Genomic DNA, 56,976 nt, shown 5'->3' on the forward strand with positions numbered 1-56,976 from the left:
GGGCCAATCAAGTTTGGTCGATGGATTTCATGTCAGATCAACTGGAGGATGGCAGGCGGTTCAGAACGCTTAACATACTTGATGATTTCAATCGGGAGGGGCTGGCTATCGAGGTTGACTTTTCGCTGCCCGCGCTTCGGGTTGTGCGGGCATTGAGCCAAGTGATTGAATGGCGAGGCAAACCCAAGACAATACGTGTTGACAATGGCCCAGAAAATATAAGTGAAACGCTGCTCTCATGGGCACGAAAGCAAGGCATTAAGATCTTGCATATCCAGCCGGGCAAGCCCGCTCAAAATGCTTATGTGGAGCGCTACAACAGAACAGTTCGGCAAGAATGGCTGGATCAGAATTGCTTTGAAACAATCGAGCAAGTCCAGGCGCAAGCAACAAGGTGGCTCTGGACATACAACAACAACCGGCCAAACATGGCCATCGGCGGCATCACACCTGCCGACAAACTGAAACTGGCAGCGTAACTCTACGCCAAAACTCCTCCAAAAATGGGGGGAATACCACTTCACCGATGTGCTGAAACGGGAAGACATCAAGATTTCCATGGGTGGTAAAGGGGCTTGGCGGGACAACGTGTTTGTCCAACGCCTCTGGCGGGCCATCAAGTACGACGAAGTCTACCTCAAGGCCTACGCCAGTGTAGGTGAGGCAAGAAAGTCTATCGGGACATACATCGCCTTTTATAACCAAACCCGACCGCATTCATCGCCTGACGGGCAGACCCCGGATCAGGCTCACTACAACCACCAGCCGCGCTTAACTCAAGCTGCGGCGTAGCTGAAGCCGCTCCATCTATAAACCGCGAGCACCTGTCCAAACAAGCGGAACCACCTCACACCCTTCGTTCCAAACAAAAGACGAGCAGTGTGGCCAATTTTTTTAAGGGGCATGCCCCTTAAAAAAATCAAAGCTACGAAAGCGGGGAATCTTCAAACAGCAACTTTGAGGAAAATACATCCAGCACTAACAGATGTGTTCGTAGTATCATCCAAGCGCGCCGCGTAAGCTGATTTTCTCTAGCGGCTGTATGTTTGCGGCAGGCGCGAGTTCTTGAAAGGATAGCACGGCAAGGTCCGCATAGTCGCGTTCAATGACCTTGCGGAAAAAGCGGCGGATATCCATGGGCACCAAAATCACAGGTGCGATACCGTTCTGCGCCGGGTTTTCTCCAATTGCCGCGCGTAGGACAGAGACCATTTTACGGTGAGTTTCGGGCGAAAGAGCAAGGTATGATGCGCCGCTGGTTTGACGGATTGCGCCGCGAACCTCATCCTCAATATCCTTATCGATCAAGTATGCAGGGATGATCTGCTGACCTGCGGAGTATTTGTGCGTGATGTAGCGGCTGAGTGCCATTCGAATATGCTCCGTCAACATCAACGGATCTTTTTCTTTTTGTCCCCACTCAACAATCGATTGGAGAATAGTACGCATATCACGAATTGAGATGTCTTCGCGTACCAAGCGTTTCAACACATCTGCAAGTGAGATTAGTGGTACTGTTCGATTAACCTCTCTCACCAACTCGTCAAAATTTTCCTCCATATGCTTGAGCAAGAACATGCATTCTTGAATGCCAAGAAATTCCGCAGCATGCTGTTTAAGAACATGAGCAAGGTGCAAAGACAGCATTCCGGTTAGCGTTAGTGTTTGGATACCAGCGCGAGTTGCTTGTTCAAAATGCTTGTTCTGCACCCAATAACTTGGTGTGTTGGGTAGGAAACTATCCCCTTCTTCAAAGGGAATATTAAACATGGCAAGATTTGGAGGGGTTTCACGCGCAATAAAATAGCCTTTACGGCTTGCTCCGCGCGCAACAGGTACCTCGTTTACCAAAATCCGATACTCGCCCTCTGGGAGGCTGTCATTTAATCTGAGCTTAATCCCGGGGAAGGGGACACCAAGATCGAAGTAAAGTGCCCGGCGCACCTTTGCTACTTCTCTATCCAGTTTTTGTGGGTTTAGCGAGGCGCGAACACTGGACGCAATGTCAACAATCAGAGGCACAGTGGGCGTTATTGTTAGGCTTTGCTCAGCTTCTCCATCCGATGCATCCCCTTCATCTGGCAATGTTGGCACATCCGCATCAGGCGATATTGCTGGAGTGAATGCAGTGAGTTGCTTTGCGCTTTTGCTTGCTGTTTCGGCCTTTGTGCGCCGAATTGCGATAAAAGCGATCGAGCCAAAGATGAGTGCCAAAACAAGAAAAATGAATGTCGGAAAGCCTGGAATGAATGCGAAACCAACCATGATAGCGGAGGCTATCATCAGCGCCTTTGGTTCACTATTCAGCTGTTTGGCAATGTCAGAACCAAGGTCTGCGTTATCCTCTGTGGTGACGCGTGTGACAATGAATCCAGAAGTGATTGAGATGAAGAGGGCAGGGATCTGTGATACGAGGCCATCGCCAATGGTAAGGATTGTATAGCGGTCCAAAGCAGCCATTGCGCTCATACCATGTTGCGAGGTGCCGATAATGACCCCCCCGATGATATTGACCGCGATGATGATAAGACCGGCAATAGCATCGCCTTTAACGAACTTCATCGCGCCGTCCATCGCGCCGTAGAGTTGGCTTTCCTTTTCAAGCTTTCCGCGTCGCCGCTTGGCTTCATCCAGTTCAATCTGCCCTGCGCGCATGTCTGAATCGATTGACATCTGCTTGCCGGGCATAGCATCAAGGGAAAAGCGTGCGGAGACTTCCGCAACACGCTCTGAGCCCTTGGTGATTACAAGGAAGTTTACGATGGTCAAGATCAGGAAGATTGTAATCCCCACGACCAAATTGCCTTGGACAACGAAATTCCCGAAGGTATCGATAATATTACCAGCATCTGCCTTTAGCAGAATGAGCCGCGTCGTTGTTATTGATAGTGCGAGACGAAACAGTGTTGTCAGCAGCAATATCGAAGGGAACGCAGAGAGATTGACGACGTCTTTCAGATAGACAGCGGCCATCAGAAGGATCGCCGCAAGCGACAAGTTGATAGCGATCAGCGTGTCTACGAGGATCGTTGGAAGCGGCAGGATCATCATAAAGACGATAGCAATCAGCAGAAACGCGAGAACCACGTCGTTCCGCTGCGACATTTGCTTAAGTATCTTCTGCAATTGCAGTCCCCAATACGGCAGGATCAATAAATCTGCGGAGACTTAGCAACTAGGAGAACGTAGAAGTGTGCCAAAGCACACACCATTTGAAAATGAGAGGCAGAGCGCACAGGAATCCAGCTAAAAAAACAGTAGGCAAGACAGTTATCGCGATAAACGTCAAATCTGTGTCATTTAGAACAGCGCAATATTGCCCTTAGCGTTAACAGAACACATCGCGGGCAATTGTCTATCTATTGTTCACGGTTAAGGTGGGGAAGCCTGCCTTTTGGGTTGGGGTAGTTCTAGGAGTGGCACCATGAAGCAGCTTGTAAACTCGTTGTTTGCAGAAATCGGTGCGCGAATTGGAATTGACCAGCTAACGCTAGACGAGAATGGGCGCTTGTTCCTAGCATTAGAAAACAACCTGATTGTGGCTGTTAAATGGCGAGAGACATCTCAAACACTGCTCTTCAGCTCTCCTGTATATGCTGGGGGAAGCTTACCTGCGGAACGTTTCGCAGAATTGCTCGAGGCCAATTGTCACTTTGCCGATGGTCACGGTATGGCATTTAATATCGAGAGCGAAAAACAGCGTATAAATTTGTCCATGATCGTTGGGGTTGCTGACCGCTGCTCCATTAAACTTATGGAAAAAATTGAGGTGTTTGTAGAAGCAGCTGCGCATTGGAACAGTGCCTTGGGCAAGGCACTCCATGAACGCAGTGAATATGGTTCCGAACCATTTGCCGGAGCGGATACGCCATACCTTATGGGGTTAGGGGACAAATTATGACAAGGATTGGACTTCAGAGCTACGAACAAGCGGCTCGTATTGGTGATAACACTGATACGCTCGCGCTTGATGGCGCTGAAGTGAAGGCCCAAACCAGCAAAGTCACGGTTGGCGGCCAGTTTATTAAATACGTGCACGCCGGCGAAGGCAGTGCTGAACAAAAAAGTTTTGAAGCCGCATTAAAGGCCGAATTTGGCGAAGATGTAGGCTCGATTGCGTTTGGAATGGGTGGGCAAAAAGCAAATGCCGCGAGCTCCCCTTTAACAAAGATGCAAGTGATTAAAAGCATCGAATTCGCGCGTATCCTTTCACGGGAGGGTGTGCCTGAAAGTCAAAACAAAATGCAACTTGATAGTGTAAAACAGCAAAACCGAGAAATTTTTAAGATCATCAGCAGCGAATATGATCCAGATATTGCGACTGCAGTATTCGCTTATCACGCTGAAGGTAAGCTCTCCCATGTTTTTGACCGTGATCCAGATAAGGCGCGATCCATAGCTATCGGATATGCGAAAGAAGAAAGTGAAAAGCGCGTCAACTTTGTTGAAGAAGATCTACAAGGTGAGCTTGCCCGGTTAAGCGAGTCCTCGGAATTGAAAGAAAGTGCCTTACGCGCACGCGTTGAAATCGACTGGGATCAATTCAAGCCAGCGGATAAACAGCGTTTTCTGGAGCGCGTTGAAAACAACTTCCGGCGACAGACGCTGGTAAACGCTCATAACCCGGATCATCGCGACTACCTTGCCGATGTTGATATTGAAAAAGCGGTAATTGGCCAGTTAAAGCTGGTTGCAGCTATTCAGGCGCTTTTCTCGGATGATGCCTTTATCAAGAGTGCTTTTGCAGATGCCGGGCTGACAATTTATTCCCTAGGTGAAACCGATATGGAAGACCTAAAGCACTTTGTAGAAAATGAGCTACATAAAAGCCTTGGCGCGGACGGAACGAAAGGGTTGTTGATCAACTTTGAAAGTAAGAGTAAGAGTCTGCTTCGACAGGCTCTGGCAACCTTGGAAGATTAAACAATAAAAGGCCCGCATTTAGCGGGCTTTTTATTTCACAGATGTATCAGAAAATCTTGTCCGTCATTTATTGGTGAGGGATTTTTACTTTGCTCAGAAATATTAATTCGTAACGCTATTATTTCATCTAAAAATTTACTTAGTTCGCTATAGAGGTTGTTACTCGAGAATCCAGTGGCATTTATCGACTGGATTAGGACAAAAGCACCGTCTTTTTCTACGCAACCAACGCGAAACCCACGCTTGCGCTGTTGAGCTGATGAGTATCGCAGCATATTGAGCTGTAATTTCTTTAAGCTCTCTGCTTGAGCCTCTTCAATTACAGAGGAAAGATGGATGACATTGTTTTCTTCGTCAAACTCCAAAATGACAAGGAAGTCTTGCAGGAGAATTGACCAAGTCTTTGCCTCTTTATATTCAACAATTTCATGGGCATCGAGTAGGGGCCCTGCTTCCATCAAGAGAGAATGGATTTGTGAAAAACGGTTCATCGAATGTCCAGTGATTTCCAAAAAGGGGAGCTAGTCAAGTAACGCGACAGGAGCTCGAACTACCCAGTTTGTGGTTTCGTTGTATAGGACAACAGCAAAGCCTTCGTATTGGCGGATTAGGATACCGAGCTCACCAATAGACAAAAGGCGCGCGCTGTCGCTGATGGATTGGCCTACAAGAAACCTCGTATTTTCCGATGTTTGGATGTATCTTTCGGCCGTGAGATTAGCACCTGCAACGGATAGTTTGGATCTACCCAAATGCCGGGTTAGAAAGCGCAGGAACTGCGGGTTTGTTCTCGCAGCCTTTAAAAAGCGTGATCGCGCTGCGATGCTCTGGCTAACATCGGCCTGCGCGCTCGCCAAGCATTGAGACGCACCTTCTGGGTTTAACGCGGTTTGTAGAACCATTGATTGCACAGGGATTGTCAGATCTTTGAGACTTAACTCTTCACTGCTAGACAGAATATCCAACCAGACAACAGATTGCTCAACTTGCCTGATTGTTAGGGATGGAATAGCGATGCATAGCTTACCCGCCTCAGGTTGTTCTAGTAAAAGCGGTAGAAACTGTTCTTTAACTGTGGTTGGCAGGCTCTCGATTTCATTTGCATCTTGCCACGCGCCCAACAAAACTTTCGCCGAACCTGCGAGCTCTTCACGGCGTGCTTCGGCTTTTGGGGTCGGCGCATTCGGCTGTTGCGTGTCTTTTTTTAAATCTGAAACCGTAGTCTCTTGTTTGGCTTGCCCAGAAGATACTCCATTTGCTGCATAAAGAACTGGTAACTTCAGGTTTGTAAGCTTACTTGCTGCCAACTGCAGAGTGTTCTTGCTGCTGTTTAAAGGCGCGTTCCTATCCGCAGGAGACTGGGTTGGTTGATCAATCAAGGTCTTTTCAGCTGCTTCCACGGCGAGCAGCGTTTTCAGTTGATCGTCGCCACCATCATTTTCCGCAATAAATTCTCGCGCCTCGGTTTCATTCTCGATATTGGTTTGTAAGTCGACAACTTGACCGTTATCTTGCACAAGCTTTACCAAAGAGCGCATCGGAATCGCTGCTGCGAACTGGTTGGAATAGGAGCGTAAAAAGCCAGACCAACGGTCAATATCTTGCGAAGTGATCACACCGCTAACTTCCAGCGTATTTCCATCTAGCCGAAACAGAATGGTATCGTCGACCAAGGCGCGTTTGGCCAGTCTTTGCACCTGCGTAAGATAGTCATCCGCGGTTTTTATCTGAGAGTCGAGAAGTCTTACGCCAGCGATATTGGAGAGTTCATTATTTACTTGTGCGGCGGTTTCTCGATCCAGAACAGTTCCCCAAAGCTTCAATGTTCCATCTTTGTCGAGATCGAAGCTGACATCAACCGCTCGAGATTTGATAGTGGCAGCAATGTCTTGGCGTATGCTTTCAAGAACGCGCACCCGTGTGTGTACAGGTAGGGACACCTGTTCCACGATATCCATGATTGCTCTTCGTTCAACAGGCGTTTCAACAAATCCTGCCAAGTAAGTTTGGCCATCAACTTCCTTTTTTAAGGTAAGATCCTGAGCAAACGGCAGCTGAGATAACCCGGTTTTTAGGTCCTCATAGGTTCCTGCTGGCAGTGCATGTACATCGTTTGATGGTAACACAACCAAACGAAAGCCGAGTAAGCCGAGGAGAAGACATGCTGCGATTGCGCCGCCGGAGACGAATTTTTTTTGCCTAAACTCCCTGCTAGCGAAAGAAAGAGCTTTTGCCCTTTTGGGCGTCCTACCTCCAGAGAGCTTGGGCTCCTCAATCGCAGTTGCGGTGGCCGCGTCGCCGAGGGCGTTACCAACCGTCGTCCATTGAGCATTCTTGGCACCAACTGCAAAGCGCAAAGTGCCAAGTGATATGACATCTAGCGGTTCAACTTCGACCCAGTCTTCGTGCCCGGCTTGAATATCCAATCCACTGGCGGAAGTTGCGCCACCATTTTTGGCCAGGAGAGATACTTTGCCCGCTTCAATTTGGATTTCAAGATGGTGCTGCGCAACACTCAAGTCCATGAGCTGCAAGTCATCATCAATGCCGGAGCCAACAGAGTAGGTGCCCGGACCTAAAGACACCTCGGCACCTGCCTGCTGGCCAGCTAAGACTTTAAAGATCATTTCGTTCATGCGATCGGTGGCCCGAGTACTCTAATGGTTTATTTTGGCAATGTTTGTAGATGTGGTTTATTCAACTACGAGATGTTGCGTGCCGCAGACTTAACAAGGTCAGCATGGGCCTTAACAAGGCTCGTCCGTGTCTGGCCGATCGTCGTGTAGTTGTTGACAAGCAGCTGTAGTGTAAACATTTTCTCGGTTTCGGCGAGGTTGCTATCTTCGTAGGTTTTTTGGATTTGAGTGTTGACAGACTCCATTTGTTTCTGGAGCGCAGTGCTTACCCGAAGCGCGTCAAGGCCAGTCTTATTTTCATAAGCACCCACAGGCGCCGCAACTGACGAAACATTAAGTGATTGGAAAGCTTTCTCAATATTGTAGGCCAATGCTAGGCTCCCGTGTTCGCAAGTTTTTGCAAGATACCCTTAGCCGCGACAGCGCCTGCGGTTAGCTTCTCGCAATTCTGATAGTCTTTAGGAGAAAGAGGTTGCAGCCTTTGCTGGGCGGCAAAACCTTCTAGGTCACTTAAAAGTGCCATAATTTGTGCAGAAAACTGCCCGTCGCCATCCTGACGTAGACGTTCCTCGAGGTCTGTGACAAAAACCTCGGCCTCTGAAGCGGTGTTCTCAGACATTCCAACCCAATCGATAAACTTTTAACGAGTGTTCTTAGTCATCATTGATCAGATTGAGCTGTAGTAGTGTCTTGTTCAGCACAGTGATTGATCTTTCGTGGATTTTTATAATCCCTGCGCGTTCCCACTCCTTGAGGCGCCTGTTGATGTTGCTGCGTGTGCCGCGCGCCATGGCGCCAAGATCACTTTGCGTTACAATCGATCCAGAAATGACCGAATGATCCGCGCCTCCGGGCTCTTTGGGTTGTCCAATCGTTTCCAGCAGGTTCAAGAGCACATGTGCCAATCGACCAGACAAGCTGGGTAGAGACAGGCAGCGTGTTGATTCTATGTACTTGCGATAGTTATTCGCCACAACGAAAGCGAGAGCTTTGCAAAGGTCCACGCTCCGCTCGCTGGACAGGTGAAACGCAGAGCGCCGAATTTTTTGCACAACGACCTCGCCAAGAGCACTGGCGGTATCTGAATACTCAGTATTTTGGAAAACGCCGAGCTCACCAAAAGACTGACCAACAGTAATAATCGAATACAGGAATTGGCTGCCATCCTCCCGGATGTGGCTCAGGCGAATGTGTCCACGCTCAACAATGTAGAGGTAGTCTGCGTCATCCTCTTGAACATAAACGGTTTCACCATTTGAGAAGGTCTGACGAATGGCCACATCCTCTAAGAAGTCGCCTAGTTCTTCGTTCAAGGCCTGAAACAATGCCGATTCTTCACGCCATCGAAGCCGTATCTTTGTTGTGTGGTTCAAGCGTGCTAAATTGCCTGCTTGATGTTTTGCAGCAACGTCAATCATCGTACTTTTCTGCTCGAGTTAAAGTGCGGGTACTTTAGATATGGCAAATAAAACAGCATTTATTGCTGCACGCTTTAATTAATAAAAGCTAATTTAGCCAACCTTTTACTACTTTCACTTAGAGCAGAACCCCCTTGCAACTTTGTGACAGCAATACATATAGACACCGCCCCTTTAGTAGGTGTCAAGGAAAAGAAATCAATTAAACTGATATAATAAATTTCTAAATTTAGTATATGTAACATATGGAATTTGGATAATACATGAGGACTCTAGATTAAATTTGTATCCTAGTAGATTAGATTGGCGTCCGCTGGGGTAAGGATAAGGTTATTGAGAGTTGCCTCATCACCTTTGCTGAGGCCTAGGTGTATTTCCTATGAGAAAATATTTGGAACGTAGCCGAAATTTCGGTATCTATCGATAGGCTGGGTGGAAAACTTTTCAATTGTTGGGGCAATATTCGCAATGGCTCCATTCTGGGCGTGTTGATGTATAAAATTTTAGTTATTATATTTCACAGATTACCACATGCAGCTAATGATAATCTGTGCAAAACAAGAGTGTAGAGATATACTAGAATATTGTCGCAGAAATGATTCTTTTTCTTTAGCATTGCAAAGTCACTTGGACATTATTGCGCTATTGCTTGTTAGTTCATTTTTTTATCAACTGGTCAATCGCCGCCTCCACTTTTGGCAAGGATATTTCTTGCGCGAAAAGTACTGTACTAAAGTACACGTCTCCTTGGGGGGTGAGGCCGACGAATAGGTCACTTTGCAGCTCAGCTACATACGCAGATTGGGAAGCTAATGCAGTAAGGTCGGTTCTTTCCTGCGTTTGGAGAGTTCGAGATCGTGAAATGACCAATGCATCACCATTGCGGGCAGGGGTAAAGCTGATCGTTCCGCTTTCGGAGAAAGAATAGGAAACACTGCCATCTGCTGCAGGTTCGAAGGGAACACCGACCGTATCGGCAAAGGAATGCAGGATAGAGAGAATTGAACTGCTAAACATTATTTACTCTTGTCTTAATTAAGCTGCGGGCGCAGTACGTGAGGGTGTAGACGGGATAGTCGGTGTGCCATCAGAGCTTTCAGCTGTCGCACCAGCTTTATTGGCTTGGAATTCCTCCTCTTCCTGCAAGGCAAGGTGCCCTGACATGTCCGAGAGTGTTGTTTGCTGTTGAACACGCGCCGCATCGCTCGGGAAAACATTGTTCGGCACATCTCTGTGCAGATTAAGGAGGTTGTTGCTGAACAGAACTGCGACGCCAGTTGTGATTGGCATAAGCGGCCGCAACAGCGCTTGAGCATCTTCCGGTGATGAGACCGATTTGCTTAGGAATCCAAAAAAGTTTTCTGCGATATCCATCACCTTTTCTGAAATTCCGAGTGTTGCTTGTCCAAATGGGCGAGCTGTAAGGTAGATGGCGTTTTCGAGCCCTTCTACAACGCTTACTAAGCTTTTTAGTTTTCCTAACTCTTGCAAGTGCGCGTGGAGTTCAATTGGCTCCAAGCCCTCAGCAGGCGTCCGCAGGCCGTTCGATGCCGCTTCTGATTGTACGAGAATAACCTCTCGGATGCTCTCAACCATTTTCTTGGGGGCACCTCCCAAAATGCCTTGGGTATCGTGGTGCGTGTCGACCAGACTACGCAGGGCCTGAAACAGCTTGTCAAAACTCGGGTCCTCCTGAAGCATTCGGCGAAAGCTCTCGCGCATTGTCGCAGGATCCGTTCCAAACTCCTCTGCTTTATCCGTAGCAATCTGCGCAACCGCAAAGCCCGCTTTAATATCCCGACCATCGCGTTCGAGTAGGGCATCTTTGGTTAGGCGCAGTACAGACAGCAGGGCAGGTTCGTCGCCTTTGCGTTCGAAATGTTCAATTGCAATATCGAGCGCTGCAAATTGGTGGGTGATATCACCATCAAATTCTGAAAGAATGTCGAGGAGGTCTTGCTGAGACAGTCCGCCACCGCTTGAACTCTGTCTATTGGCATAATCGCTCATCCGACCAACCAATTCACGCAGTTTGTCCTGTTGCGGCATATCTGGAAGCTTGTCGAGATACTCCGAAATCTTGGTGATGGCTTCTAGATTTGCCCCTTGCCCTTGTCGGACGGAGCGCGTTTCAAGCGATTTTCTATCCAACTTGGAAGAGATGGCTAAACCCATTTCCTCGGCGGCATCCATTAGCTTTGATGGGCTGTTCAGCTGTTGCACTTTGTCGTTGCGACGCTGTCCGCTTGCCTCGGCCAACGCGGGTGCGCCGACAGGCGATGTGGCGTTGTGGGTTGCTACGTTCGAGCGCAAAACTTCAAGTGACATAGATAACCTCCCAAAAGAGCTAGAAGTAGTTGATGTAGTCTTAGGTGGTTTCACTCTGCTGTTTTGTGTCGCTCAACACTTGGTTTTCGAGAAACTTAAGAGAGGAGTAGTTGCCGTCAAGTGTGCCGGACAATACAGCGCGATGGCGGTCTTTGTGCCCTGTAGGCATGGCTTGACAATGGGGTGTTTTGCGATGACGAGCAGGCGAGAAGAGATTGACCTATTGCCATCATATGAGGGTGATCCCGCCGACGCGGCGGCCCTTTCTGAGTATCTTGAGAGCGCATTGCTCACGGCTAACCAATCTTCTGCTGTCATCACAGATGACAAGTGGGAGGAGGCGTTTGAGCAACTTGCGATAAGCCTCAGAGAGCTAATGGATTATCCGATGGTTGCAGAGGATCCTGTTGTGCTTGAACTCATCTCAAGCTTACTCGCCACGCCGGATTTTGAAGAATTTGTGTTGCAATATGACTGCGTTGTTAATCGTTGCTTGGAGCTTCTTCAACAGCAAAAGCAACCAAGAGAAAAGCAGGTGGACGCGCAGTCACTGCAGGTATCTGCGTCAGATCGCACCCGCCTCGTTTTGTAGAGCAGGAGATTAAGAGAAATGTCAAAGGTTGCTTCGAGCTCGACAACGCTTGCCCCCCCAGTTGCGCCGCTTGTGCCAGCTAGCTCTGATGGCACTAGTGCGTCGAAAGATGATAGTGGTAAAGGGGCCAGCCCTGCGCCCGCACCGGTAACCGCTGCGCCAACTGAACCTAAAAAAAATGTCTGGGACGTGTTTCTTTCCGAGCTGTCAGCGGCAGCGCCGGCGAAAGACAAGCCAATGCTCTACATGCCCGGGACATTGGCTCACGATGCGAACAAAGATAAATGGACGACCTATGTAAATAGTGTTCTTGGCGATCCGGCAGCAGCCGTTACGCCTGAGATGTTGCCAGCAAACTTCAATAGCCCAACGCCTGCGGAGTTTGCGGGGTGGCACTCGGCCATTCAACTAAAATACATGCAGGATAAGATCCCGCAGGCTCAGCAGAATTCTGGCAATGCCTATATAGAAAAAAACGGCCAAAAAATTGGAGTAATTCTCTCGGAAGATGGTCGGCGCGTTATTATCGTCGATCAACTGGACAAGAGCCGCATTATGCGCATGTCGCGCGTTGAGCAAGAGCGCTTGGTCAACAACACGCAATTCCTGCAGGTTGCAAGTCGGCTTGGCCTATCCCCCAATGCCGAAGCGCCGACCGTGAATGTAAAGGTTGTGCAGGATACGATTGTCAATGTAGAGCTAAACAAGATAAAGGCTGCCGTTCCAAGCAAAGCCAGCTCAGCGCAACAAAGTCGATTTGCGGAAGACAAAAAAGTCTATGAGAAGCAGTTGCAGATGCTCAATGACGAGATCAGCAACATGCGTATCTATTCGCCAAGAGAGCTGCAGGCTAAGGTGGCGGCGATTAAGAAGCGCTTCGACCGCGCATTCAACGCGATAAACATTCCTGAGCCGAGTAATACAGCACAACTAAACACAGCGTCCAATGTTGTCAGCGCAGATGGAAATGCGTCGATTAAGAAGGCGTACAATGTCTACATCGCGCAAGAGAAGCGGATTCTCGCACTTGCAGAATCCAGCAAGCAAATGCTCAGCTTGGGCGGCATTTCATCAGATGGCTCTGGAAACCCTTTAACAGTGCGCAAGCTTGACGTCCCAACCATTGTGGCCATGCTGCAAAACCAAGCGAGCTTAAAAAAGCAAGCGATTATCGCGATGCGTACGCAGCAGCTGACCCAACTTAATACACTTTCCCAAGCCTACTCGGAAATGCAACGGCTGGTGAATGAGACGCTTAAGCAGTTTGTTGCCACGGGAAAGAAAGCAGAAGAGGAGAAACATAAACTGAAGCTACCAGAGCCAATGTCGACATTTACCAAAACGGTTATTCAAATGTTTAACCAAGATACAGCCGGATTAAACCATCCAGTCGAAGTTGACTACAAGGTTACGCGACCAACCAACAAGATTACAAAGTATACCGAAAAAACGGTGTTAGATTATGATGGGATGCGAACAAAAATCTACGACTATGTTGAGAGGATGCGTCCCCTTGAAAGCTTAGGAGGTATTGTTTTATCGGGATCTGGTACTTCTGTAACGCCCGCAACAACTGGCGCTGTTGTGAAAAGTGAAATTAGTGATGCTGAACTAGCAGCGGCGTCACCAAGCATTACAGTTTCCGCTTATGGCAAGAAATACACAATTCAAACAGCTCACTTTCTAGCTTATAAGAATGTCCCCGACACTAGCATGCCGTTTACAACTAACAACCTAAAAGATTACTCCCGCACACAATGGGAAAAGTTTTCAACGCAGCTTAGTGATGCTGTTACTCAGCTTAATCCGCAGTTGCTGACGAACGATATCAATCAGGATAACCGAGAGCAAAACCGGCTTTACGAGCAGGCGACCAGTACCATTCGCCGTGCGTTTGATTTGAACATGCAAATCGCCCGTAGTTTGGCTTAGGTGTGAGTAGGTCCAGAGGCTAGGAGGCGGTTTGAAATGCGCGTTGCGTCCATCACAATCGGTGTGGATGAGGTTTCCACGTGGCGTATGGAGGAGCGGGTGCGTTTGCCTGAGGGCAAGCGACTTAATCCTGTCTTCTTGCCAGAAGCGAGAGCGCTTGATTCCATACTTCATCGACCAACATTGGCTGAACGTCTGCCAGCGCTGCTGCTGCCGAAGTTTAGCGACACCGATATTCTACAACCGGCAGAACTTAGTGAATTGCGACAGCAAATGCAGCGTGTGTTTTTGACTGCCTCTTATCGTGCGGATGAGGAAAAGCGTAAGAAACTGAAGGCATGTGCTGATCTGTTACGCAACGAAGTGATACTTGATGAAGAGTTGCAAGAGGCGCTTGCAATGCTTTTGCAGGGCTAGGTTTTAAAAATGGCAGTTAGCAAGCGTCAACTCGATTTTTTGTTACTCAATATCTACATCTGGACACAGCACCGAAAATACGACGAAGCACTTACATTGGTTGAGGGATTGCGCGCACTGGAGGTTGCTAGCAAAGACCTTGTGCTTGCGCATGCGACCGTTCTGTTCTTGCAGGAAAACTATGAAGCGGCTCTATCGCATTTGCAGGAGCTAGACAGCATAGATCCCCAGGAACGATTTGGTGATTACGTTCGTTCAAATGAACAAACGATGCGGCATTTCATGCGCGCTCGTTGCCTTTATAGCCTGCAGGATGAAGAACACGCGCGCCGCGCTATAGATATCTATCTTGGGAGCCGGCGGGCAAAACTCGCACGTGCATGATCGCCTTTTTAAATTGTTGTTCTGTTCAGCACAGAGCTGTTTTCCAATCATGACTAGGATGGTCATAAAGGTTGGGAAGCAACAGAAAGAATTAAAAATGTCGATCATTGATATTCCTCCGATGACAGAAAAAGACCTGCAGGCAATTGTGCAGGAAGCAGACCCGATTGTGGTCGGTACGCTCGATGAATTGGGCCTGAAGGATGAGCGTTTCTATCAGTTGATGAAAAAAGGCATTTCTGTTTCTGAAATGCTCGATATTTCTGAGGAAGAGCTCAACGCTGTTTTCGAGATGGGACGTCGTGCGATTTCAGTTGGAAACATTGATCAGGCATTTAGCCTGTTTGTCATGTTGGTGCAAATAGCGCCGTTAGAGCCGAAGTTCACTTATGGGCTGGGTGTTTGTTTCCAGGCGCAAGGGAATATCGCCGTTGCGGCTCGCATGTACCTCTATTTCATTTCTTTGGATGCGACAAACCCGCAAGGTTACTTGCGTTTGGGCGAGTGTCTGCTTGCTGCGGGCGAGTGTAAGGAAGCTGCTGAAGCATTTGAAGGCGCGCTGAACATGATGACTGATCCTGTCAAAGGGTACGATGACCGGGCTTATGCGCAAAGCATGATCGAAGCCTCTCGTCGCCAGATCAGCGCTACAAAAGACATTTAACCTAAGGAATTCTAAGATGGCACAGGGTATTGGCGGGGCAACAACCGCAGGCAGTTTACGCGATGTGTTGCAGGCGAAAATGGCTGAGGTCGCAGAGAGCGATAATGCAGCGCCAGTGGAAAAAGCAAAGCCGGGTGTGCTCGCGGCTGCGGCGGCTACGCCAACGGCAACCGGAGCGGTTTTTGCGCAACATATGGCCCGTTTGGCGAGCAGTATGCAAAGTTTGGATGGCAGCCTAGCCAGTGCGCCAATGGGCGACATTGAGGTGCTGGTTGCCTCAACGCTTGAGAAAATGCAGAAGAGCCAAGAGACCATTGACAAAAACAAGGTGGTTTCAACACAAGCGAAACAGCAAGCAGCCTTGAAGGAAAAGGCAGGTAAGCTAGAAAAAGCAATCGAAAAGCAAGAAGAAGCTGCTGAAAAACAGAAGAATATGAGCATCTGGCAGAAGATTGCGCTGGCGTTCCAGTGGCTCGGTGCCATTCTTTCGATGGTTGCTGGCGCAATTATGGTCGCAACAGGCGTAGGCGCCGCAGCGGGGGGGCTGCTAATTGCAGCCGGTGTTGCGCAGATGATTATGGCCGTTGATGCGACGGTGAAAGAGGCGACAGGAACCGGCATTGCTGGCCACATCGCGCGCGCGTCAGGCGCCTCGGAAGAAGATGTTGCAAAAGCCGATCAGATTTTTGGCTATGTGATGACCGGAATAACGGCTGTTCTGGGTATCGCCGCAGTTTTTGCAGGCCCGGGTGTTGCTGGTGCCATTGGAAGCTCAGTGAAGCAGATTGCATCCACATTTGCGCAAGAGGGGCTCAAGGCTGGGTTAAAGGCCGCTTTGAATGCGCTGAAAAACCTTCCTTCGCTAGCAAAAGAACTCGGTATGAAAGCCATGGAAGAGCTTAGCAAGAATGCGCAGGCTTTTCAGTTGGGCACGCAGTTTGCATCATATGGAGTTGGTGTTGGTTCCGCCATTACTGGCATTGGTTCCTCTGCGACGGCATTTGAGGCGAGCAAGGCTTCTGCCGAGGCGAAAGAAAAACGCGCCGATGCGTCTGATTTGGATGCACTGGTGCAGATGCTTCAGCAAGCAATTGATCAGTTGCTTTCAATCCTCATGCGCTCAGGCGAGCAGATGGCGCAAGCACTTGATACCACTGTCGGTGCAATGAACGACCGCGCGCAAACCCTTGGCCGCACACAATTTGCTGGATAATTTTTAGGAGTAACTATTATGGGACCTGTCTCTGGCGCAACTGCGCAAACACCGACAACACTTGATCAAAGCCTGCTGCCACCAAGCTTTTACAATAAACAGGGCACGCTGGCTGTGCCTGAATCCAAGGCCATTGCGTTCCAAAACAATGTGCAAGAGCGCCTTTCCCAGCTACCAACGGAATCGCGCAGTGCTTTTTTGGATTTGGTTAAGTCTCCAAGCTTTGCCAATACTGTCAGTCTGACAGAGCAGCAACAAGACGAAGTGCTTGATCGTTTGCAAGCCTCCACGGTGTTGGCCGGTGAATTGTCTTCCTATGGATCAGGTGATGACATTGTGCGTGTTATCGCCGAGGCTCTACTGAAATCAGCGCGCACGCAGCATAAGAATGAGCTGGATGCGCGCCTGACTGCACGTGAAGTCATTAAAAACAGCATGCATGCGCAGGCGGAAAAAACGCGGGATTCCGCAGAGCAGACTCGTGCAGGGGCGATTGCTAGTGTCGTTTTGGGAGTAGTTGGCGGAGCCGTTTCCCTCGGCATGTCGATTGGCGGGATGAAAAGCGCCGCTAAGGGCTTGATGGCTTCAAAGAATGCAATGACTTCTGGGAAAATGGAAAGTTTTCAGGCGAAGCTCTCCAACGAGTTCGACAAGATCGGCATGACACCGAAGTTTAATCACAGTATGACATCTGCTGATGCATTTAAGAGTAAAGCTGCCTACCATTCAAGTATGGCGACAACTCAGGGTGCCATTGGCAGTGTTCTTGGTCAATTGGGCTCTACTGGTTCAAACGCAGCAAGTGCCTTGACGCAAGCCAATGCGAAGCTGGACGAAGCAATGTCTCAGGAACTTGCGGCCAATGCAGAAGAAGTGCGCAAAGAGAGTGATGCTGCCGAAGGCATTCAAAAAGCTGTCGATGATATCATTCGCTCGATAGTGCAGTTCTTGAAAGAAGCACGCGAGATTCAAAACGAAAAAATGACCGCGTTTACCCGAACATAGCCTCACCAGGTTAGGCGGGCCTTGAGGCCCGCCGCAAAAACAACACCCTAGCACTGGAGAGCATTGTGTTTGAAAGCGGATTTAAGAAGCTTATTTCCTCGCTTTGGCAAGAGTTGGGCCTTGGGGATCCTGCACCTGTGGAAGGTGGTGCTTTTGAGCTTGAGGTGGACGGTGTTCCTGTGAGGATTAAAGAGGCGCCGGACGGTCGTGGCATCGATGTTGTCACAGCCATTGGCCAGTTGAGTAAAAACGCTGCTGTACGAAACGAACAGGCAAGACGCTTACTCGAGACCAACCTCGCCACACTGCCAATTTACACGGTTGTATGTGAGCTGGTGGAACTGGCGTCGAAGCAAACAAGCGTCCAACTCAAAATATCTAATCGCGGCTTTAATCAGGCCGAACTGAAAGAGCGGATTGAGGATTTGTTTCTAGCGGCGGATGTCTACAGGCCCCTGCTTTTGGCGACAGAAATTCCTGTAGGCTCGCGGCCCGCGCCTTCGCCTCAGCTCGAAGTTGATAACGCTATCGTATTCCAGCTTTAGAAAGAAAAAAATGCAAAACACTTCTCCTACACCGGCAGCTGAGCTGGATGATACGCTCGTCAAATTTGCACAGGAAGGTCTGTTAAAAGAGCTAGGTCTGCACAGCAATGATGTTAAAGCGGGACTGATGCTTGCGAAAAGTCAACTCGACGCAGGCCGTGTGGAGCGTGCGTTGCAAATCTACTGCGGTTTGATCTTGCTCTCACCGCAAGAACCGGAAACTCAGTTGGGCTTGGCAAACTGTGCATTGCAGTCTCAGCAGTATGAACTGACCATGCGGGCCGCGGCGGCAGGAATGGTACTTGCTCCGCAAGATCCGCGCGGCTTTTACTTTTCCGGTGCAGCGGCAATTGCGCTGGGTCATCTTGCCGAGGCAAAAGAAGACCTTGCCGATGCGGTGGAATTGGCAAAAGCGGCCAAGCAGGCCGATATCGCTATGGCGGCGCAAAAGTTACTTTCTGGCCTTTCAGCAGTCTAACAACTGATCGACAAAGCGGGGGGAAGAGCCTAGTGGAAACAGAAGTCAAGCAAAGAGCTGCCGAGTTTGATCAGGCATTGGAAACTGCCTTTGTTGTACTTGGTGGCAGCAATATAGTCAGTGCAAAGCGCTTTCTGGAAATGACTGTTACCGGAGACGGTGCAGGCGCTGCACTAGGCCTTTCCGACAGAATGCAGAGCATTATCTACAAGTTTGCTTATCAAGCCCTGCATCTTGGAAGGCAGGATGAAGCGGCGCAATTGTTTCAAGCGCTTTGCCTTATGAACCCGCAAAACGCAGATCACTGGCTAGGCCTTGCTCTGAGTAGCGAGCAGTGGCCAAATGGCAGTGAACTGGTTGAGGCCGCATTGAGGAAGGCGGCAAAACTAGATCCAGATAATCCTGCAATCTATTTGCGGCTTGCGGAGTACTTTCTATGGCAACGGCGGCCTGCTGACGCGCAGGCGGCGTTGAACCAAAGGTTAAGGCTGCTCAAGCCGGTGCGTGAACCCGCTGAAATTGAGTTCGCAAAACGTCTCGAACTAGCTGCTAAGACACAGCAGCAGGATATATAACAGGGATACAGCTCAATGATTGCAGTATCCGGTTTTTTTCATTTACCGATTGCCGATGCCTCTGTAACAAATTCGGAAAATGACGAGCAGGTCAGTGTCCCGCTTGTAGGGCATATGCCGCCGGCTGAAGTGCAGCTAATTTACAAAGACGAACAAAGACATAGTTCTGTTCTACGGCAGGCTGCGCTTCAATATGGCCGACCTGTTTCTTCATCAGGTTCCGTAATAGCGAACAGCACACCTCTTGCGGGTGAAGCGCATAAGGAAAGCACAGAAACGGCTGGCGCACTCTCTGGAATACAACGGAAGCTGAGAGAACAGGATCGCCTCTATCTCAATACACGGGCCGGATATACGTTACCGCTCGGGCACAGTTGGCAGCAAGGCTTCTCTGGGTTGGGGAGACGTCTCCCTTCTGCACAGCAAAATGTTGCGGGACAACGAGCTGTTCAAGATGTGCTGGCAGACCTGCAGCGCAAACACCTTATGATGCAGCAACTTTACCTACGCTTGCCAAAAGAGAAAAGCGTAGGCACTTACGCAGGATACGGGCAGGCCTTTTTATTATTAAGCACTGCTGTGATGCAAGCTATTCAGTCCGCCGTAACGGATGAAGACTCCTGTCAATAATGAAGCTGCAACTTGGCTTTGGTGCGCCTGTCAAATAGCCGGGTCCGGTCAAACAAGCCTTCAAGCGCAGTCATGCGATCCCTGCGATTTATCAAAAGGGTAGGTAGTTCGGTAATTTCTTTGAATTCCTAAAAAACCATATCAGCAAAAGCTAGAGCGACATATGTCGATCATGACTCTGGAAGGCTGTGCCTAATGACACAACAGCGCTTATGGGAATCCGCTTAACTCTCGTAAAATGAACTTAGGAATATGTCATGGTTGCCATTTCTACAGTCGACTCAAAAACTTCTGGTGTTGCGCTTGATCCTGTTATCGCGCCTTTGCAGCCTGCGGTGCAGAGCAAAGCGAAGTCTGTGTCAGAGCTGCCAAGTGTGAGTGAGCTGCTGTCATCAGGTGTCTCCGCTGCATTTGGTTTGCAAGCCCCTGCAGATGCGGGGAACATTGAAGTTGCTGTAGGGCAGGTCTTGGCCGAGTTTGAAAGCCTCCAAACCCAGCTAAATGAAAACAAAGTGAGCGCGGCAAATGCAAAGGCGCGATCAGCGCGGCAGGCTCTCTTCGCCGAATTGCAGCGCCATACTGATCTGCAAACCAAGGTCAACAAGACGAACGATGGCGTTAGCAAGACCGAAGAGACGTTGAAGGATCAGAAGAAAGATTTGTCTGATCTTAAAACCGAGCTAAAGGATTTGCCGCTGGACCACGACAACGGGAAAGCCAAAAAGGGTGAGAAACCAATTTTGGTTAAGGATCCAGCTGAAGTAAAAAGGTTGACGGATGCAATCGCCGCCAAAGAGAGCGAGATTGAGGATACGGAAGCCACACTTAAGACGAAGAAGGATGCTTTAGAAGCGCAGCAGGCAGAGCTTGATACGAGCTTTAGTGCGCAAACGCTGGTGCGCACCGTATTGTTGTTGATTGCAAGTGAAGTCAATGAGGAAGAGCAAAAGGTTGATGCTGGAGAAGAAAAGCTAAACCAATCTACAAAGATTGGAGAGCAGCTTTTGCAAGCGAAACCCGAGCTTGACGAGCGCCAGCAGGTTCGCCGGGAAGTTCGAGAGATCATCGAGGATAAGGAGCTGAACGCGTATTATGCCGAACGCGGCGTAGATTTGGCGGCTCTTTCGAACTTGGAAGCCCCAGCCTTGCAATCGGCGCTTGCGAACGGTGCTGCCGCTTCAAAACTTATGGATGCCCTGACAAGTGCAATTGGTTTGGGGGTCTCTCAGGCAGGTGATAGTGTCGGCTCTTTTAATGATACCCTTTCGGGTGGGCGCGTGCGCTTGCATCTCGGTAACGGTTAAATAACAACAAAAAAACTCCCGGCTCTGGTGGGTGCGCCTGCCAGAGTGAAATGCGTTAAAACCCGGGATAAAACTTGGTGCGACACCCTGATAATGCTGCGTAGAATAATTTGTATAACCGCTGCCTGCCTGTTTCTAGTGGCGTGCGGCGGGGTTCACAATCAGGCGGACTTTAAGGACCCTGTTGGGGAAGCCTTGCAAGCAAACGGTGATGACACGCTGAGCGTCGTCGCTCGGCTTGCTAGCGAGTCTCGTGGCGAGCACGCCAAACCAATTAATCTTTCTTGGGTTAACGGGGAAGATTCAACGCGAGGACGCCCCGGGACAGCATTTTACCTCAGCAATTCCGAGGCAAAGCAAATCATTGCGGATCTCTCTATAAATGCGGCAAATACAATAGAAATTGGGGTCGCAGGCGGTGAGGCACAAAAGCGTGCAAACGAAGATATTCAGTTTAATTTTAAAGGTGAAACCCTCGAGTACTTCGTAGAACAAACACTTGGCGGCATTTTGCAGGTCAACTATGTAATTGATGAGCCGCTACAAGGGACCGTTACCTTTAAAACCGAGAAACCTATTGAGCGTGATCAGCTGCTTTCCCTTGTGCGTGTTATGCTAGGCCGTAACGGTTACATCCTAAAGTTGATCGACAATATCTTTCATGTTGGTCGCCCGGAAACTATTGCAAAGATTGAAAGCAATGCAGGTTTTGGTGCCGCAGGAGATTTGAAACTCCGCGTGTTACCAATACGATCCGCTACACCTGAGCAGGCCGCTGAAGTGCTAAGGGCCATATTGCCCGCAGGCGCCTCGGCCATGCCGATTGCCGGGACGGACAAAATCGCACTGCGTGCAAGACCTGAAGATATCAGTGCCGCTGAAGAGCTGGTTGGCAATTTGTACAATCGCGGTTCAGACAGCAAAATCGTGTCGATTCTTCGCTTGCAGCAAAGCTCGGCAGTGCAGGTGACTGCCAAGGTCAGCGAGTTTTTCCAAAAACTCTATCCGAATAAGACCAAACTGCCGTTCACCATTGTACCTCTTGAAGAGCAAGAATCTTTGTTGGTTGCAGTGGAAAGCAAGAGTATGCTTGACCGGATCCGCCGCATCGTTAACGAGGTGGACTACAGTTTGACGGATAGCACAAAGCTGCGCGTCATCTCGCTCCAATACCTGCCTGCGCAAGACGTGGCGCAACAGCTTTCTGAAATCACCGGCGGCTCTATCGGCTCTGGCAATGCAAATGTAAAAGAAACCGCTGTAAATGGTGCTGGTGACAAGGGTAAGGGCGATGTGAAAAAGGGTGATGCCGACAAGCTATCCGATCAGCCGTTTAAGTCTGCCAATGTGAATGCTGCGACGACCCCCATAACGTTTGTGGCGGATACACGAAACAATGCCTTGCTTGTAAAGTCGACTTACAAAGACTTTAAGCATGTTCAAGAGGTAGTTCGGGCGCTGGACCGTCCTCTGTCTCAGGTTGTCATTGAGGCGACCATTGCAGAGGTAACGATCAATGAGACGCTCGCCTATGGTGTTCAGTGGTACTTGAGCAAGGGCAGTTTTGCATTGGGGAGCGGTACAGTTGCGACTGATGCTGTTAAAAAAGGTACGGGTGCTTTCTCTCTCAACACAGGCGGGGTAGATGTAGTGCTGCAAGCCCTCGAAAAGGTGACCAATCTCAAGGTTATCTCTTCGCCCTACCTGACTGTGATTGATGGGAAAAAGGCGCGGCTTGTCATTGGTGATCAGGTGCCATTTGCAACGGGCTTCCAAAGCAATACAAGCAATGGCGCAACTACTGTAACCAATAGTGTTGATATCAAAGATACCGGCATTGTGCTGCAGGTTGAGCCGAACATCCGTTCAAACAACTCCGTGCTTATGAAGATTGAGCAGCAGGTGAGCAATGTTGCTGCACAGATTGGCTCCGCTAAGTCTAATTTGACGCCGACTATCTCAACAAGAACCATAAACTCGGAGATTGTGGTGGAAAGCGGCCGCACCATTTTGCTTGGTGGCCTTATTCAGGAGAAGCAAGAGGAATCTGAGTCTGGTGTTCCTGTACTGCGGAAAATCCCGTTGTTTGGCGAGCTGTTTAACGACTCTACTGAAACGAAAGGGACCAGAACAGAGCTTCTGGTTATGATTACGCCGCGGGTGGTTCGCAAGCAGTCTGAATTACAGTCGATAACGGATACTTTGCGCCGCGAGCTGAGCAGCTTCTAGAGAGTTGGCGGCGGCGCCCTTGGCATGCGCCGCTGCAACAACTGCAACCGCATTGAATTTCACTAAAATTGAAGGTGCTGCGCTTTTTGGCACACCTTAGCCGCTGGCAGTGGCATACACCTCAAACAATGGAAGCGACGCTTAAGGCGGGCCGCTTCATTTCAGGGGCAGCAAGGAAACGGGAATGCAGGAGAGCGACTTCTCTGGCGAAATGGTAAGAACACTCGCTGAAATTGGCTTTATCGCGGTGTCCTACGGGCGTTCTGAGCAGGCACAAGCGATTTTTGAAGCATTCTTGGTGATGCGGCCAGAAAGTGAGGCAGGTTTGCTTGGTCTCAGTTTGGTTGCAATGGTCAAAGGCGATGTTGACGAGGCGTTAAAGCTGCTGGAACAGGCGCCGCCGAGTGACACCATCCAAACATACAAGGGACTTGCGCTACTGCGAAAGGGGGAGCGCGAGCAGGCCGAGGAAATTCTGCGCGAAATTTGTGAACACGACAAAGGCAGCGTTTGCGCTGTAATCGCGGCCGATGCTTTGGAAAGTGCCAAGGAATTGGCAAATCCGGTTAGTGCGATGATTACCCGTCGCTAGATTGAGCCTGCTCAAGATCGATTAGTATGTAAGGATAGCAGCCGTGTTGGACCCAACTGTTACTTCTCAGATTGCCTCAGGCCTGCAACAAGGTGGGCAGGGCGCTTCACTTTCTGGTGGCCGTCAAGCTGAATTGGAAGATGCGTTTCGAAGCGCTATGGGCAATGCAGCACAAGCTGCACCGGTTTCTGGGCAGATTGTTGGCGGCGAAGTACGCGTGGACAGCGCAACCGAAGTTGCAAGCGTTAACTCTGCCCACAGTACCGGTTCTGCGCGTATCGTCAATGCAACGCTCGCCAGTGATGACAGCAACTTCGTTATTGATGGTCTTTCCAAGTTACGGGGAGTGTTCTCCAGCAGCACCCAGCGTATTACCGAGCTGGCAGAAAGCGATATGACGAACAAAATGGATCGCCTCGTAAATATGCAAATTGAGGTCGCAAACTACTCCTTGCTCGTGGATGTCAGCTCCAAGATTGCCGGGAAAGCCGTACAAAGCCTCGATACTTTAATGCGATAACAACGACAAATGATAAGAAATCCGATGAACTTCCGCCGTGTGCTTGTCGCAGTATTAATGCTGTTTGCCCTTACCGCCTGTAAGACTGATCTTTATACAAAACTAACAGAACAAGAGGCCAATACGATGCTCTCTTTGTTGCTGGAAAACGGCATTTCTGCATCTAAGGTAAGCGCTGGAGATGGGCTTGTTACACTGCAGGTGGATGAGGCTGACTTGCAGCAGGCGGTAACTGTATTGAATGCCAATGGCTTGCCCAAAAGAACAAGGGACACGCTTGGGAAAGTTTTCCAGAAGTCCGGGATCATCTCTTCCCCATTCGAGGAGAGAATCCGTTTTGTTTATGCCTTGAGTGAGGAAGTTGCAGCAACGATCACCGAGATTGATGGCATCGTTTCTGCGCGTGTTCACATTGTTTTGCCAGAGAAGGCCGAACTGGGTGAGGAGATCAAGCCCTCATCTGCGGCAATTTTCATTAAGCACCGCCCAGAATTCGACATCGAGTTTCTGATCCCGCAAATCAAGCGTCTGGCCAGCAATGCGATTGAAGGGGTTGAGTACGCCAATGTGTCGGTTGCACTTGTGCCTGCGCGTGATCTTGGTCGCCCAAAGGCACAGAACAGCCAGATGGTTAGCGTCATTCCGGGTCTACGTGTTTCGCAAGGGGACAGCGCCGTTTTCTGGCAGCTGATTATCGGCGTCGGCGTGCTTTTGCTTGTGCTCATTGGTGCGGTGATCTTCCTAGTTATCAAAGTGATGGGCGTGCGTGGCAAACAAGCAGAGCAAGCGCAAGGCGAAGAGCCTCTTTCTGAAGAACTAGCATAAGTCATGGTGGGTACCGCGTCAGCACCAGCCTTGACACAAGGCGAAGGGACAAACAGAGCGTGGCAGGCACTTGCCTTGTTCGCGGGGCGGGTATCACGCCCCATGAGCTTTGTGCATGATCACAATTTACAGGCAGGGGAGCTGCCGCTCGAAGCTCTGCACAGCCTGTCCGGTGACCCAGAGTTTGCTGTGCCTCTGCAAAGGCTAATTTCGGCTGAGCTGGGGCTGTCAAAACTACGTCCTGCCCTATTACAAAGCGAAAATGTGGATCCTAGCGAACTTCCCGCGCGACTTGTTTCGATGTTGATTGCAAGCCAACCGCGAGAGGCGTTCGCAGAGCTCTGCAGGTTGAGCGCGATCGCAAGTTTTCAGAAGCGGATTTCGGCTGTGTTGCTCAAGCAACAAAGAGCGCGACTTCTGGCGTTGTTTGGCGAGAATGTATTTGATCTTGCCCTGCGCGAATTGGCGTTTTTCTTTCCGGCGTTGGCAATGGAGGCTGACTGGCAGCAAAGAGCCTTCATGCTGATTTGCGGCGAAGATGAAGATGCAGCATTGCAGGCCCTGAACAAAGTTGGTGCAAGTGCCCTTTTGGGCTTCATACAAAGTGTTGACCCTGCGTTAGTGCCTTTAATTAGTTTGCGTTTTGGGAAAGAGCAAGCTGATGAGCTTCGGGAGCTGGCGGTGCAGTTTGATGCGACACAACAACAGCAGTTTACACAGTTCTTGCTGCGGAGGGTGCCTGAATGGCAAAGCTATATCGCCTAAAGGAAATGGGAGTGCAGCTGGAGGCCGGCGTGCATATTCTCAAAGCTGCAGAACTTACCCCGTTAGAAACGGCGGAGCACATCATCGCGCAAGCGCAAGCCGAGGCGGATAGGATTATCGCTGAGGCAGGGCAAGTGTTTGCAGATCAAAAGCAGCGAGGATATGCAGACGGGCGGCAGTTGGCAGAGCAGGAAGCTGCGCAGCGCATGGTCCAAGAGCATGCGGCGCTAGATCAGCAGTTGCAGGAAATCGAGCATGATATTGTGACTGCGATGGTATCGATGCTGCGTAGAATTCTTGATGAATTTTCGGATGTCGAGAAGCTTCGCCTGATGGCGCGCGCGATGCTGAAAACGCTCCGCGCTGAAAAGCGCGTCAAACTGCATGTCGCACCAGAGTTTTATGCGCAAACAGTCGCAATGGTGGAAGAGATTAGCGCAGGCTTCAAGCAAGTGGAGTTGCTTGAGGTTGTTGAAGATGGTGGGTTGAGTGGCACAAACATTACGCTAGAGGCTGCGGTGGGTCGGGTAGATGGAAATTTACAACTGCGCCTTGAAGAGGTTGATAACGCGTTACGCGCTGCACTAGGTGGTGGTGGCGATGCCGCATCGGCTGTGAGCGAGGCGCGTTATGACTAGTCGGTCACTAGATCGTGGGCATTTACGCGGTTTTGGCAAGGCACTAGTCTCTGCAACGACAGATTACGAGCCCTATCCGCTCACAGGGCGCGTTCGCAAGGTCGTTGGTACACTAGTGCATGCGGTCGTTCCCTCTGTTGAGATCGGCGAGATAGCAGAGCTGTACACCCGTTCCACAGGGCGCACATTGATGGCTGAGGTTGTGGGATTTCACGAAGATGAAGCGCTGCTTTCGCCCATCGGCGAACTGTACGGCATCGGACCTGATACCGAGGTGCGCCCCACAGGCCATGTGCAAACAGTGGCTGTTGGCCCGGAACTGCTTGGGCGGGTGCTTGATGGGATGGGCAACTTTATTGATGGTTCAGATCGGAGTTTCACCGCCCATGCGCAATATCCGGTAAACCAAGATCCACCGGACCCGATGAAACGCCAGATCATTGATAAACCATTGCCAATGGGCGTGCGTGCAATTGATACGCTCCTGACCACGGGTGAGGGGCAACGCATGGGCATCTTTGCGGCGGCTGGTGGCGGTAAGTCGACGCTAATGGCGATGCTGGTGAAAGGGGCTGCTGTTGATGTTACAGTACTGGCCCTCATCGGCGAGCGTGGCCGAGAGGTGCGCGAGTTTATTGAGCATGATCTGGGCCCAGAGGGAATGAAGAAATCCGTTGTTGTGGTTGCGACGTCGGATAAAAGCTCGCTAGAACGCGCCAAAGCGGCATTTGTTGCCACTTCTATTGCCGAGTACTTCCGCGATCAGGGTAAGCGCGTTTTACTGCTGATGGATTCGGTTACCCGCTTTGCCAGAGCGCAGCGCGAAATTGGCCTTGCTGTTGGCGAGCCACCGACCCGTCGTGGCTTCCCACCTTCAGTTTTTGCCACTTTACCTCGTTTGATGGAGCGGGCTGGCATGAATGACAAGGGGTCGATCACCGCGTTTTATACGGTGTTGATGGAAGGCGATGACATGAACGAGCCAGTTGCCGATGAAACGCGCTCTATTCTTGATGGGCATATCGTTTTGTCACGCAAGTTGGGTGCCGCCAACCATTATCCGGCAATTGATGTTCTCGTTTCGAAAAGCCGTGTCATGAATGCAGTTACAACACCGGAGCATCGTGAACTCGCAGGCGAGACCAACAACCTACTGGCGAAATATGATGAAGTCGAACTACTCGTTCAGATTGGTGAGTATCAAAAAGGTGCGGACGCAGAGGCGGACAGAGCGATTGCCAAGAAGAAACCGATTACCGACTTCTTGAAACAGCGCACAGATGAGTTTGATGGCTATGATGAAGCTCTTGAGAAGCTTAAGGTGGCATTGGCTTGATCGCGCAAATCAAGAAACTGCATCTGGTCAAAACCCTGAAAGAGCAAAAGGCCCTGCGGGCACTAAATGACGAGCGCGCAAAGCTGGAACTTGCAGAAAAAGCGCTAAGAGAAAAGCAACAGATTGCACAAAAAGAGCGTGTTCAATTGCCAGAGCGACAGGACGCCCTGTTTCGCGAAGTGTTGCGGCAAATCATTTCCTCTGAAAAACTGGAGGAGGTGAAGGAAAAGGCCCGTCTTTTGGAGGCTGAAGTCAAGCGGCTTGAGGATGCGGCTGAACGTGCTGCCTATGTGGTCGACAAAACCCGGAAAAATGTCGAGGAAGCGCGCGTTGAGTATCAAAAAGCACTCAGGGTGCGCGACAAGTATGGGAAAATCTCCGAGGATTTGATTGCTCAATCGCTGCTGGCCGCAGAGGCAAGCGAGGAGCAAGAGGTTGAAGAGCAGTTTTCCGGGCGAAGGCAAGATACTCTATGAGGATTCCGCAGGCACCACAACAGCCGGACATGCGCCGAGAACAAACCCCCTTGCAAAATAAAGAGCGCCGCAGCGAAGGGCAGGTTTCTTCCAATAAACATGGCAATGCGCGCACATCGCATGGCGGCGACGGCTATGCATTGGATGCGTTTACGCTGGAGATGCAAGCTGCCAAGGTTGGCCGCGCACAAGGAAACGGGGATGCTGGAGGGTTTTCAGGTGAGGGCAGTGAAGAGCAAGGCCAAGGGGAAGGCGACCTGCTGGACTTGGCTGGTGCGCGTTTGCTCGCGGCTACGGATCCCGCAGAGATGCGCGCATCTCCCCTGAGCTCCCCTATCGAGTTGGTGGTGGCCTCTCGACAAGGTGAAGCGCAAGCACGCGTCGATAAAACGATGGCTGCGATCGCGACGCAGATCGAACAAACAATCCGCGCAGAGGTGGCAGCAGATAAGTCTGGCGGGAAAGGGCTTGAACTGTCATTCGAGCAAAGCCGTTTTGGCATCACAGGTTTAACCTTGCTGAGTTCGCCGACAGGCCTGTCGGTTGTGCTGACTTGCGCAGCTGATGAAGTTAATCCGGCGCAACTGCAATCAGCAGCGCAAAGCCTAATTGGCGCGCTTCAAAGCCGATTCCCCGAGAAGAAAATTAGAGTGCTGGAAAAGCAAGCCGCAGAGGGCGAACAACTCGTCACAGCGGTTGATGAGGGCCTTTCCAGCTTGAGTGCTGTGTTTGCGCAGCGCCAGAGTTAACCTGAAGGGTTGGAATGACGGATCTTGGCTATCAAAAGCATGCTGAACCTTTGGCGTTTTGGAATGCGGCGCTCAGTTATGCCGGTTCGGCAATAGCCTTGGATGAGGCGCATAGCTTTGCTTTTGCGCAAGGGGACCGGCCCGCGGCTGATGATTTTACGTTCACCTTGTCTGGACGTGCAGCTGATGGGCAGCAGCACGAGCTTTTGCTTTGCGTGATCGACTATCCCTTTGCTCAGAGCCATAGCGTCGATCTTGATTTTGCCCAATTGAAGCTACTTGACCCAGCATTGCGGGATGCATTGCTGGCAGGTGTACGCAGCAAATGCCTTTCAATGAGTGCAGCGCATCTCAGCAATTTGCAGGTCGCAGATCAGGCAAGGCCGCTACACGAAGTAGAAGCAAACAACCCACAAGAAAAGCTTACATGGCTCAGCGTTCAATTGGCCAGAAATGGCGATGCTCCGATCGCCCTTGCGCTTGGTGGTAGTATTCAAGCGCTCTTGGCACTGCTTCGCAACTACGCACCGGCGGCTCAGCCTGTTTGGCAGGAGTTGCGCCAGCAACTAACAGAAACGCTTTCTATCAGCGCGGCGCGGTTAAGCTTCTTGGCTGCGGAAGTCAGCGCGTTGGCAGCTGGCGATTTGATCGTTTTGGATACACAGCCACTTGGACAACGGGTCGTTCTGGAGGCGAGGCATAGCCGACACCACCTTCTGCGTGTTGAGCAAGGGTGGGGCTGTGAGAAAATAGAAGATGCAGGAACTATGTCTGAAGAGCAACAAGAAGAAAGCGCCGGAGGCGCGGCAGAGCGCATCGATATTGGCAGCTTGCCTGTCACGCTGAGTTTAGAAATCGGGCGTGTCGAGGTGAGCCTTGCGCAGTTGGAAAGCTGGCAGGCTGGTGCGTTGATTGACTTGCCAATTCCAGAGCTAAGTGACAAAACGCCGGTAATCGTCCGCGCCGCAGGCAAGAAAATAGCCAGCGGGAATTTTGTCGAAATTGGTGATCGTCTTGCCCTGCGCATTGCTGAGATCTGCCAATAGGCCCGCCCAAAGTACACTTATAGAGAACCTGTCTCGTAGCCTCCTATGACAACTGATCCTTTTTCCCTGCTTCTCGTCCTTGTGGTGGTTGCGTTGATCCCGTTTATTGCGGTGGTTGCAACGTCATTTATCAAGCTCTCTGTGGTATTGCTTCTCGTGCGTAACGCCTTAGGCGTTCAGCAAATTCCGCCCAATATGGCACTAAATGCGCTCGCAATTATTCTTTCTGGCTACATCATGCTGCCAGTGTTTCTGCAGACCTATGAGATCGTCGAGCAAGGAAACTTCTCACTCTCCAGCGTAGAGGAGATGAAGGAGACATTCATTGCGGCCAAAGGCCCCTTTGAAGAGTTCTTGAAGCGCCATGCCGATGATAAGGAGAAGGTTTTCTTCCTAGAGGCCTCACGTCAGCTTTGGCCTGAGAGTGTGTCCGCCAAGGTAGATGAGAATAGCATTGCGATATTGTTACCGGCCTACACCGTGTCACAATTGCGGGAAGCCTTCGAGATTGGCTTCCTTCTCTATCTGCCTTTTCTCGCCATTGACCTTGTGGTCTCCAATATCCTGCTGGCAATGGGTATGATGATGGTGTCGCCGCTGACAATTTCCTTGCCATTCAAGCTCTTCCTCTTTGTTGCCGTGGATGGGTGGTCACGCCTGATCCTTGGCTTGATAAAGACCTACGTCTAACGGAAGACAGAGGACAGAAGGAACCGCTATGTCACCAGAAGATGCTGTCTATCGTATCTCCGAGGCTATGATCCTTGTGATGATGCTGTCGCTACCACCGATTATTGTTGCTTCGCTTGTTGGTCTGTTGGTTTCGCTGCTGCAAGCGTTGACCCAGATGCAGGAGCAAACCATCCAGTTCGGTATCAAACTGATAGCTGTGACCGTAACCTTGTCTATGATGTCATCTTTTCTTGGAGCCGAAGCTTTCAATTTTACGCAAACTCTGTTTGACGAGTTCCCCAACATGGTGCGTTAGCAAATATGGGTATTCTGCAGGAATTGACGGGAACATATCGGGAGGCGCTGTTGGCGATGTTGCTGACAATGCCACGGATCTATGCGGTTTTTTCAACGGCGCAGTTGCTGAATACCTCGTTAATGTCGCGGATGGCGCGCAACGGCTTGCTCATAATGATTGCAATGCCGTTGTTTCCTATGACCATTCAGCAAGCTGGCGCTCTAGAGCTTGATGGTACAACTTTTGCGATGTATTTCTTGAAGGAGTACGCCATCGGCTTTTTGATTGGCTTTTTGATTTCTTCATTGCTTTGGGCTGTGCAAGCAGCAGGTTCACTAATCGATAACCAACGCGGTGCTGCCGTTGCCTCGAGTGTGGACCCAATGCTTGGCAATGAAAGCTCGCCGATGGGGGATCTGTTTGGCCGCGCCTTTGTGCTCTATCTGTTTTTGACCCCGGGCTTCTTCTTTATTCTTGGGCTGGTCTATCACTCCTATCAAGTATTGCCCATTAGCGCGTTTATTCCGCCGATTTCCGAGCGGTTCCCCGAGTTTATTCTTGGCATCGTTGATAATGCCATGCGGTTGATGTTTGTGCTGGCAGCTCCGCTGGTGGTGTTAATGTTCCTCTCGGAATTCGCACTGGCCATAATCTCGCGCTTTGATCCACAAATACAGGTGTTTGTGCTCGCAATGCCGATTAAAAGTGGCATCGCAGCGATCTTGTTTACCTTCTATCTCACCTTCATGTTGCCTATGGCAGCAGATCATTTGCCCTCGCTGCAAAGCAACATTCTGGAACTCCTACAGATATTTGGTAGCTCCGAGCATATCTTGGAGAAAATAGATGCGGGGAACATGCCGTGAGTGGTGAGTCAGGCGAAAAGACCGAACTCCCCACCCCCAAAAAAGAGCGTGATGCACGTGAGAAAGGGCAGGTGGGCAAGAGTAACGAGGTGACTACCACAATCTCGCTGTTCTCGGTCATCACGTATGTTGTTTTAGCTTGGGATAGCAATTTCAATGGCCTGATCGCTTTGCTTGATCAAATGGCGGAACTTGCAACACGCCCTGCGTTTGGCCCTGCCGCTGCTGAAGGGGTGATGGGTGCATTTCAAGGATTTCTAGACATCATTATTCCAATTATTGGCGTGGCGATTGCCGCTGGCATTTTTGGCAATTTTGTTCAGTTCGGCTTTCTATGGGCCGTGGAAGGGGTGATGCCCAAGCTTAGCAAAATTAACCCAGCAGAGGGTGTTAAGCGTATCTTCGCCATGAAGCAGGTGGTGCAGGTCTTGAAATCAATCTTGAAGATTACCCTGCTAAGCACACTGCTTTACTTTGTCGTGACCAACTCGATCGGCTCCTACATTAACTCGCTGGCATGTGGCCTGCCATGTATGACAAATCTGAGTGCCAACATCATCAAGCTCATACTGGCGATCTCGTTTGTCGCGTTTATTGGTGTGGCCATTATCGACTTTATCTACGAAAAGCATAGCCACACTAAAAGCCTGATGATGTCGAAGGACGAGATAAAACGGGAGCATAAAGAATCTGAAGGCAGTCCGGAGATTAAAGGCGAGCGACGACGCGTTTCCCAAGAGATTTTGATGGGCGACAATGTACAAAAGACTAAAAAGTCGAGTGCAGTGGTGGTCAACCCGACTCACTATGCGGTCGCAATCTTCTATGAGCCGGGCGAAGGATCCCTCCCAACAGTAACGGCTAAAGGGATCGACCTGATGGCATTAAAGATGCGCGCGGCGGCTGAGGAAGCTGGTGTCCCAGTCTTTGCAAATGTACGCCTTGCACGGCTTTTACATGCGGAAACTGATATTGATGAAATGGTGCCGCAGGACCTTTTTGCGGCTGTTGCGGAAATCCTGGTTTGGATAGATCACAATAAAGAGAAACTTTATAATGGCCCGCTGGATCGCGGTGTTATAGACCTTGAGCGTGAAAAGCAAAACTCTCCCACACAGCATTAGCTGACATGGGAGAGGGAAGGCCACCAAAACTGTTAGGCCTCAGTGGTTTCGAGCTTATTGCTGTTTGGTGGGTTGACACTTTGGCCATTAGGAACCGCGTGTGTCGTTGAAGAAATCAGTCCCGCTGCTATGGTATGGGCTGATGCTTCTTTCGTGGGTCCCTTGCCTTCCTTTGCCATTTTTTTGATTTCGCCACTACCATCCGTTTTCAACTCTGCAGCATGATGCTGGATTGTCGATACACGCAAATGCATCTTGTCTCGCTGGTAGGCGATATCATCTTCAGGGTTCAGGCCGTCGTCGTCTTCCGGTTCGCCGTTTGCATTCAGCTTGACACGGGTGCTTTGCAACGCGGCCTCAAGCTGGGCAAAGGTGACACGATTGTCAATGAGTTCAGAATAATTGATGTCTGGAACGAAGCTTTGGGTCACAATTGTGGGGCCTGATATCCATGATTGCATGTTTTGTAAGGCCGTCTGGATCTGGCTTATGCATGCTTGGCCGGTCATTATGAAGTTGTAGTTGTCGAGCCAGCTCATTTTTCTAAATAAAGCTGAAGGGCAAGCTGCGCCCCCGCTTAGAGGGTCACTTGTCTTAAGTGCATGGCGCGTCAGGTGTTTTAGGTTCTCCTCGTCCTTTGCTGCTTTTTTATCTTTCTGACAGGTTTCCCCCACAAGGCTTTCAAGTACTTGCCAGTTTTCCTGGCGCGAACTGGCGGAACGTACCGGCACTGAAGCGATTTGCTGGACACGTGAATCGTGAGTGCCAGCAGGAGGGTAGATCACCTCAAGCTGAGAATGAATGGTACTTGTTGCAAAAGAACTGGCATTATTCGAACTAGGCGTTGCACCAGAGATATGCGATGCCTGCGGAAGCGCCGGGCCCTTAAAATCGATCGGGCACATACATACGGCTCCTTTAATAAATTTGGGCGAGTGGTCGCTTAAACCTGCATAATCGCGATTTGTTCGGCGCTTAGCGCAGGCTCTTTATTCGCATTCGCTGCTGCATTGCTCGGGCCAGACTGGCGAAGAAGCAAGGCCCAATGAACCGAAATATCGGTAAAGACCATCAGGAACTGGGCCGTTCTCTCGGCGTTCCATTCACCGACTACGACATCATTCGTCATCTCGACCGTACCATCTTCCGAGAGTGACATGCGCATACCACCGGTTTGGAAGCTTTGGGAGTTGTAGATCAAGATAAGGTTTGCCATAGCAGAGGCTTCAGCATCGCTGTACTGACAAAGCGGCGCACTAACCCAAATGTGTTGCCGCTCTTCTTCAAACTCGATGAACAGCGGAAACGCGTCCAGCTCTACACGTAGTTTGTTCGCTCCAGATTGGTCCTCAAGAGCCTCAATGTTTAGCAGTGTGCAGGCTTCTTTAATTTTTTTTGCAAGCAACTGGGCATCCTCCAATAAATCAACTTTGGGAGTAAAATGCCGCAGTCGACGGTTTTATGGAGTGCCATATGAAACAGAAAGTTCCATACTATAAAACTGTGTATTCATAGTTGCGGTGCAGCGAACTCTGGATTGGTTTTTGAGTTGGCGTGTTTGCTCTTGGTTTAGAGGGGATGACGATGACACTGGAGGAGTTTGACAGGTATTGTCAAAGTTTGGCGGCCACGACGCATGTTGTACAGTGGGGTGGGGCGTCTGTCTGGAAAGTTGGCGGGAAAATTTTCGCGCTATACTCTCGCCCGAAGCAAGGTGAACCGGACGGCGCTATCAGTTTCAAGTGTTCGCACATGCTCTATGAGGTGCTCGCGGGCGAAGCGGGATATCGGCCTGCGCCCTATCTGGCACGGGCGAAATGGATCCAAGCAATTAATGCAAACGGGTTTGCTGATGAGATTCTCAAAGGGCACATTGACGTTGCTCACCGTGAAATCCTAGCAAAGCTCACCAAAAAACACGCAGGGAGCTTGGTCTCATTGACAGCTACGGCTACTTGAAAGGTCTTGCCTCTACGGTGCCTTTTTGCATGACATAAGCGACAATGTGGGCTACATAAATAACAGGCTGGTTCTCAGCTTCCCGCGCTCCCCCCAATCTGTCCGCAGGATTAATAAAAACTACAAATGGCCTTTTATTGTAACGAGCCATTTGTTTTTTGCGGCTAAAAAACAAGGACACGTAATGTCTGTTCAAATGGCTCCAGAGCACAATGTCAAAGCCGGTATCCTTTGGATGCTGTTTGCAACTTTGATGTTTGTGGCACTTGATACGCTGGTTAAGTATCTTTCGCAGAGTTATCCGGTGCTGCAAGTAGCTTGGGCGCGTTCCTTTTTTACTTTTGCTATCATGGCGTTAATCCTGTTTCGTCGTATCCCGAGCCTGCTACGGCCAAACAATTTTAAAATGACCGGCCTGCGTGCAGGCATTGTTTTTCTTACATCTATTGGCTCGGTTATGGCGCTTTCACTTATTCCAGTTGCAAACATGCATGCTCTGGTTTTGCTCGCACCTATGATTGTGACGGCGCTTTCTGTACCAATTTTGGGGGAGTATGTTGGACCGCGTCGTTGGGCGGCTATTGCGGTGGCTTGTATCGGGGCGCTGTTTATTGTGAAGCCGGGCGCAGACGTGCTGGAGTTGGGTTCGTTGATCGCACTTGCATCTGTTCTTGTGTATTCTGCGGGGCTAATTGTTGCAAGAATTGCCAGCAGATATGACGACCCGACAACTATATTGTTTCATACTGCGCTCTGGGGATCGGTTGCCGGTACGTGCTACCTACCGTTTGTATGGCAACAGCCGGACTTTATCGGATGGCTCCTACATATCGCAGTAGGAGCTCTTTCCGGCATTGGTTTGTTCGCAGTTACAAAGGCATTCAGCAAAGCGCCTGCAGCCATTGTCGCTCCTTTTAACTATGCCTCCTTGCTTTGGGCTATGGTTGCTGGTTTCACTGTGTTTGGCGATTTCCCCGATCAATCGACACTTCTCGGCGCAGCGATTATTATCAGCTGCGGTGCCTATCTCTGGTATCGTGAGGGGGTTGTGCGCCGAAAGGAGAACGCCGCGAAGGCTGTAAAGCATGCGGGTTAACCCTTAAGTTGGCGAGGCGACACCAATCGAGGAAACTCATGTGTATACCTAATCTGGTGGAATTTAAGTCCTTTTAAAGTAATAACAAGTGGCAATTGCTGTAATTATGTGCAAAGGAGGCATAAATTTTCGTATATTAGCGGGTTTACGTAGAAGCCCGCTATTGGGTGGTTGGTCGTTTGGTAGCATGCACAAACTATAATGTGTGCCCAAGAGAATAAAATGACTAAATTCCTACCTAAGACGATGCGTGCGCGCATCTACGCCGCCATAGGGGTCCTATTGGTGACCCTCGTTGGTGCAGTCGCTTTCTCCAGCTATTTGCTGGTCACAACGATGATCTATAACAAGCGGGTGGAGCTGCACTCTATTGTTGCCGCTTCTGAGGCTATCGTTGAAGGCTATTACAAAAAAGCTGCAAGCGGTCGCATGGCGAAAGAAGATGCACAAGCGCGGGCCAAAGAGGCGCTGCGCGCGATACGCTACCAAGACGATGATTATGTTTTTGTCTATGATGATCATTACCGCGGCGTGATGCATCCGACGAACAAGGTAATGGAAGGCCGTGACATTCGCCAGGATCAGGATTCTCAAGGGAAGTACTACCTGCGAGAGATGGTGCGCGATGCAGTCGCGAATGGCGAGACTGATGCCGAATACCATTGGGTTGCTAATGGAACAGATCAGCTCAAGTTTAGTTACGCAAAGTACTTTCCAGAGTGGGGATGGGTGATTGGCACCGGTGTTCTTGCGCAGGAAGCGTATAACGCGATTGAAGAGGTGATGTTTAAGCCGGCCCTGGTTGTCCTGCCAGTTTTAGTGATGGCATTACTGCTTGGCTTTGTCGCCTCGCGCTGGATCGGAGTTACAGTAAACTGGCTGTGCGACAGCATTGAGAAACTCTCCCATAATGACTATGAGTTCGACACAGCGCGTGCTGATCGCTCCGACCAAGTTGGCGAGGTCGCACGGGCGCTGGTTAAATTCCGCGAAGGGGCAATTGCGCAAGCGCGTTTGGAAGAGGAAGCACGCGAAACTTACGAGCGGAATATGTCACGGCAACGGCGGGTTGAGCAGCTTATTGGCGAGTTTCGCGAGACGTCCGATGCTGTGTTGGGACAACTGGGATCCATGTCGACACAAATGACATCTAGTGCAGATGCGTTTAGCTCATTTGCCAGCAATGCCGCTGGAGCTGCAACAGACGCAGTAGCTGGAGCAGAGAAGGCGGCTTCCTCCGTACAAAACGTAGCGGCTGCCTCGGAAGAATTGGCGGCGTCCATCATCGAGATTGGGCGGCAGGTAGAGGCAACAGTTCAAGTTGTGACCAAAACAAAGGTGAATGCGCAGAATTGTAGGGGGAATGCGCTGGCTCTGGCTGAATCAGGACAAGATATTGGCAGGTTCCTCGATTTTATTCGAGATATTGCCGAGAAAACCAAGCTTCTTGCGCTAAATGCGACCATCGAGGCTGCTCGTGCCGGGACACATGGCACAGGATTCGCCGTGGTTGCGAGCGAAGTCAAGGGATTGGCAGAACAAACCGAAAAGGCAGCGGAAGAGTTGGGCAGCCACGTAACATCTTCCAGCGAGACAACCACGGCGAATGCGGAAGCACTGGAGATGATCGCGGCTGAAATCGATGAAGTTGTTGAGTACATGACAGCGATTAGCAGCTCGATTGAACAGCAGCAATCTGCCACCGCTGAAATCAGCCGTAGTTCGCAGGACTCAGCCCATGGCACAGAAACCGCAACAGGGCATATTCAAGGTGTTGCTGCCAGTGCGGAGCAAACAAGTGAAATTGCTGGGCAAATTCTTGATGCAGCTGACGGGCTGGCCAAAGAGCTACAATCGTTGCGCGGGGAAACAGAAAGCTTCTTGGCAGATGTAGCGAAACAGCAAACGAGCGCGAAAACGCAAGAGCAATAAACGTATGAGCCGCCGCAGGTGCCCCTGCTGCGGCTTTACAAATAGGACTGTAACTTAGCGCAGCTGGCGGTGTTGGGTGTTGTGCAAGATAAACTGCAGCATCCAAGCACCGATCAGGTGCCGTTGTAATGGCTTTTGCGGTATCTGTAGTGCCGCATCAACGACCTCGGCAGCAATACCGTTGTCACGGCGGAGCTGTAAAAGCGCCTGATTGTATTCCCTAGAAAACTCTGGATGTCCTTGAAATGTTAAGACACCAAACGCATTTTCGTTTTTCGAGTTGCTAGCAGGCAAGACGAAGCCAGCGTTAGGGCAAAATTGCGAAGTCGCGATCCGCACTGCTTTTTCAGGCAACGTGATGACTTGGTCTTGATGGATGCACTCGATGCGGAAATGGGTGGTCAGTTCGTCCGGCGCGCCTGTGGCATTCAGCAAGGCACGTTCAGCGCAAAATGCGTAGTCATGCTGACCAAGCCCCCAGCCTTTGTCAGAGCGTTCAACACGGCCGCCAAAGGCTTCTGCAAGCAATTGATGCCCAAAGCAGATCCCGATGAGACCAACCCCGCTTCTATAGGCATCGATGGCAAAGCGTTTCAGTTCCTCAATCCAACCATGGTGCTCATAAACGCCGTGGCGGGAGCCAGTAATGATGTAGGCGTGATGCTGCTCCGCATGCTTGGGGAAGCCGTTTTTCGTGACTGGATAACTGACAAATTCAAGCGGTGTTGCGTGATGTTCACTTGCAGCTTGTCGCAGCAGGTCTTCAATCATCGCCGGATAACTGCCAAAATGTTCGCCAAGCGGACTAGGTGGAGTACCGGTCTCCAATATCCCTATAGACAGTGTTGCCCCGCGACTATCTATCATAAGTGCCCCTTACTCGCCTGATATGTGTGCTGTTATGCCGTTAGCAAGCGGAGGAAAGCGGGTCAAGCCAAGCTGATACGATAAGCAAGGGCGAGCAAGCTTGCCTTGCAGATAATCACTCCATATGAAAGACTTCTTCCATCGGCGCCCACCATTCGCTTTTCTGTGCGCTTGGCAAAGACTGCTGCAAAGGATTGCATATAAGCCACCACTCTTGCGTTGCTTTGTCCTCGGCCATTTTCGCGCGATCAGCGGCAAAATCATCGCCCACATATTCCCAGTAGGCAAACAATAGATTTTCCGGCTCACGCAGGTAGATGGAGTAATTGGTAATGTTGCTCTGTCTTAGCCGCTCTTGCACTTGCGGCCAGACATCCGCATGCAGCCGTTTGTATTCGCTAATATTTTCTGGTTTGATACCGATAATCCGGCCCATGCGCTGTATCGCCATATCCTCGCTCCAATGCGAAATGCGCGCCAGCTAGTACAAGCTGGCGCGCTGTTTTATTATCTGCCCATCCAGCCGCCATCGACGGTGAGTATGGTGCCATGCACGTAGGAAGCAGCGTCAGAGGCGAGGAAGACAATCGGTCCGCTGAAATCTTCAGGCTCGCCCCAACGGCCAGCGGGAATGCGCTCTAGAATTGCTTTTGCACGGCTTGGGTCATTCCGCAGGGCCTGCGTGTTGTCCGTTCGGATGTATCCTGGTGCGATGGCGTTTACATTTACGCCCTTACCTGCCCATTCGTTGGCGAGGGCTTTTGTCAGCTGTCCAATGGCACCTTTTGTTGCCGCGTAGCCGGGCACGGTTATGCCACCTTGGAAGGTAAGGAGCGAGGCGGTGAAAATGATCTTGCCAGCACCGCGCGCCACCATTTGCGCGCCAATGTCACGTGACAGCACAAACTGGGCATTGAGGTTAACCTCGACAACCTCATCCCAAATTTCATCTGGGTGTTCAGCTGCGGGGGCTCTGCGAATTGTACCAGCGTTATTTACCAGAATATCAATGCGCGGATGATCGGTTCGTACCTGCGCGCTGAAGCTTTTTACAGCTTCGCGGTCAGAGAAGTCGCAGGCGTAGGCGTAGAAATTGCGACCAAGCGCTTCCACGTCTTTGCCAACAGTGCTGCCGCTGGTTTCCAATGTAGCACTTACGCCGATAATATCCGCGCCAGCTTTTGCCAGCGCAAGGGCCATTGCTTTGCCGATGCCACGTTTACATCCGGTAACGAGCGCGATTTTGCCGGAGAGATCGTAGGTAATCATAGTTCAGTCCCGCTGGTTTTAATGAGGGTTTTCATGGCTTTGGGATTGCCGTTCAGTTTAGCAAAGGCACTGGAGATGTCGTCGAGCGGGCGTGTATCGGTAATTAAGGTATCACACGGGATGCTGCCCTGAGCGATCAAAGAGATCGCCTTGTCATAGTCTTGCGGTTCGTAGACACGCGCGCCGAACATCTCGATTTCGCGCCAGAAGAACTGGAATAAGTCCACCTGCGGTGCTTTTGCATGAATGGCAACCATCACAACGCGAGCGCGGGTTGCTGCGGCATCTGTCATCAGGTCCACTCCGGCTTGTACGCCGGTTACTTCAAACAGGACGTCAGCCCCCTTGCCGCCTGTTGCAGCCATAACAGCTTCAGCTGCGTTGGTCTCGGCAGGGTTAATGGTATTGAAGCCGAGCTCTTTGGCTATTTCCAATCGGTGCGGATTGATTTCGCTAATAGTGACTTTGCCGCCAGCCGCTTTGGCAACAAGTGCAATCAGCATGCCGATCGGGCCACCGCCGATGACCAGCACGTCCTCATGTGGTTTTACCCCGCCGCGCGCTACATCGTGACAGGCCACAGCAAGTGGCTCGATCAAGGCAGCGTGCTGCAAGGACATATCCTCTGGCAGGGCATGCAGTGTAAAGGCGGGAACATTCCACTTTTCTTGGAATGCGCCATCGCTGTCCAGCCCAAGGAACTTCAGATTTTGGCAAATATGGGCGTGACCACGATTACAAGCTGGGCAGCTGCCACATGGCTTTAACGGGCGGACCACAACTTTTTGGCCAATGGCAAATTCGCTTACGCCATCACCAAGTGCGGCGACACGGCCAGACATTTCGTGCCCGATGGTGCGGTTTGTGCCAACACGGCCATCCATATGCCCAAGGTAGACATGCAGATCGGTGCCACAGATGCCGCAATAGGCCACATCAATTTGAACTTCACCGGCAGCGGGCGCGACAGAGTTTGTCTCTTCAACACGGAAGGTTTTATCACCGCAATAGACAGCAGCTTTCATGATAACTCTCCTGGAAATCTTTGCAGGCTGGCTAACGCGCCGCCCGCTTTGCTAATTGGTAGAAATGCGCCGCAGTTCCGGCAAATAACTGGTGGCGGTGTGGTGGAGCTAAGCTTTCAATTAGCTCGCCACTGATTTGCCGCCACTGTTTGTAGGAGCTGGTTTCGTTCAGTACTGGCCAATCACTGCCCCACATGACACGCTCAGGCCCAAACATGCGCAGCACCGCTTCGGATAAATCCTTTAGATCTGTAGCCTGCCAATCAGGCGCAAGCAGCGCAGTAAATCCGGAGAACTTGCAGAAACAATTGGCAAAACTGGCGCACACTTGCATGTCGTGCTGCCACTTCGCTGTGTCACCAGAGGCGAGTGCTGGCTTGGCAGCATGGTCGATCACAACTTGCAGATCAGGATAGCGCGGCAGGATTGCTGCAACTGCGGGTAGATGATGCGACAGGGCCAGCACATCTAGTGTTAAGCCAAGGCGAGAAAGGGAAGCAAGACCCTGAGCAACCTCCTCGCTTGCAAGCCAACCATCGTCTCCTTCGAGTGGCAGTATAGCGCGCACACCCACAAACTTACGGTGTTTACTCAAGGCTTCCAACTGTTTAGGCGCGTCTTTGTTTGCCAGATCCACCCAACCGACAACCGCAGCAACTCGCTGATCATCTGCCGTTAAATTCAGCAGGAACTCGGTTTCCGCTAGTGTATTGGTTGATTGCACCAATACACCCTGAGAGATCTGAGTTTCACTGATGGCGCGGTGATAATCCTCTGGCAAGAAATCCTTGTAGATAATCTCGCGCTTGGAACTGAGCCAGCTATAGTCGCCGCGCTCGAGTTGCCAGAGGTGAAAGTGAGCATCAATTTCTAGCATTATTTTGTAGCCCCTTGAGTCAAACCGGAAACGAGCTTGCGTTGCAGCGGCAGGAACAGCAGCAATGTGGGCAGCGTCGCAACAACGGAACCGGCCATAACCGCACCCCAGTCCACTTGCACATCACCAAAGTACTGGTAGAGGCCAAGAGGAATGGTTTTAAGGCTGTCATCTGTGATGAGCGCAAGCACGAGCAGGTATTCCGACCAGCTTTGCAAGAAACCAAAGGTGGCAGCTGCGACCATGCCCGGCCAGATAATTGGCAGAATGATCTGTGTTACGACGGTGAAGCGCGAGGCACCGTCTACAATGGCCGCTTCATCCAGACTTTTGGGAATGGTCGTTAAATAGCCAATCAACAGATAGATGGTGAAAGGGGTGATGAACGCCGTGTAGCAGAGGATCAGCGCTACTTGGCTGTTCACCATCCCCGAGCGGGCGAACACGATGAAGATTGGATTAACTAGGATAATCCAAGGGAAGAATTGTCCGCCCATAATTGAGCCAAAAACCAACGAGCGACCGCGAAATCGGAAGCGAGACAAGCCATAGGCGGCAAAAAGAGCAATTGTACAGGCAAGAATCGTGGCAGTGATACACACAACCAGTGAGTTGATCACATAAACGAAGTAGCCATTCTCGAAGATCGAGATGTAATTTCGCAGGGTCCAGCCGCTATCGGTGGCAACCAGTGACACACTCAGGTTTTCAAAGGAGCCTTTAAAAACATAAAACGCAGGAGCCAGCAGAAAGACGCCGAACAGAATGAAGGCAAGCAGCATCCCGCCATTTTCAATTGCATTGGCAATCGGGTTGTTTTTCTCAACGCGCATGATTAGCCCACCTTTTCCTGCATTTCATTTAGTCCAAAGAAGCGGAAGTACAGCGCCCCGAATGCGGCCATAACCACAGCCATAGTAACGCCGATCGCTGCTGAGTAGCCGATGCGCAGATCAACGAAGGCTTTGAGATAAACTTCAGTTGCCAAAACATTGGTGAATGTACCCGGGCCCGCACCGGTGGTCAGCCAGACGTAGACAAAGTTGTTAAAGGTCCAGATTACACTCATCAGACCAAGCACGGAGATGGTTGGCATCAGATAAGGCAAGGTGATGTAGCGGAACTGTTGCCAGCGATTGGCACCATCAATCGCGGCGGCTTCATTCAATTCCTCGGGAATTGTTTGCAGTGCGGCGAGCAGGGAAACACCTATGAGGGGGGTGGTGTTCCATACAATGATGGTGATGATCGCTGGCCACACAGTCGCTAGGTTTGCGGTAAATGCTACAGGATCGTCAATCAACCCTGTTGCCAGCAACCAACTGTTGATCGGCCCGTGGGTTGGGTCAAACAACCAACGCCACGCGATGACGGCAACGACAGGGGGGGTCGCCCATGGCACAAGCAGCATCAACCGTGCCAATGTAGTCATGCGGATGTTTTTCAAGAACTGCGAGTTTAGTAACATCGCAAAACCCAGGCCGAGCAACAGTCGGCAAACCACTGAAATTCCCGTCAGCCACAAAACGGTGTTTACAGCGATTGCGAAGAAGCTGTCGCTAGTTAAAAATTCCCAATAGTTAGCGAGGCCAATGAAATCCCCGCCCCGTTTCAGTTTCAACAAGGTGATGTCAGTGAAACTGAGTTCGAGGTTGTAAAGGGTCGGATATAGATAAAAACCGACCAGAATCGCGAAGGTTGGCAACAACATAAAGAATATTGTCAAGCGCTCGCGCAATTTAGGGGATAGCGTCATCTGCCTACCAGTGCTTAGTAAATTTAGTTATGCAGGGTGGGAGGGGGCGCCGGAGTATTGTCTCCGACGACCATGTTTCTTTATTTAGCGAGCATACGCTCGATTTCGGCAATCAGCTTTTCAGCGGATTTTTCAGAGCTTTCTTGGCCAGAAAGGGCTGTGCCGAATGCGCGGGACACAGTGTTCCAGAGCGGGCCAACACCAACGCCACTTTCAGCATAGGCCCCCCAGGTGCGGGTGTTATTTGCCAGCTGTTCTGCGAAGCCCAATTCCTCATGACGATATTCGATCTGAGAAAGCAGGGTCTTTTGCGCTGGGAATTGGTTGGTGTAGTACTTTTCAAAGAGTGGAGCACTCGCCAGATACTGCAGCAGCTTCCAAGAAGCTTCCGGGTGTTTGGTGTTGGAGTTAACCACCAGCGTACGGCCACCCAAATGGGTGCGCGGTGCGTTTGTGCCATGCATCATGACACCACTGTCAAACGGAGCGGTTTTGCCCGGGTTGTTCTTCTCATAGGCAGAGAGCAGTTGACGGTACGTGTTGGTTGGCATCATTGCCATGGCCTGTTTGCCATCAAGCAGCGCTTGCATCAGAGCAGGGTCGTGCGGCTGGTCGATTGAAAGGATGGAACGCGGTGCCAAACCTTCATCAACATAGCCCTTGAAGTAATCCATTGCGCCTGCAAGCTGCTCTTTGCTTACGCCGACTTTGTAACCACCTTTGCCGTCCTGGGTGATGAAGGAAGCGCCATTGGACCACAGGTAGTAGTTAACCGGGAACCAAACTTGCAATGCAGCAGGGAAAGCAAAACCAGTGTTGCCGGTCTTTTCCTTGATGGTCCGGCTTGCTTCTTTCAGCTCATCCCAAGTTTCAGGCTTGTCCATGATGCCAGCCGAATGGAGGACGTCAGTTCGGTAAACCATCGCCCAAGTATCTGCAGACCACGGCACACCGTAGGCTTTGCCGTCATACATTGTGAGATCGGTTGCGATATAGTCGTTAAAGCCATTAGAGAATGCACCGTATTTTGTCAGCTCCTCAACTGGCGTAACGGCTTCGGCTTCGGCCATTTCTTGTGTCCAAACAAACGCGATATGCACAACGTCTGGCCCTTGACCGACGGCTGCTTCACGCAGGAATTGGTCGCGAGAATCTTTCCAAGAAATGGTTTGCAGATCAACTTTTATGCCCGGGTTCTGCTGCTCAAATTCGTCCAGTGCAGCGCGCATTTCCTTGCGTTCGCTGTCGTTAAAGCGGAACGAGATTTTGATGTCGTCAGCAAGAGCGCTGAGCGATGTGCTGGCCAACACAGCGCATGATATCAGTAGTTTCCGTCCAAAATTGCGAGCCATGATAAAAATCCTCCCAATGGCTGTATTAATGAATATCCTCTTTGAGTACGCAGAAGCGGTGCAATGCCTCTGGATCAGGCTCAAACCCGATCCCCGCTCCACTTGGTAGTGGCAATGTCCCGTTTTCGGGTTGCACCACCAGGTCTCCCAGATCTGTGCGAAGAGGGTTTGGGTTGAAGTCAAGTTCAACCCGGCCGTCGCCACCAATGGCGGCCAACGTGTGCAATGAGGCCGCAAGGCCCAAAGCTGTGCCCATGTAGTGTAGGGTACAGCCGCTCCCGTTTTCACGGGCGTATTTGCCGGATTTTACCACGCCTGATATGCCGCCCCATTTAGCAACATCAGGTTGGATAACACCCAGCGAATTGTTGTCGACGTGCTCCTTAAACTTTTCAAAGGACGGGATGTTTTCGCCTGCTGCCAGCGGCACCGACACATCCCGGGCCAGTGAGACCCAAGCTTCCTCACTGGCATCTGCACGAATGGCTTCCTCCACAAAAGCCAAATTGTATTCTTCCAATGCGTTGATTGCATCCCGGGCGCCTTGTCCCTCCCAGTTTTGGTTTGCGTCAACACAAAGCATCATGTTGTGGGCATCTCCCTTGCGAAAACGGGAAAGCACATCCTTATCGCGCTCCAGATCGAAGCCGACTTTGATCTTCACGCCTGTGTGCCCGGCTTTATGCAAGCGCGCGGCAAGCGTATCGACTTCACCTACCCCGGGCGAGCTGGCATAGACATTGACGCGCTGTGTCGCATTAGCTCCTAACAGTCGTGACAGAGAGATTCCCGCGCGGCGAGCGAACAGGTCCGCCATCGCCATATCAAGGCCAGCAAGGCAGTGGTTGAAAGGGCCGGGTTCGCCAGTGTGAATTACCATCCGCGCCAGCTCTATTTCCAATTCTTCGCGCAAGTTCGGCCATTGGATGCGTTCCTTCTTCATGAGGGTTGGTCCAATGGGATCTCGCAGTAGCTCAAGGCGGGCGCGGTTGCCACGTGGGGGGTAGTTGCACCACGCCTCGCCCCAGCCATACGCGCCGTCTTTGGCGGTGAGTTTAATAAGTAGGCCGTTGCGAATTGGCATATCTGCTAGGGAAGAAATCGGCCCGCCATCCACCTGACAAGCAAGTGCAAACAGTTCAATTCGTTCAATTTTTTCTTCCAGCAACATGCCATTCCTCAAACTTAGAATTAGAAATATTTCAGAGATTCGTAACTGATTAATCAGTGATTGTCTAGGGATGTTTTTGTGATTGACAAAAAGTCAATCTTAAGTCAGAACAATTCTAGTAATCGGAAGTGGCATCGAAAATCCAAAGCAAAGGGACGGGAATATGTCTCGAGTGGAAGCCTATCAAAAGTTTAGAGAACGGCTGTTTTCTGGCGAACTGTCGCCGGGGCAGTTTGTGACGCAAAAAGAGTTGGCGCAGCTTGCAGGAGTGCCGGTGGGCGCGGCGCGTGAAGCGATTCAGAAGCTGGAGCATGAATCGCTGCTTAAGGTTCACCCGCAGCGTGGCATTCAGGTCGCGGACATAACCACAAAGTTTATTCGCGAGGCTTTTGGTCTGCGCGCAGTAATTGAAAAAGCGGCTCTACACGAGTTCGCAGCAGGCGAATTCAAGTTTGAAATTGCCATCTTGCTCAAACACACCCGCGAGGTGCTGGAGCAGGCGCAAAATGAACCCACACCGGATTTACTGGACCGTGCGGTCGAGGTGGATTGGGAAATGCACGACAAAATCATCGCTTGCATGAACAACGATCTTCTAAGCGAGACGTATCAGATCAACGCCGCGCGCTTGCGCCTTATTAAAACGAACAACCGTTTGTCTCCAAGCCGGGCAATCTCGGCATTGGAGGAGCATCTTGAAATTCTCGAGTTTTGCGAGGCAGGGGATGCTACGGGGGCAGTAAATGCCCTTGAAAAACACATTAACACGGCGATGAACCGCGCCTTACAAGGAAAATAGGAGCCTGCCAGAGCATGTCGCAGATTGATATTTCGTCCATCGAAAAACGCTACGGAAACCACGAGGTTATCCATGGAATCGATGTAAAGATCGAGGATGGGGAATTTGCGGTGCTCGTTGGCCCCTCCGGCTGCGGTAAATCTACCTTGCTGCGTATGATTGCCGGCCTTGAAGACATCTCCGGCGGAGAAATCTCCATTGGTGGTAAGGTCGTAAATGACCTGCCACCAAAAGAGCGCAACATCGCCATGGTGTTCCAGAACTACGCTCTTTACCCGCATATGACTGTCGCTGAAAACATGGGCTTTAGCTTGAAACTTGCCAAAGCCGACAAGGGCGAAATAGCGGAGAAAGTTAAGGCAGCGGCTGATATTCTCGGCCTTCATGAGCTTTTGGAGCGCTACCCGCGCCAACTATCAGGCGGTCAGCGGCAGCGTGTTGCAATGGGCCGTGCAATTGTGCGCGATCCAAGCGTGTTTTTGTTCGATGAGCCGTTATCTAACCTTGATGCAAAGCTGCGTGTGAAAATGCGCACCGAAATCAAAGCGCTGCATCAAAAGCTCAAAAACACAATTGTTTACGTAACCCATGACCAGATCGAAGCCATGACCATGGCGGATAAAATCATCGTTCTGGAGGGTGGCTTTGTTTCTCAAGTGGGAACACCACTGGAACTCTACGACAATCCGCGTAACACCTTTGTAGCGACGTTTATTGGCTCGCCCTCTATGAATTTGATTGGTGCAAAGGTGATTGACAGCAACTTCGTCGAACTGGAAACCGGTCAGGGTTTTGCTTTTGCCAACGAGCTAGAGGCAGGCAGGGAAATCAAGATCGGCATTCGCCCAGAGCACATGCATCTGGCAGATGAAGCCAGCGACACAACAGTTGCAACGCAAGTCATGGTTGTTGAGCCCACCGGTGCTGAAACCCATGTAATCTGCTCAAACGACGAGCTGGAGATACTGGCCGCTATCCGTGATCGCGTGGATTTGGTGCCCGGACAAAAAATAAATTTGTCAGTGGACGCAGGTCGCTTGCATGTTTTCTGTGCCAAGAGCGGATTGGCTATTGAAGCCAAGACGGGCCAGTAAGTCTTCCACGGCATTTTGGGATAGAAATGGAAATGGAATCGCGCAAGGAGGGAGAGCAGCTCCCTCGCACAAGGCTGCACCGCTCTGGGCTGGAAATTTCTCAGATCTCCTTTGGCTGTAGCTCTATCGGGAACCTCTATCAAGAGATTTCCGAGGAGGCGGCACATGAGGTTCTGCAAGCAGCGTGGGATGCGGGAATACGCTATTTTGATGTCTCACCGTTCTATGGCTTTGGCCTTGCAGAACAGCGCCTCGGGCGTTTTCTGGCCGGAAAAAAGGGGGAGGACTATGTCGTCTCTACCAAGGCCGGCCGTTCCCTCATACCTGTCGATCCTGCAGACGTTCCCAAGTCTTCCTTTGTAAATCCGCTGCCCTACGCACCGGGGTTTGACTACAGTTACGATGGTTTAATGCGCTCGTTTGAAGCGACCAAGCAACGGATGCCGGACAACTCTGTCGATATTCTCTACATACACGACATTGGGGAGCGGATTCACGGGCCTGAAGAGAACGCAAAACACGTGAAGCTGTTCTTGGACGGGGGCTTGCGTGCTGTTGAGGAAATCAAGAAATATGAAGGGCTGAAGTCAGTCGGTCTTGGTGTCAACGAAGTCGAAATTTGCATAGATCTGGCTGAGCGCGCTGATCTTGATCTCTTCTTGTTGGCTGGCCGATATACCCTGTTGGATCGGCGGGCAGAGCCAAAGCTGTTACCGATGTGCCAAGAGCGAAACATGCAGCTTGTTATTGGCGGCGTTTACAACTCTGGGATTCTGGCAACCGGTGCAAAAAACGATGCACATTTTGACTACAAGCCTGCTCCGGATGAGGTTGTGGCCCGAGTCAAAGGTATCGAGGCTGTTTGTAACAAGTATGATGTGCCAATCGCCAGCGCCTCTTTGCAGTTCCCTCGCAACCACCCGGCAGTTGCCTCGGTCTTGATCGGCACTGGCAAGGTCTCCTCGCTGCAGCGCTCGCTACGTGGGTTGGAAGATGCGGTGCCGCCAGCGCTCTGGCAGGAATGCGACGCGATAGCCCGTGCGGACGGCGGCATACAGCTAGGAAAATAAATGGAAAAGCGGCGGCAAATGAATGCCATATGCCGCCGCTCTCTTTTTTGTCTCAGGTTTAAGGGCCTTTAGCCCTTCAGTTGCCCTGCAAGTTCCTCGGCCTTGTCTCCAGCGATGATATGCAGAACCGCATCACCGGCTTTTTGCACTGGAACACCAGAAGCTGCCATCGCGGCCAGATCTGCCTTGGCAATGTCGGCCAGCTCAACGCGTACCCGAGTATGTGCAATAACAGCTGCGCTGACGATATTGCCCGCGCCGCCCAGTTGCGCGCTTAGGCTGGCCGCATCGATGTTTGCTGAAACCGCTTGAGCAGGTGCGGTTGCAGCTTCGTTGGCAGCGTTATCGGCCTGCAACTCAGCATCGGTCGGGATGTGGGCTTCCTCACCTGTACCACCGGAGGAGATGTAGGTTTCCATATCCGTCTTCAGGTTTTCTGAAGCTGGACCAAAGATTGCCTGAATGCCATTGCCGACGCGCACAACGCCGCGAGCGCCAAGAGATTTTAGCTTGTCGTCGCTTACAAGGTCAGGGTTTTTCACACCGATACGCAAACGTGTGATGCAGGCATCCAGATTGTCGATGTTGTTTACACCGCCAAAGGCTTGAACGAGTGCACCGGAGATCCCGGTATCAACCGCCTTGTCGCGGATTAGGGCTTCGTCGTCCTCACGGCCCGGGGTTTTCAGGTTTAGCCAGCTGATCAGCACGCGGAAGACGGTGTAGTAAATTGCGGCATAAGCCAAGCCGAACGGGATAAGCATCCACCCTTTGCTGGACAGCGAGAACAGCAATGTGAAGTCGATAAAACCATGCGAGAAGGTCATGCCATGCTTGACTTCAAAGATGATCATCAGCGCATAGCCGATACCCGCCATCAGAGCGTGTGCCACGTAAAGCACTGGCGCAACAAAGAGGAATGAGAACTCGATAGGCTCGGTAATACCGGTCAGGAACGAGGTCAGCGCTGCGGAGATCATCAAGCCGCCAACAACGGTACGGTTTTGCGGCTTGGCAGAGTGCCAGATCGCAATGGCTGCTGCAGGAAGACCGAACATTTTGAACAGGTAGCCGCCAGCCATGTTACCGGCGGTCGGGTCTCCAACAAGGTATCGTTGGATCTCACCAGTAACAACTTGCCCGGTTGCCGGATCAAGGTAGGAGCCTGCTTCATAGAAGAACGGTACGTTCCAGATGTGGTGCAGACCAAACGGGATTAGCGAACGCTCAATGACACCGTAGATGAAGAAAGCAAGCTCTGGGTTTTCTTTAGCTGCCCAATCTGAGAAGGCCTTGATGCCTGCACCAATCGGTGGCCAAGCAAACGCCAGCACAATACCAACAATCATACAGGCAACTGCTGTAATGATCGGCACGAAGCGCTTACCAGCGAAGAAACCAAGATAGTCAGGAAGCTTGATACGGAAGAAGCGGTTGAACATTGCAGCGGAGATGCCACCTGCAATGATGCCGCCGAACACACCTGTATCAATAGACGTGATGCCCAGAATGGACTTCGTCTCAACACCGGCAGCGTCTGCAACAACGCCCATTGTGGCCAGCATGACACCATAGCCAACAACAGCGGAAAGCGCGGCAACACCATCATTCTTTGTAAAACCGATGGCCACCGCAATGGCAAAGAGCAATGGCAGATTGCCGAAGATGGATCCACCGGCCTGTTCGATTATGTGGTTAAACACTTCCGGGAAAAGTCCGAACCCGGCGGCACCCACGCCGAGGAAGATACCAGCAACCGGCATAACCGCCACTGGAAGCATCAAGGACTTACCGACTTTTTGCAGGGCCGCAAAGGCGCCTGAACCGGATAAGCTCATTTGTTTTCTCCTGACTATAGAAGTCATTTACTGCTTTATTATGGGCGACGGATTGCTACCCCAACACGCCGCCATTGCTTGCCAAAGAGGACTTGGGCAAATCACTTGTATGGTTTGACGAGGGCGAGCACGTCGGCCGTATCCGCGCATTGCAGGGCTTGCCGCGCCAGCTCCTTGCTTTCGCTCATGGAGAGCTCACGCACTTTCTGTTTCACTTCCGGCAGGGAGGGAACGGAGACTGAGAGCTCCTTCACCCCAAGACCGATCAGAACAGGCACCGCTTCGCTCTGGCTGGCGAGACCACCGCAAACACCAACCCATTTTCCGTTTGCGTCAGCTGCCTTTACAGTCATGTCGATCATGCGCAGAATAGCTGGATGCAACGGATTGGCACGCGAGGCCAGCTGCGCATGGCCACGGTCAATCGCCAGCACATATTGCGTGAGGTCGTTGGTCCCAACTGAGAAGAAGTCGACTTCCGCAGCCAGTTTGTCCGCCATCAATGCAGCGGAGGGGACCTCGATCATGATGCCGATTTCGACCGGCTCAATGCCCATTTTCTTCTCTTCTTCCCGCACAAGCGCTTTGACAGCGCGCAACTCATCAAGAGCTGCAATCATCGGGAACATGATGCGGGCACGGCCCTTGTTGGCTTGTGAGAGGATCGCGCGCACTTGGGACCGCAAGATAGAGGGGCGCTCGATGCCAATGCGCACACCGCGTAAACCGAGGAAGGGGTTTTCCTCCTCTGGCAATGGCAGGTAGGGCAGGGGTTTGTCGCCGCCAACATCCAGTGTGCGGATGATAACAGGGCGATCCTTACCCATAACTTCTAGGATGCCGCCAACTTCTTCGCCCTGTTCTTCTTCGCTCGGCGCGTTTAGGCGTTCAAGATAGAGGAACTCCGAACGCAGCAAGCCAACAGCTTCGGCTCCGGCAGCAACCGCTTTTTCAGCGTCAGCTTTGCTGCCAATGTTGGCCGCGATCTCAATACGCACGCCATCAGTTGTGATAGCTGGGTCTTGCGCAGCAGCTTGGAATTGTGCCCGCCGCTCTGCTTCCTTCTCGATTTTTTCTTTAAAGGCAGCGATCTCATCAGCGCTTGGAGCAACACGTATGGTGCCGCGCTTTGCATCCAGTAGCAGCTCTGTTCCATCTTGGTGATCGGCTAAGCCGCGCTCCACATTCACCAAGTAGGGAAGGTTGTTAGAGCGCGCTATAATAGCTGCGTGCGATGCTGAGCCGCCCGCATGTGTGCACAGGCCAACCACTTTTGACAGGTCGAGCATCACGATTTCACTCGGCGTGATGTCTTCCATAAGCAGAATAGAGGGGTCTTGTAGATCACCTTCGCTGCTGGAAAGACCAAGCAACTTGCGAAGCACACGCTCTCCCACATCGCGAACATCGGCTGCGCGACCCGCCAGCAATGGATCATCCATCGCCGCCAGCTTCTCGGCTTGTACTTTGTAGGCATGTTGCCAAGACCATGCAGCAGAACAGCCGCTGGCAATGTCTTTCTGCGCCGCTTCAGTCATGTCAGGATCTTCAAGAAGCTGGCAATGCGCGAAAAACACATCTGCGAGCTCGTCTTGACTGCGTTCTTGCAAACTAGAAATGATGGCGCGAATGTCCTGCCTACTGGTGTAAATCGCTTCAAGCAGCGCAGTGGTCTCTGCTTCTTTATCATCTGCAAGGCGGACAACGGGCGGTAGTTTGTTCTTGCGAGAGGTCAGTTTTCCTATCGCACGACCAGGAGCCGCAGTGTAGCCAAGATAAACACCCTCTTCCGTAGAGCGGGTGGAAATTAACGGCTCTTCTTCGTCAAACGCTTCAGTCGGCGCAGTGGCAGCCGCATTGCTTACATCTTCGCCTAGTCCTAGAAAAATGGCATCGAGTAATTCGGCGAGTGCCGCACCTGCATCAGGTCCGTTGGCCTCGATCACTAGTGAATCACCGAACTTTGTCTTTAGTGCCATAATGCCGGTGACGCTATCTGCTCGAGTGTCGTTGCCATTGGCGCGTAGTGTAATTGCGCTGCTGTATTTGCGAGCAATGGCGACTATGCGCGCCGCAGGCCGGGCATGTAGGCCTACCGGGTTTGGAATGGTGATTTGGGCTGTCTCGGTACTGCTTGGGCCGTCTCCTGCCGTTCCGAGTTGTGTCGGCGCCTTTGCAATGGCACCGATATAGCCAAGCGTACCGGATATATCCTTGATTTCCTGCCCGAAAGGCAAGATCGGGGTGAGGGCCTCGCCACTGGTTACAACGACAGCTGAGAGCAAGCTAATCGCTTTTTCTCCAATAATATCAGCATCAAATGTAAGGAGTGGTGCACCTGCTTTGACAGTGTCGCCCTCTTTCGTAAGCAGCTTAAACCCTTCCCCTCGCAGGGTGACAGTATCAAGCCCGATATGGACAAGCACTTCGTGTGTGCCATCTGATAGCGTCACAGCGTGGTGTGATGGGTGGATCTGCGTTACCTTGCCGGAGATCGGCGCATAAAGAGTGGTGTCGGTCGGGTCTATTGCAACACCATCCCCCATCATTTTTTCAGCGAAAACCGGATCTGGCAGACTGGTGATTGGCTGCAAGACACCCTTTAGTGGTGGATGTATAGCAAACTTAGCAGATGCGGACATCAGCAGGCTTCTCCCGAATATACCTCTACGGAATGTAGGGTAGATAAACTTCCCAAACTATCGAGAAAAGCAGAATAGATAATACGAAAATGTATAATCAACATTCTGAATTCTCTTTGTTGAGTCTCAGTAGCTTTCTGTCAGGTATAAGTCCAAATATATTACGTTGAGTAATTTAGCTTCTTCAAATTTGCATGCTTTGTGGAGTGATGTATTTGCACGTACCGGCAAATGAACTACGCAATAACGACTAGTTATGCTGGTCTTTTGGAGTAAAGTTATCGAATATTGTCAGGCTATTATGTCAAAATACCTAGGTATCGCGCAGCGTGCGACAATTTCACCGCCTGAGGAAAATTTCATTGGGTTGAGTTAGATTAATGGTAGTGCGGTTGTCGTATCGGCTCGAGGAGTGAAACATCGTAGCTCACAATTAGGAAAATTTGAGAGAGTGCCCCCTAAAAAACGCGGTGGAATTACTTGGGAGTTGTCGTCAACTCCTCTCCTCTGCATTCTTTGGAGGAATCAGAATGTTAAAAGGTCGCCTGGATATGCCCGCCAGTTTTAATAGTCAGTCTGATCTTGTCGTTGTTCTAGATAAGGGAATGAGTTTCTCGCCCGCTACCGCCACTTCGATTGACTTGTGCACCTATGACTTGGTGCGAAAAAGCAAATACAACGCCCAAACGACGATTCTTGCCAATTCAGTTGAAGGGCCGTTTTCTGATGTCAATTTGATGTTTTATGATCGCAAAAAGCCTGCACAATTAGCGGTCACGTTGCAGAGTCTGCAGCCAAAACTTATTATTGTACAGCAACGTGTAAAGGCCGCCGCAAAAATTGCTCGAATGTTTCCGCAAACACCAGTGATTGTGCATCGGCACAACTTCGTGCGTGAAAAAAGGAGTTGGCTCAAGAGGTGGAGTGTATCACGTAGGTATCGTCGGCTAGCAGGACTGATCTTTGTGTCAAATCGATGCGAAAAACACTTCATCGAGAATTGGCCAAACCTGAATATCCAAAGCATTGTTGTGCCTAATAGTTTGGAGCTTGACCTTTGGCGACCACAGCGGGCCCGTGACAAATCGTTTTTCTATGCTGGGCGTATGGCACGGGGTAAGGGTGTTCTGCCGCTTGCAAAAGCGATGGTAAAAATTCTGCCGCAACTTCCAGACTGGAAATTTGAGATGTGCGCGGTCACGCGTGGTGAAGATAGCTCACACTATACAGAAGTGCTTAAAACGCTAGAGCCGGTGAGGGCGCAGTGCTTTATAAGTGAAAACCTTCAGCACAGTGAAGTAGTGAGATGTTACGAGCGCGCGGCTGTCGCTGTCGTTCCGTCGATTGAGACTGAAAGCTTTGGTCGAACTGCCTTGGAGGCAATGGCCGGTGGTGCCGCGCTCATTACGACAGGCGTTGGGGGGCTGGGCGAAGTTGCGGGCGAGGCGGCATTATATGTTACTTCAAATGATGAGGAAGCGCTTAAAATTGCCTGTCTCAATCTTGCTGAAGACACGCTTCGTCGTGAGGCCCTAGCAGGTGCGGGTATGAAGCGGTGTAAAGAGCATTATGATTTACAAAGAAGTGTCGATCTTTTTGATAAGTTCGTATTCCGCTATTTAGGTGAAGCCAAGCAAACACCCCAAAGTCAGATTGGTAAATATTTAATGGACGCGAGGTAATTGTCAATGTGGCGCGGGCTAATGGCGCTTGTCTTGCGTCGCGACCTTCCGCAGGATAGCAGTCTTGCTTTGATCCGCAGGATTTTTTCTGACAACTTTCGTGAATTCGCGGTGAAATACGCGATTGCCTTTGGTTTTATGGCCTTGGTGGCAGCAACGACATCACTCAGCGCATGGATTATGCGAGATGTTGTCAATGAAATTTTCGTTGCAAAGGACTTTAGTAAGCTGCTGCAAGTGACCGTTGCGATCCTGGTCATTTTCGCTGTCAAGGGTATAGCCAGCTATGGGCAGGTTGTTACCTTGAGTAAGGTCGGTAACGCAATCGTCGCCAAGAACCAGCGCAAAATGTTTGCTCACATATTGCGGCAGGACTCGGCGTTTTTTAACAGGCATGGCGCGAGCGACTTGATTACACGCATTTCTCATAACGCTCAGGCGGTGCGCGAAGTTATCAATATTATTGTGACCAGTTTTGGCCGTGACTTGCTTTCTTTAATCGGCTTGGTTTCTGTGATGGTTATCCAAGATCCGCTGCTTTCATTGGTTTCGTTGATTATTGCGCCGCCAGCGATTTATGGTGTTGCCTATCTTGTGAAACGCGTTCGTCGATTGGCTCATGCAGAGGTACTCTCGCTGGCGCGCATTGTGCAGGTAATGCAAGAAACTGCCGCCGGAATTCGAATTGTACAAAGCTTTGGTATTGAACCGCAGATGCAGTCTGCCATGAATGGGGCTGTATCTGGCGTAGAACAGCGAGCCAACAAAATGGCTGAGCTTGGTGCAAGGACAAGCCCTCTAATGGAAACGCTTGGTGGCTGCGCTTTTGCACTAGTCATAATGTACAGTGGTTGGCAAACGATTGTTTCTGGAAAAACTCCGGGCGAGTTTATCTCATTTTTAACGGCTTTGCTGTTGGCTTACGAGCCCGCTAAACGATTGAGCAGGCTTCAGGTAACAATTGAAACCGGCCTCATTGGCGGCCGAATGATGTATGAAATCCTCGATAGCCCGCCGAAAATTGTAGATGCGCAGAACGCCTTACCACTCGATATACAGGCAGGCGAGTTGAAGCTTACGAGTATTGAATTCTCTTACATACCTGAGCAGAAGGTGCTTAAGGACCTTTCAGTTATTTGTGAGGGCGGCAAGGTGACGGCTCTCGTGGGTCCATCGGGAGGCGGGAAATCTACGGTTTTTTCGATCGTGCAACGCCTCTACGATTTGCAAGGGGGGGCAGTGTGCATTGATGGGCAAGACATTCGGCATGTGACATTACGCAGTCTGCGGCAAAACATGTCCCTTGTCAGTCAGGACACAGTCCTATTTACCGGAAGTGTGAGAGAGAACATCGGATTTGGTCGTGC

58 protein-coding genes and 1 pseudogene (1 of these 59 only partly in view) are annotated in these 56,976 nt (G+C 50.8%); 38 read left to right on the forward strand and 21 right to left on the reverse strand.

All coding sequences use genetic code 11. The annotated features are described in order from the left end of the window. Both AYK82_RS00445 and AYK82_RS00450 read left to right on the forward strand, forming a co-directional pair. Nucleotides 1-479 (forward strand): integrase core domain-containing protein (locus AYK82_RS00445; RefSeq protein ID WP_156453221.1); only part of this gene is annotated, 479 nt, incomplete at its 5' end. Nucleotides 480-519: 40 nt separating this feature from the next. Next, nucleotides 520-792: pseudogene (locus tag AYK82_RS00450) on the forward strand (integrase core domain-containing protein); the annotation flags it as partial. Nucleotides 793-999: 207 nt separating this feature from the next. On the opposite strand, the gene sctV reads toward AYK82_RS00450, so the two are convergent. Further along, complete coding sequence (gene sctV / locus AYK82_RS00455; protein ID WP_279626402.1) at nt 1,000-3,126, reverse strand: type III secretion system export apparatus subunit SctV; 2,127 nt, start codon at nt 3,124-3,126, stop codon at nt 1,000-1,002. A gap of 298 nt (nt 3,127-3,424) precedes the next feature. On the opposite strand from sctV, the gene AYK82_RS00460 reads away from it, so the two are divergent. Together AYK82_RS00460 and AYK82_RS00465 are read left to right on the forward strand one after the other, a co-directional pair. Continuing rightward, on the forward strand, nt 3,425-3,901 hold the full coding sequence (locus tag AYK82_RS00460) for a type III secretion system chaperone (protein WP_068310216.1): 477 nt from the start codon (nt 3,425-3,427) through the stop codon (nt 3,899-3,901). Next, nucleotides 3,898-4,923, forward strand: coding sequence for a hypothetical protein (locus AYK82_RS00465; protein ID WP_068310218.1), 1,026 nt, complete (start codon nt 3,898-3,900; stop codon nt 4,921-4,923). The genes AYK82_RS00460 and AYK82_RS00465 overlap by 4 nt, the downstream gene beginning before the upstream one ends. Before the next feature lie 35 nt (nt 4,924-4,958). Here the strand turns inward: AYK82_RS00465 and AYK82_RS00470 are convergent, their stop codons facing one another. The 7 genes from AYK82_RS00470 to AYK82_RS00500 all read right to left on the reverse strand — a co-directional run bounded on the left by AYK82_RS00470 (nt 4,959) and on the right by AYK82_RS00500 (nt 11,305). Then, nucleotides 4,959-5,414, reverse strand: coding sequence for a type III secretion system chaperone (locus tag AYK82_RS00470; RefSeq protein WP_068310220.1), 456 nt, complete (start codon nt 5,412-5,414; stop codon nt 4,959-4,961). A 30-nt stretch (nt 5,415-5,444) separates the two neighbouring features. Then, nucleotides 5,445-7,559, reverse strand: coding sequence for an FHA domain-containing protein (locus AYK82_RS00475; protein ID WP_068310223.1), 2,115 nt, complete (start codon nt 7,557-7,559; stop codon nt 5,445-5,447). Between the two features lie 65 nt (nt 7,560-7,624). Beyond that, a complete protein-coding gene (locus tag AYK82_RS00480) occupies nt 7,625-7,930 on the reverse strand; it encodes an EscF/YscF/HrpA family type III secretion system needle major subunit (protein ID WP_208976342.1) in 306 nt (101 codons plus the stop codon). Between the two features lie 2 nt (nt 7,931-7,932). Then, nucleotides 7,933-8,178, reverse strand: a complete 246-nt coding sequence (locus AYK82_RS00485) for an EscE/YscE/SsaE family type III secretion system needle protein co-chaperone (RefSeq protein ID WP_068310225.1) — start codon at nt 8,176-8,178, stop codon at nt 7,933-7,935. A gap of 34 nt (nt 8,179-8,212) precedes the next feature. Next, nucleotides 8,213-8,977, reverse strand: coding sequence for a Crp/Fnr family transcriptional regulator (locus tag AYK82_RS00490; RefSeq protein WP_082733659.1), 765 nt, complete (start codon nt 8,975-8,977; stop codon nt 8,213-8,215). 657 nt (nt 8,978-9,634) lie between these two features. After that, nucleotides 9,635-9,994 (reverse strand): CesT family type III secretion system chaperone, encoded by a 360-nt coding sequence (locus tag AYK82_RS00495; RefSeq protein ID WP_068310228.1) that lies wholly within the window; start codon nt 9,992-9,994, stop codon nt 9,635-9,637. Between the two features lie 18 nt (nt 9,995-10,012). Beyond that, entirely contained in the window at nt 10,013-11,305 is a 1,293-nt protein-coding gene (locus AYK82_RS00500) for an HrpJ domain-containing protein (protein ID WP_068310230.1), read from the reverse strand. A gap of 193 nt (nt 11,306-11,498) precedes the next feature. Here AYK82_RS00500 and AYK82_RS00505 point away from each other — a divergent pair, with 193 nt between their 5' ends. The 26 genes from AYK82_RS00505 (at nt 11,499) to sctU (ending at nt 33,180) form a co-directional block, all read left to right on the forward strand. Next, entirely contained in the window at nt 11,499-11,897 is a 399-nt protein-coding gene (locus AYK82_RS00505) for a hypothetical protein (RefSeq protein ID WP_068310232.1), read from the forward strand. 18 nt (nt 11,898-11,915) lie between these two features. Further along, entirely contained in the window at nt 11,916-13,829 is a 1,914-nt protein-coding gene (locus tag AYK82_RS18155; RefSeq protein ID WP_068310234.1) for a hypothetical protein, read from the forward strand. 36 nt (nt 13,830-13,865) lie between these two features. Further along, entirely contained in the window at nt 13,866-14,246 is a 381-nt protein-coding gene (gene sctX, locus AYK82_RS00515) for a type III secretion apparatus assembly protein SctX (protein WP_068310236.1), read from the forward strand. A gap of 9 nt (nt 14,247-14,255) precedes the next feature. After that, nucleotides 14,256-14,630, forward strand: coding sequence for a hypothetical protein (locus tag AYK82_RS00520; protein ID WP_068310238.1), 375 nt, complete (start codon nt 14,256-14,258; stop codon nt 14,628-14,630). Between the two features lie 97 nt (nt 14,631-14,727). Then, nucleotides 14,728-15,294 carry a tetratricopeptide repeat protein gene (locus AYK82_RS00525; RefSeq protein ID WP_068310423.1) on the forward strand — a complete coding sequence of 189 codons (567 nt, stop codon included), beginning with the start codon at nt 14,728-14,730 and terminating at the stop codon, nt 15,292-15,294. 16 nt (nt 15,295-15,310) lie between these two features. Beyond that, the gene (gene sctE, locus AYK82_RS00530; RefSeq protein WP_068310240.1) at nt 15,311-16,507 is read left to right on the forward strand and encodes a type III secretion system translocon subunit SseC family protein; all 1,197 of its coding nucleotides are present in this window, start codon (nt 15,311-15,313) and stop codon (nt 16,505-16,507) included. 18 nt (nt 16,508-16,525) lie between these two features. Then, nucleotides 16,526-17,512 (forward strand): hypothetical protein, encoded by a 987-nt coding sequence (locus AYK82_RS00535; protein ID WP_068310242.1) that lies wholly within the window; start codon nt 16,526-16,528, stop codon nt 17,510-17,512. Between the two features lie 65 nt (nt 17,513-17,577). After that, nucleotides 17,578-18,057, forward strand: a complete 480-nt coding sequence (locus AYK82_RS00540) for a type III secretion system chaperone family protein (RefSeq protein WP_068310244.1) — start codon at nt 17,578-17,580, stop codon at nt 18,055-18,057. Between the two features lie 10 nt (nt 18,058-18,067). Next, nucleotides 18,068-18,535, forward strand: coding sequence for a hypothetical protein (locus AYK82_RS00545; RefSeq protein WP_068310246.1), 468 nt, complete (start codon nt 18,068-18,070; stop codon nt 18,533-18,535). Between the two features lie 32 nt (nt 18,536-18,567). After that, nucleotides 18,568-19,110: a tetratricopeptide repeat protein gene (locus AYK82_RS00550; RefSeq protein WP_068310248.1), complete on the forward strand. Its 543-nt coding sequence runs from the start codon at nt 18,568-18,570 to the stop codon at nt 19,108-19,110. Between the two features lie 15 nt (nt 19,111-19,125). After that, nucleotides 19,126-19,740 (forward strand): hypothetical protein, encoded by a 615-nt coding sequence (locus tag AYK82_RS00555; protein WP_068310250.1) that lies wholly within the window; start codon nt 19,126-19,128, stop codon nt 19,738-19,740. 257 nt (nt 19,741-19,997) lie between these two features. Next, complete coding sequence (locus tag AYK82_RS00560) at nt 19,998-21,044, forward strand: coiled-coil domain-containing protein (RefSeq protein WP_068310252.1); 1,047 nt, start codon at nt 19,998-20,000, stop codon at nt 21,042-21,044. A gap of 93 nt (nt 21,045-21,137) precedes the next feature. Further along, on the forward strand, nt 21,138-23,273 hold the full coding sequence (gene gspD, locus AYK82_RS00565; RefSeq protein ID WP_068310254.1) for a type II secretion system secretin GspD: 2,136 nt from the start codon (nt 21,138-21,140) through the stop codon (nt 23,271-23,273). 184 nt (nt 23,274-23,457) lie between these two features. Further along, a complete protein-coding gene (locus AYK82_RS00570; RefSeq protein ID WP_068310256.1) occupies nt 23,458-23,865 on the forward strand; it encodes a tetratricopeptide repeat protein in 408 nt (135 codons plus the stop codon). A 43-nt stretch (nt 23,866-23,908) separates the two neighbouring features. Further along, nucleotides 23,909-24,385, forward strand: coding sequence for a type III secretion system inner rod subunit SctI (sctI, locus tag AYK82_RS00575; protein WP_156453222.1), 477 nt, complete (start codon nt 23,909-23,911; stop codon nt 24,383-24,385). Nucleotides 24,386-24,409: 24 nt separating this feature from the next. After that, complete coding sequence (gene sctJ, locus AYK82_RS00580) at nt 24,410-25,210, forward strand: type III secretion system inner membrane ring lipoprotein SctJ (protein ID WP_068310260.1); 801 nt, start codon at nt 24,410-24,412, stop codon at nt 25,208-25,210. A 3-nt stretch (nt 25,211-25,213) separates the two neighbouring features. Continuing rightward, entirely contained in the window at nt 25,214-25,975 is a 762-nt protein-coding gene (locus tag AYK82_RS00585; protein WP_068310262.1) for a hypothetical protein, read from the forward strand. Beyond that, entirely contained in the window at nt 25,954-26,613 is a 660-nt protein-coding gene (locus AYK82_RS00590; RefSeq protein ID WP_068310265.1) for a FliH/SctL family protein, read from the forward strand. The genes AYK82_RS00585 and AYK82_RS00590 overlap by 22 nt, the downstream gene beginning before the upstream one ends. Next, the gene (sctN, locus tag AYK82_RS00595) at nt 26,606-27,949 is read left to right on the forward strand and encodes a type III secretion system ATPase SctN (RefSeq protein ID WP_068310267.1); all 1,344 of its coding nucleotides are present in this window, start codon (nt 26,606-26,608) and stop codon (nt 27,947-27,949) included. Before AYK82_RS00590 ends, sctN begins: the two co-directional genes overlap by 8 nt. Beyond that, the gene (gene sctO / locus AYK82_RS00600; protein ID WP_068310269.1) at nt 27,946-28,425 is read left to right on the forward strand and encodes a type III secretion system stalk subunit SctO; all 480 of its coding nucleotides are present in this window, start codon (nt 27,946-27,948) and stop codon (nt 28,423-28,425) included. The genes sctN and sctO overlap by 4 nt, the downstream gene beginning before the upstream one ends. Continuing rightward, nucleotides 28,422-29,174 carry a hypothetical protein gene (locus tag AYK82_RS00605; RefSeq protein ID WP_068310271.1) on the forward strand — a complete coding sequence of 251 codons (753 nt, stop codon included), beginning with the start codon at nt 28,422-28,424 and terminating at the stop codon, nt 29,172-29,174. The genes sctO and AYK82_RS00605 overlap by 4 nt, the downstream gene beginning before the upstream one ends. 14 nt (nt 29,175-29,188) lie before the next feature. After that, nucleotides 29,189-30,220 (forward strand): FliM/FliN family flagellar motor switch protein, encoded by a 1,032-nt coding sequence (locus AYK82_RS00610; RefSeq protein ID WP_068310274.1) that lies wholly within the window; start codon nt 29,189-29,191, stop codon nt 30,218-30,220. Between the two features lie 45 nt (nt 30,221-30,265). After that, on the forward strand, nt 30,266-30,910 hold the full coding sequence (sctR, locus tag AYK82_RS00615) for a type III secretion system export apparatus subunit SctR (RefSeq protein WP_068310276.1): 645 nt from the start codon (nt 30,266-30,268) through the stop codon (nt 30,908-30,910). A gap of 28 nt (nt 30,911-30,938) precedes the next feature. Next, nucleotides 30,939-31,208 carry a type III secretion system export apparatus subunit SctS gene (gene sctS / locus AYK82_RS00620; protein WP_068310278.1) on the forward strand — a complete coding sequence of 90 codons (270 nt, stop codon included), beginning with the start codon at nt 30,939-30,941 and terminating at the stop codon, nt 31,206-31,208. A gap of 5 nt (nt 31,209-31,213) precedes the next feature. Then, a complete protein-coding gene (gene sctT / locus AYK82_RS00625) occupies nt 31,214-32,056 on the forward strand; it encodes a type III secretion system export apparatus subunit SctT (protein WP_068310280.1) in 843 nt (280 codons plus the stop codon). Continuing rightward, on the forward strand, nt 32,053-33,180 hold the full coding sequence (sctU, locus tag AYK82_RS00630) for a type III secretion system export apparatus subunit SctU (protein ID WP_068310282.1): 1,128 nt from the start codon (nt 32,053-32,055) through the stop codon (nt 33,178-33,180). Before sctT ends, sctU begins: the two co-directional genes overlap by 4 nt. A 32-nt stretch (nt 33,181-33,212) precedes the next feature. On the opposite strand, the gene AYK82_RS00635 is transcribed toward sctU, so the two are convergent. Then, nucleotides 33,213-34,085: a hypothetical protein gene (locus tag AYK82_RS00635; protein ID WP_068310284.1), complete on the reverse strand. Its 873-nt coding sequence runs from the start codon at nt 34,083-34,085 to the stop codon at nt 33,213-33,215. Between the two features lie 38 nt (nt 34,086-34,123). Next, complete coding sequence (locus tag AYK82_RS00640) at nt 34,124-34,585, reverse strand: type III secretion system chaperone (RefSeq protein ID WP_068310286.1); 462 nt, start codon at nt 34,583-34,585, stop codon at nt 34,124-34,126. A gap of 179 nt (nt 34,586-34,764) precedes the next feature. On the opposite strand from AYK82_RS00640, the gene AYK82_RS00645 reads away from it, so the two are divergent. The 3 genes from AYK82_RS00645 to AYK82_RS00660 all read left to right on the forward strand — a co-directional run bounded on the left by AYK82_RS00645 (nt 34,765) and on the right by AYK82_RS00660 (nt 38,167). Next, the gene (locus tag AYK82_RS00645; RefSeq protein WP_068310288.1) at nt 34,765-35,139 is read left to right on the forward strand and encodes an MmcQ/YjbR family DNA-binding protein; all 375 of its coding nucleotides are present in this window, start codon (nt 34,765-34,767) and stop codon (nt 35,137-35,139) included. A 184-nt stretch (nt 35,140-35,323) separates the two neighbouring features. Beyond that, nucleotides 35,324-36,235 (forward strand): DMT family transporter, encoded by a 912-nt coding sequence (locus AYK82_RS00655; RefSeq protein ID WP_068310292.1) that lies wholly within the window; start codon nt 35,324-35,326, stop codon nt 36,233-36,235. A gap of 222 nt (nt 36,236-36,457) precedes the next feature. Further along, entirely contained in the window at nt 36,458-38,167 is a 1,710-nt protein-coding gene (locus AYK82_RS00660) for a methyl-accepting chemotaxis protein (protein ID WP_172795169.1), read from the forward strand. Nucleotides 38,168-38,221: 54 nt separating this feature from the next. Here the strand turns inward: AYK82_RS00660 and AYK82_RS00665 are convergent, their stop codons facing one another. The 9 genes from AYK82_RS00665 to AYK82_RS00705 all read right to left on the reverse strand — a co-directional run bounded on the left by AYK82_RS00665 (nt 38,222) and on the right by AYK82_RS00705 (nt 46,484). Continuing rightward, nucleotides 38,222-39,034: a glutamine amidotransferase-related protein gene (locus tag AYK82_RS00665; protein ID WP_082733661.1), complete on the reverse strand. Its 813-nt coding sequence runs from the start codon at nt 39,032-39,034 to the stop codon at nt 38,222-38,224. Nucleotides 39,035-39,149: 115 nt separating this feature from the next. Next, complete coding sequence (locus AYK82_RS00670) at nt 39,150-39,485, reverse strand: L-rhamnose mutarotase (protein ID WP_208976343.1); 336 nt, start codon at nt 39,483-39,485, stop codon at nt 39,150-39,152. Nucleotides 39,486-39,541: 56 nt separating this feature from the next. Next, a complete protein-coding gene (locus tag AYK82_RS00675) occupies nt 39,542-40,303 on the reverse strand; it encodes an SDR family oxidoreductase (RefSeq protein WP_068310299.1) in 762 nt (253 codons plus the stop codon). Beyond that, nucleotides 40,300-41,328 carry a zinc-dependent alcohol dehydrogenase gene (locus AYK82_RS00680; RefSeq protein WP_068310301.1) on the reverse strand — a complete coding sequence of 343 codons (1,029 nt, stop codon included), beginning with the start codon at nt 41,326-41,328 and terminating at the stop codon, nt 40,300-40,302. Before AYK82_RS00680 ends, AYK82_RS00675 begins: the two co-directional genes overlap by 4 nt. Nucleotides 41,329-41,359: 31 nt before the next feature. Beyond that, nucleotides 41,360-42,205: an amidohydrolase family protein gene (locus AYK82_RS00685; protein WP_068310303.1), complete on the reverse strand. Its 846-nt coding sequence runs from the start codon at nt 42,203-42,205 to the stop codon at nt 41,360-41,362. After that, entirely contained in the window at nt 42,205-43,038 is an 834-nt protein-coding gene (locus AYK82_RS00690; RefSeq protein ID WP_068310305.1) for a carbohydrate ABC transporter permease, read from the reverse strand. The genes AYK82_RS00685 and AYK82_RS00690 overlap by 1 nt, the downstream gene beginning before the upstream one ends. Before the next feature lie 2 nt (nt 43,039-43,040). Continuing rightward, entirely contained in the window at nt 43,041-43,961 is a 921-nt protein-coding gene (locus AYK82_RS00695; protein WP_068310307.1) for a carbohydrate ABC transporter permease, read from the reverse strand. A gap of 80 nt (nt 43,962-44,041) precedes the next feature. After that, nucleotides 44,042-45,313: an ABC transporter substrate-binding protein gene (locus AYK82_RS00700; protein ID WP_068310309.1), complete on the reverse strand. Its 1,272-nt coding sequence runs from the start codon at nt 45,311-45,313 to the stop codon at nt 44,042-44,044. A gap of 25 nt (nt 45,314-45,338) precedes the next feature. Beyond that, on the reverse strand, nt 45,339-46,484 hold the full coding sequence (locus AYK82_RS00705; RefSeq protein WP_068310311.1) for a mandelate racemase/muconate lactonizing enzyme family protein: 1,146 nt from the start codon (nt 46,482-46,484) through the stop codon (nt 45,339-45,341). 163 nt (nt 46,485-46,647) lie between these two features. Here AYK82_RS00705 and AYK82_RS00710 point away from each other — a divergent pair, with 163 nt between their 5' ends. Genes AYK82_RS00710 through AYK82_RS00720 form a run of 3 tightly spaced genes read left to right on the forward strand, consistent with a single transcriptional unit; the run spans nt 46,648 to nt 49,447 of the window. Continuing rightward, on the forward strand, nt 46,648-47,283 hold the full coding sequence (locus tag AYK82_RS00710) for a GntR family transcriptional regulator (protein ID WP_068310313.1): 636 nt from the start codon (nt 46,648-46,650) through the stop codon (nt 47,281-47,283). Nucleotides 47,284-47,297: 14 nt separating this feature from the next. Beyond that, nucleotides 47,298-48,377 (forward strand): ABC transporter ATP-binding protein, encoded by a 1,080-nt coding sequence (locus tag AYK82_RS00715; protein WP_068310315.1) that lies wholly within the window; start codon nt 47,298-47,300, stop codon nt 48,375-48,377. Between the two features lie 32 nt (nt 48,378-48,409). Beyond that, a complete protein-coding gene (locus AYK82_RS00720; protein ID WP_068310427.1) occupies nt 48,410-49,447 on the forward strand; it encodes an aldo/keto reductase in 1,038 nt (345 codons plus the stop codon). 68 nt (nt 49,448-49,515) lie between these two features. On the opposite strand, the gene ptsG is transcribed toward AYK82_RS00720, so the two are convergent. Continuing rightward, nucleotides 49,516-51,285: a PTS glucose transporter subunit IIBC gene (ptsG, locus tag AYK82_RS00725; RefSeq protein WP_068310317.1), complete on the reverse strand. Its 1,770-nt coding sequence runs from the start codon at nt 51,283-51,285 to the stop codon at nt 49,516-49,518. Between the two features lie 101 nt (nt 51,286-51,386). Further along, the gene (ptsP, locus tag AYK82_RS00730) at nt 51,387-53,927 is read right to left on the reverse strand and encodes a phosphoenolpyruvate--protein phosphotransferase (RefSeq protein WP_068310319.1); all 2,541 of its coding nucleotides are present in this window, start codon (nt 53,925-53,927) and stop codon (nt 51,387-51,389) included. A 530-nt stretch (nt 53,928-54,457) separates the two neighbouring features. Between ptsP and AYK82_RS00735 the strand changes: the two genes are divergently transcribed. Together AYK82_RS00735 and AYK82_RS00740 are read left to right on the forward strand one after the other, a co-directional pair. Next, nucleotides 54,458-55,609: a glycosyltransferase family 4 protein gene (locus tag AYK82_RS00735; RefSeq protein ID WP_068310321.1), complete on the forward strand. Its 1,152-nt coding sequence runs from the start codon at nt 54,458-54,460 to the stop codon at nt 55,607-55,609. A 21-nt stretch (nt 55,610-55,630) separates the two neighbouring features. Further along, a protein-coding gene (locus AYK82_RS00740) for an ABC transporter ATP-binding protein (RefSeq protein ID WP_068310323.1) crosses the window boundary here: on the forward strand, nt 55,631-56,976 show its 5' portion. Its footprint extends 478 nt past the window's final position; 1,346 of the gene's 1,824 nt are visible here — the first part of the coding sequence; the start codon lies at nt 55,631-55,633; its stop codon lies beyond the right edge, outside the window.

It is taken from the genome of Polycladidibacter hongkongensis (assembly GCF_001561995.1).
GTDB classification, from domain to species: domain Bacteria; phylum Pseudomonadota; class Alphaproteobacteria; order Rhizobiales; family Stappiaceae; genus Pseudovibrio; species Pseudovibrio hongkongensis.

Bases quoted from the DNA above. Each gene is read 5' to 3' on its own strand.
- sctX (WP_068310236.1), top strand. From the start codon at position 13,866: ATGCGCGTTGCGTCCATCACAATCGGTGTGGATGAGGTTTCCACGTGG.
- AYK82_RS00665 (WP_082733661.1), bottom strand. From the start codon at position 39,034: ATGATAGATAGTCGCGGGGCAACACTGTCTATAGGGATATTGGAGACC.
- AYK82_RS00705 (WP_068310311.1), bottom strand. From the start codon at position 46,484: ATGTTGCTGGAAGAAAAAATTGAACGAATTGAACTGTTTGCACTTGCT.
- AYK82_RS00585 (WP_068310262.1), top strand. From the start codon at position 25,214: ATGGTGGGTACCGCGTCAGCACCAGCCTTGACACAAGGCGAAGGGACA.
- AYK82_RS00700 (WP_068310309.1), bottom strand. From the start codon at position 45,313: ATGGCTCGCAATTTTGGACGGAAACTACTGATATCATGCGCTGTGTTG.
- AYK82_RS00520 (WP_068310238.1), top strand. From the start codon at position 14,256: ATGGCAGTTAGCAAGCGTCAACTCGATTTTTTGTTACTCAATATCTAC.
- AYK82_RS00645 (WP_068310288.1), top strand. From the start codon at position 34,765: ATGACACTGGAGGAGTTTGACAGGTATTGTCAAAGTTTGGCGGCCACG.
- AYK82_RS00610 (WP_068310274.1), top strand. From the start codon at position 29,189: ATGACGGATCTTGGCTATCAAAAGCATGCTGAACCTTTGGCGTTTTGG.
- AYK82_RS00675 (WP_068310299.1), bottom strand. From the start codon at position 40,303: ATGATTACCTACGATCTCTCCGGCAAAATCGCGCTCGTTACCGGATGT.
- AYK82_RS00680 (WP_068310301.1), bottom strand. From the start codon at position 41,328: ATGAAAGCTGCTGTCTATTGCGGTGATAAAACCTTCCGTGTTGAAGAG.
- sctN (WP_068310267.1), top strand. From the start codon at position 26,606: ATGACTAGTCGGTCACTAGATCGTGGGCATTTACGCGGTTTTGGCAAG.
- AYK82_RS00485 (WP_068310225.1), bottom strand. From the start codon at position 8,178: ATGTCTGAGAACACCGCTTCAGAGGCCGAGGTTTTTGTCACAGACCTC.
- sctE (WP_068310240.1), top strand. From the start codon at position 15,311: ATGGCACAGGGTATTGGCGGGGCAACAACCGCAGGCAGTTTACGCGAT.
- AYK82_RS00460 (WP_068310216.1), top strand. From the start codon at position 3,425: ATGAAGCAGCTTGTAAACTCGTTGTTTGCAGAAATCGGTGCGCGAATT.
- AYK82_RS00670 (WP_208976343.1), bottom strand. From the start codon at position 39,485: ATGGCGATACAGCGCATGGGCCGGATTATCGGTATCAAACCAGAAAAT.
- AYK82_RS00560 (WP_068310252.1), top strand. From the start codon at position 19,998: ATGGTTGCCATTTCTACAGTCGACTCAAAAACTTCTGGTGTTGCGCTT.
- sctT (WP_068310280.1), top strand. From the start codon at position 31,214: ATGGGTATTCTGCAGGAATTGACGGGAACATATCGGGAGGCGCTGTTG.
- AYK82_RS00720 (WP_068310427.1), top strand. From the start codon at position 48,410: ATGGAATCGCGCAAGGAGGGAGAGCAGCTCCCTCGCACAAGGCTGCAC.
- gspD (WP_068310254.1), top strand. From the start codon at position 21,138: ATGCTGCGTAGAATAATTTGTATAACCGCTGCCTGCCTGTTTCTAGTG.
- AYK82_RS00555 (WP_068310250.1), top strand. From the start codon at position 19,126: ATGATTGCAGTATCCGGTTTTTTTCATTTACCGATTGCCGATGCCTCT.
- AYK82_RS00690 (WP_068310305.1), bottom strand. From the start codon at position 43,038: ATGCGCGTTGAGAAAAACAACCCGATTGCCAATGCAATTGAAAATGGC.
- AYK82_RS00660 (WP_172795169.1), top strand. From the start codon at position 36,458: ATGACTAAATTCCTACCTAAGACGATGCGTGCGCGCATCTACGCCGCC.
- AYK82_RS00710 (WP_068310313.1), top strand. From the start codon at position 46,648: ATGTCTCGAGTGGAAGCCTATCAAAAGTTTAGAGAACGGCTGTTTTCT.
- AYK82_RS00475 (WP_068310223.1), bottom strand. From the start codon at position 7,559: ATGAACGAAATGATCTTTAAAGTCTTAGCTGGCCAGCAGGCAGGTGCC.
- AYK82_RS00655 (WP_068310292.1), top strand. From the start codon at position 35,324: ATGTCTGTTCAAATGGCTCCAGAGCACAATGTCAAAGCCGGTATCCTT.
- sctR (WP_068310276.1), top strand. From the start codon at position 30,266: ATGACAACTGATCCTTTTTCCCTGCTTCTCGTCCTTGTGGTGGTTGCG.
- ptsP (WP_068310319.1), bottom strand. From the start codon at position 53,927: ATGTCCGCATCTGCTAAGTTTGCTATACATCCACCACTAAAGGGTGTC.
- AYK82_RS00525 (WP_068310423.1), top strand. From the start codon at position 14,728: ATGTCGATCATTGATATTCCTCCGATGACAGAAAAAGACCTGCAGGCA.
- AYK82_RS00695 (WP_068310307.1), bottom strand. From the start codon at position 43,961: ATGACGCTATCCCCTAAATTGCGCGAGCGCTTGACAATATTCTTTATG.
- AYK82_RS00570 (WP_068310256.1), top strand. From the start codon at position 23,458: ATGCAGGAGAGCGACTTCTCTGGCGAAATGGTAAGAACACTCGCTGAA.
- AYK82_RS00490 (WP_082733659.1), bottom strand. From the start codon at position 8,977: ATGATTGACGTTGCTGCAAAACATCAAGCAGGCAATTTAGCACGCTTG.
- AYK82_RS00500 (WP_068310230.1), bottom strand. From the start codon at position 11,305: ATGTCACTTGAAGTTTTGCGCTCGAACGTAGCAACCCACAACGCCACA.
- AYK82_RS00715 (WP_068310315.1), top strand. From the start codon at position 47,298: ATGTCGCAGATTGATATTTCGTCCATCGAAAAACGCTACGGAAACCAC.
- AYK82_RS00465 (WP_068310218.1), top strand. From the start codon at position 3,898: ATGACAAGGATTGGACTTCAGAGCTACGAACAAGCGGCTCGTATTGGT.
- AYK82_RS00590 (WP_068310265.1), top strand. From the start codon at position 25,954: ATGGCAAAGCTATATCGCCTAAAGGAAATGGGAGTGCAGCTGGAGGCC.
- sctS (WP_068310278.1), top strand. From the start codon at position 30,939: ATGTCACCAGAAGATGCTGTCTATCGTATCTCCGAGGCTATGATCCTT.
- AYK82_RS00635 (WP_068310284.1), bottom strand. From the start codon at position 34,085: ATGTGCCCGATCGATTTTAAGGGCCCGGCGCTTCCGCAGGCATCGCAT.
- sctJ (WP_068310260.1), top strand. From the start codon at position 24,410: ATGAACTTCCGCCGTGTGCTTGTCGCAGTATTAATGCTGTTTGCCCTT.
- AYK82_RS00605 (WP_068310271.1), top strand. From the start codon at position 28,422: ATGAGGATTCCGCAGGCACCACAACAGCCGGACATGCGCCGAGAACAA.
- AYK82_RS00735 (WP_068310321.1), top strand. From the start codon at position 54,458: ATGTTAAAAGGTCGCCTGGATATGCCCGCCAGTTTTAATAGTCAGTCT.
- AYK82_RS18155 (WP_068310234.1), top strand. From the start codon at position 11,916: ATGTCAAAGGTTGCTTCGAGCTCGACAACGCTTGCCCCCCCAGTTGCG.
- AYK82_RS00685 (WP_068310303.1), bottom strand. From the start codon at position 42,205: ATGCTAGAAATTGATGCTCACTTTCACCTCTGGCAACTCGAGCGCGGC.
- AYK82_RS00470 (WP_068310220.1), bottom strand. From the start codon at position 5,414: ATGAACCGTTTTTCACAAATCCATTCTCTCTTGATGGAAGCAGGGCCC.
- AYK82_RS00545 (WP_068310246.1), top strand. From the start codon at position 18,068: ATGCAAAACACTTCTCCTACACCGGCAGCTGAGCTGGATGATACGCTC.
- ptsG (WP_068310317.1), bottom strand. From the start codon at position 51,285: ATGAGCTTATCCGGTTCAGGCGCCTTTGCGGCCCTGCAAAAAGTCGGT.
- AYK82_RS00535 (WP_068310242.1), top strand. From the start codon at position 16,526: ATGGGACCTGTCTCTGGCGCAACTGCGCAAACACCGACAACACTTGAT.
- AYK82_RS00505 (WP_068310232.1), top strand. From the start codon at position 11,499: ATGACGAGCAGGCGAGAAGAGATTGACCTATTGCCATCATATGAGGGT.
- AYK82_RS00495 (WP_068310228.1), bottom strand. From the start codon at position 9,994: ATGTTTAGCAGTTCAATTCTCTCTATCCTGCATTCCTTTGCCGATACG.